We start from the raw sequence: 40906 nt of genomic DNA, 5'->3' as shown, positions 1-40906 counted from the left end.
TGTAAACGCTAAACTAGAGTTAACAGTTTTCCACAAATAGAAATCAACAGAATTCCCCAAATAAGATTAAACAGTTATCCAAAAACTATCATTCTTTCAATATACTTATATTAAGTTTATTGAAGGTGAGGAATTAGGAGTGAACAGGTTTATGAATTATATAGAGATCCACCGATTATATAAAGAGGGATTCTCAAAAAGTGCAATTGCAAAAAAGTTAAATATATCAAGAAATACAGTCATAGATTATTTGAATATGACGACTGAGGAATTTGAAGAGTTCATAAGTTCCTTACGGACTAGGGAGAAAAAATTGGATCAGTTTCATGATGAAATACTTGAATGGTTACGTGAACATCCTGATTTATCAGGAGCACAGGTTTATGATTGGTTGGAGGAGAAATTCAACTTTAAAGAGGTCGCTGAAAATACCGTTCGGAATTACTTAAATGAATTAAGAGATCGTTATCATATCCCGAAAGTTTTGACTCAACGTACATATGCCACTGTTCCAGAACTACCAATGGGAAAACAAATACAGGTAGACTTTGGTCAAACAGTGGTAAAGGATAAAGATGGTCATAATAAGCGTTTGTACTTCATTGCTTTTATACTTTCTCATTCAAGGTATAAATATGCGGAGTGGTTAGATCGTCCGTTTCGTACAGCTGATGTCATTCGAATGCATGAGAGTGCTTTCCATTATTTCGGGGGAATTTCTGAAGAAATTGTTTATGATCAGGATGCGTTATTAGCAGTAAGTGAAAATGCAGGTGATTTAATTATGACATCGGAATTTACCAAATACCATCAAACACGGCAATTTAATATATATCTTTGTAGAAAAAGCGACCCGGAGTCGAAAGGAAAAATCGAACAAGTCGTTAAGTTTATCAAAAATAACTTCAGTAAACATCGTGTATTTGGTAACATCACAGATTGGAATCAATCTTGTCATGCCTGGCTCAAACGAACAGGAAACTATAAGGTACATCATAATACGAAAAAGAGACCTTCTGAAGTGCACGCCCTCGAAAAGCAACACTTAAAGAAAGTCTCTGGTACCTATATTTTCGAGAATATTCTCGCTTCTAGTATAACAAGAAGTATACAAAAGGACAATGTCATTCGTTTTGGCGGAAATCGATATAGTGTACCAAAAGGTACATTCAGAGGAGATGCGCCTAATATTGCATATGTTCAAGAAGATGATGGTTGGTTAATTATTCGATTAAAGCAAACTGGCTCAATATTAGCAAAACATAAAATTTCTAGTGAACGAGGTCGTGTTATTTCTGACCCTTCCCATCGAGAATACGGAACATCTAAACGAGAATTATTAATCAAACAAATCGAAGATGTATTTTTAGATAAAGAAAATATTCAGTGGTTAATACATCAATTAAAAGAGCGATACCCTCGACATTTAACTGATCAATTAAAAGTACTTGAACAAGCAATAAAGGTTTACCCTAATCATTGTGATCAGGCATTAGAAGAGGTGAAAAAACTCAATATGACAAGTGCGAATGATTTTCGGGATATTGCCAACTCTCTATCTATACAGAGCCAAAAAGGCTCTCCTTCGGCTATTGAACTGAATCAGAAATATAAGGATTTGATTGCGCCAGAACGATCTGAAGATATTTATTTAAAAGTCTTAGCTGGAGGTAGAGATTAATATGACCCATCCTTTCGAATTATTACAAGACAAATGTCGCACCCTACGTCTGGCTGAGACAGCAAAAGAGTTGCCGAATCTAATGCGAGCAGCGGAATCAAAGAATTGGACTTATCATGAATTGATTCACGAAATCTTGAGTTACGAATTGAACTGTAGAGAGAAAAAGAATAATGAGAGATTAATGAAGTGGGCTGAGTTTCCAGAGAAGTTAACTTTTGAAGAATATAACTTGAATGAACAATCAGCAATAGGAGAAAAACAACTTAATGTTCTAAAAGAATTGAATTGGGTTGAAGAATATTTCACATTAATTATGATGGGCCCAACTGGAGCTGGTAAAACGCATTTGTCGATCGCTTTAGGAATACACGCCGTGGAGAAAGGATACCAAGTATCCTTTATCTCCATGAGCCAACTCATGTATGTTTTAAAAACAAAAGAATATACCAACAAGTCGAAAACTCGTTACAAGCGGATTATTACATCTGATTTGATTATCATTGATGACGTGATGTACATGACATACGAAGCTCAGGAAGCTAACTTATTCTTTCAATTTATCTATGATTTATATGATAAAGCTGCATTTATATTGACATCAAACAAAGGTCCAGGAGAATGGGGGAAGTTTTTAGGAGACCCAACATTAACAACCGCTATTTTGGATCGCTTACTTCATCGAAGTGAGATTATCACATTTGACAAAGAGGCAGATAGTATTCGAATGAAATATAGAAAGGCTTTATTCCAACATCAAACTGTTGAAACTTAATTGGTGAAAACTGTTGAAACTTACTTGTGAAAAACTGTTTAATTCTACTTGACGGTTACAGTAGTATACGTTAAAATTAATGTTTTCTTTTCCAAATCTAATTTATCTATTATTAAAGTAGTTTTTCCAGAACCAGCTACAGCATTAATTACTTTTTTATTAATCATTCACTAATCCACCCTATTGCCGCTTTAATATATTCTGGAATGTTGAAATGGTTTATTGAATAATCTTGTGATTCTTCTACTAATAAACAAAGTAATCGAAAAGCTGCTTCTGCTTTATTGTTTAACATATAGTTTAAAACACCATTAGACATCTGTGGCTTTGCTATATATGTCTCAATATATTCTAAGTTGTTATTGTATAAGCAAACTTCAAATGTATGATTTAAATTATCTTCGTCAGCAAAAACTTTGATCCTATCATTTTGATAATCAACGTAACTTTTCTCAATATTTCCATCATAATTATGATCATTATCTGTAATAACTGCTACTTTTTTATTTAATAAATTAGCAATTTCCAAATATCTTTTAAATGTTTTTCCACCACAAGAAATTATGGTTATATCTTTTTTATAAGATTCTTCACCAACTAAATGCTTGAAAAATTCATTTAATAATATGTATTCTGCATCACCCTCCACTAATATTACCTTTTTCGCTAAAATAAAATTTAATACATTATTGTCTGGCGCTTTTTCAAAAAACTTTGCGGTTTCTGCTTTTAAATCATGTAATTTAGTTACCTTACTATCTTCACTTATAAATATGGCGTTTTGTAAATCCAATCTAGACGTGATCATATTACTATGTGTAGCAATAAATGTTTGCTTTTGAATACCCGTTGAAATAATTTTATCTATTAGTTTATGCATATTCACATGACTTAAGTGATTCTCTGGTTCTTCAATTAGAACTATGTCGTTTTTATTAGAATTATTGGAGAGTAAAAAATCGGTGTTAATAAATATTTTTTCTCCTTGTCCAAAATTTTCAATTTGAATACCTGCTTTTTCAATTGTTATATGTTCTTGGAACATGTTTCCTTGAGATGTATTTAATTTAATCTTTAAATCATTTATCTTAGGTAATGAAAAATCCGAATACAGTTTATCTGAAAATTTTTGTGCATTATCTCTATAGCTATTATTAATTTTAAAACGAGTAGCTCTATCTGTATTCCCTTCATATACCTTATTAATATAGTCTTTCATAGCAAAAGTGGAATTTACTTTTGAGCTATCTAAATACGAATGATTTATATAACTCGCGTATTTTCGGTAGCTATTATATTGTTTGTCAGCAAAAGTTCGAAAATCAACTGAGTAATACTCAAATGGAAAAATATTTGTTTGTTTTAAAGATTCATTGATAACATCTGAGTATTCATCGTTAGGCTGAATAACCATTTTTAAACCGTTTAATTCCCTTCCTAACGAATTATTTTTTCCGTTAATATCAAAATTTCCAATATCATCATCTAGGAAAATTTCGACTTCTACAAAAGGGAGATCTTCATACTTTTTGGTTCCATTCATATACTTTTCTACTACTTCTATATTAAATAATTTTTGTAATCCTATTTTTTCTATCATAGAAAAACTTCCACTTAAGACAGCTGAAATAGCTAATAAAATTGAAGACTTTCCTACCCCATTTTCTCCAATTAAAATGTTTCTATTTTTTTGAAAATCTATTGTAATGTCTTTGAACTTTTTAAAGTTATGTAATTTCACAGATTTTATCATTATGTCACCCCTTTTTTAACCATATTTTAGCATACAGATTATTTAAATACATAATATGTTAATTTTAAAAGTAGAAATTTGCAAAGAAGATTTTTGCAAAGTATCTTTTTATAAGTTATACTTTAGTTATTAAATGATAAGTTCGAAAATATATATCTATGAGGAGATGATGAAATGGCGATAACAATCGTAGTAGGGAACTTTAAAGGTGGCGTGGGTAAGACAAAAGTGTCGGTTATGGCGAGCTGGGAGCTAGCAATGGCACGTGGGAAAAAGGTACTTTTAGTCGATATGGACCCGCAAGGAAATGCGAGTACATTAATTGCACGTTCAACAGGTGTAACAGAAATTAACACAAGTATTTTTGAAGGGTTCCAGAACGGCTCATTAAAAGAGTGCATCGTAGAAGTGACGGATAACCTGCATATGATTCCGGCACAAGTATCGTTCAAAAACTTCCCGAAATTTTTATATGCCAATGTAAAAGAAGAAATCGACCAAGTTTCGTATTTAAAGAAGCTACTCGATCCGGTTCGTGATGAGTACGACTACATCTTCATTGACGTACCACCAACAATTAGCGACTTCTCGGATAATGCGATGATGGCTGCAGATTACGTTTTAATTATCCTGCAAGCTCAGGAGCTATCGCTTGAAGGTGCTGAAACGTACGTAAAATACTTGCAATTCATGGCCGACAATTATGATGCAGATATTCAAGTAGCTGGCGTTTTACCAGTATTACTTCGTCCAGGTGGTCGCGTAGATATGTCGACAATCGAACGTGCGAAAGAAATGTTCGGTGAGGACAACGTGATGGAAAATGTCATCAAACACTTAGAACGCTTAAAAGCTTGGGACGTAACAGGAATTACAGACAACGATATGCACGACCGCAAAGCACACCAAGTGTTCCTAGACGTAATTGATGAGCTTGAGGAGAAATTAGCTCAGTTTGAGGAGGCTGGTAAGTATGAGTAATGAAAAAGGCGGTTTAATTAAGAAAAAGAAAAAGCCGACAATCATGCAGCCTTCAATTCCAGTAAAGAAAAATGATATGGATTTCGGCTACTCTGCCCCTGTAAAACAGGACGAGCCAGTAGCAGCCGTTGAAACACCTACTCCTGTGGTTGTTGAAAAAGAAGTAACAAAAATTGAGCCAGCTCAGCCACGTAAAAAGCTTGGCGTTGGGAAATCTAACAGCACAAAAAGTTTAAAGGTTCCTACTGTCATTCACAGTGAAATCAATTTACTTGGTTCATTTATGGACGAAGGGAAAACGTACGTGATTTTGCAAAAGCTGATTGATAGTTATGTGAAGAACGAGCTAACGGATCGCCAGCAGCGTCAGTTTGAGTTTATGGTTGAAGCGTTTCATGAAGAGAAATAATTATTATATTTTAAAATAATTTCAAAATTCAAAAAAACCGTTCCTTTTATGGTAAAATATACATATATAGGAACGGAGTGATAAAATGACCATTAATACTTTATATTTCAATATTTATGGAGACAATATTGTAGAATGTTCTCGTGCTTTTGAATATATTTTAAAAGGATTTTATTTGGCAAATATAACTTTAACTAAACAGTATAATATTGAAAATATTTCTGCGCCACGATTCTGTATCTTAACTGATACATCTCAATATATTTTCACCTTCATTCCTGGAACTAGTGCTGCTAGATGGGATAAAGATATTTACACTGAGTTTGTTTTAAATAATGGCGGTCCATTAAAAGAAGGCGCAGATGCAATAATTACAAGAGTTTATGGTAAAGATGATGAGGAAATTTTAACTTCTATGGAATTCAGTGCAGCACTCCCTGCTGGAAATAACACATGGCAAAGAAGTGGTAGAGCATATTCATTGTCAGCCGCAGGAATCCCATATTTTTATATAGTTCATTTAGGCGGAAAAGAGTTCAAAAAAGGTAAAGAGAGATCCCTAGATAAATTCTCTACGCGGTTACCTAACCCAGCATTATCCTTGTCATTTACGTTAAATACAATAAATATGGCTGCACCTTCCCTAATTGTATATGATAATGCACCTGAAGCAGATTCAACTATCCAAAATTATTATTCAGACTGCTATGGTATTGAAGATTTTAGTTTATACCTCTATAAATTAATAACAGAACAAAATTACGATAAAGAATTACAAAATATTTATAAAAAAAATATACTGTTTTTAAAGTTAAGAAGTCACGATGAAAACGGTAAAAATTTCACATCTAATGATTATACATACGTTTTTCAACATGAAAATCCATATAGTGGACTTGCTCAAGTAATAAAAGAACGTAAAATACCTTGGAAAAAGAAAATGGCTGCTAAAACTTTTGAGAATTTTTCCTTAAAGCATCGTACTCCTATATTTAGATTAATCGAATTTTTAAGTGATTACTCGTATGGCATAGCTTCTAAAGATTCTCTTCCTCTAACTTTTGTTCCTGCTGAAAATAGACAAGAAGTTGCTGATTTTATTTGCCAAGAACTATATCCGAATAAAATTAGTAAAGACTTTATCAGTTGGATTTACAAAGAAGAAGATTTGGTGATTTGTACTATAAATGGATTTAAACCTAGAGGAGATGATTCCCGACCCGATCGAGGTTTACCACCCTTCGCAAAGATGTTAGCTAATACGGATATTTTAACTTTAATATTTGGCCCTGCTTTACCTATTCAGTGGCAACAATTAGATTCAAAGCCGGAGCACTTAAATAAAACTAACGGCTTATGGCAATCCATTTTTGCTTTTTCTGATGCAATTTTAGTTGAATCATCTACCCGAGATAATGAACACTTTAAGTATAATACTTACTTAAAGGAACATTGGTTCACTTCTAAAAAGAAGAAAAAAAATACAACTCCAATATCTTACTTCCCTAAGATTGTAGGAGAACATGATGTTGATACGTCGCTACATATACTTTTTGCATATATCGGTAATCATTTTGAAAGTGTATGCAACCCTCCAGGCGGAGACTGGAGTGGAGTATCTCTTTTAAAGAATAACTTAGAATATCGATGGACATCCATGAATAGGGTATCAGAAGAAGGCACAAAGCGACCTGATCACATTTATCAATTACTATACAATTCTATAGACACCTTATTATTAATAGAATCTAAAGGTATTAAAAATGATTTAATGAAATCTCAAGAAGCTAATGTCGGAATTGGTATGATAAATTATTTAAAAAACTTGATGAACCGTGATTATACCGCAATTAGAGATGCAAATGGATGGAAAAATATTCACGGCCAAATGACTATTGATGATTTCCAAGTATTTAGTGCTGTAGCTTATCTATTTACTAACGATTTCAACGTAGAATATTCTTCATCTCCGACTTTATTCCAGCATTCAAATTCGCAGCTAATTTTTGCTTTAGAAATTAAAAAAACAGTTTCAGTAATGCACATCTTCACAGCCAATATGGCTGCATATAAATTTGCAGAATTTTTATTTGAAACAATGGACAACTCACACTTACCTCTTAAAATTTATAAACCAATATAAAAGAATCACCTAGATAACGCTTGCTATCTAGGTGATTCTTTACTTATTTATTTTCCAAACCCCTCTTTGCCCTCCTCTTAAAAGAATATTTTCCTTCCTCAAAGACTCAACAGCAGCTTGTACTTTTACTTTGAATTTAGATTTAGTATATCCCTTTTTATCTATATAAAGCTCATTTAAAACATTTTCTGATAAATCCATTCGTTGAATCAATAAAATATAAGCTTCTTTAGATGAAATTTTCCCATCTTCTTGTTCGCTTAATATTATTTTCAAATGATTTTTAATAGCTTCTCTATTCATTCAAATAACTTCCTTAGAAATTTTTATATAATGTTTCTAACACTTCTTCGTTAGTACCGTTTAATACTTGATTTAAAGTAGATTTACCATTCGATAAAAACTGTTTATTTTTATATAAATCTTCTGGTACTGGATATTCTAAATCTGTTTCGCCACGTTTCCCGTCAAAAGATAACATCCATTTTACACCTTTAGAATTCAATTTATCTAACTCTAAAAATAAACTTTCTACATCTAAATCTGCAATGTAACGGTTATTACTTCCAGCATAAGGTGGATCTAAATAAATTAAATCCCCAGTCTTAGCCTGATCTAGAACGTCTCTGTAATCTAAATTTGTAAATTGGAATTTTTGAAGTTTTAAATGCCATTTCTCCACTATAGACTCAAAATTACTTGGCTTCATACCTCTTCTTGATAAATGAATAGAATTGTTAAACTCCCCCTCTTTATTAAATCGAACAATTCCATTTACACATGTACGAGTAAGGAAGGCTAAATCTATGCCGTTAGGATTGGAATTGAATCTATCTCTCACATTGTAAAAATGATTAGGGAAATCTTCTTGTAATAACATCCATTCTCTTTCATACAATTCTATAAGTTCATTCGGTTGATTTTGTACTAACTGCCAAAAATCTATTAATGGTGCATATAAATCATTCGCCCAGACATTATTTACTTTATCTGCTGCTAAATAAGAGACTGCTCCTCCTCCAAAGAAAGGCTCAATATAGCGATTCATTCCCATAGGGATTTCTTGAACTATATGGCTTGCTTGTTTTCTTTTACTACCAGTCCATTTTAAAATTGCTGGAATGGGTTCTAATTTAACATTGTTCTTTTTTTTTTCAGCATTTGACTCTGAATCATTTTGTGAATTTTTTTTAGGTCTACCTCTTTTTTTCTTTATTGGAGTAATCTCCTCATTTGTAAAACCTAAACTTAGACTAATTTGTTCAGTACTTTCATTTTGAATTAAAGATTCTTCAACACTACTTTCTTTTAGATCAACTGATTCAATATTATTTTTTTTACTACCTTTACTAACTAATTCTTTTGACTCTATCAGTTCGATTTTACCTTTTTTCGTATTAAGTAACCTCGTATTACTTAAATTTACATATTCTTCTTCTAATTCAAAAGCAATATAATCTAGTCCTAATTTTTTAGCTACTACACACTCTGTACCTGCCCCACAGAAAGGAGTTAAAAGAACATCTCCTTCTTTAGCTGATAATCTTATTATTCTATCAATCACTTTTTCTACTTTTTGAGTAGGATGTTTACCAAATAACAATTCCTCTTTCTTTTTATTATTCGGAATATCCCAAACTGTTCTCATTTGCTTCAAAGGTTGTTTAATCAAGTCGCTATCATAATCATGATTTTTAGACATTTCATAATTAAAATAATAATCTCTATTCTTCGCAGATCCCGTATGTGCCCATAATATTGTTTCATGACTAGCTGTCAATCTACGACCTGACAAATTTGGGAAACTGTTTCTCTTGAACCAAATAACTTCATTTATAATCTCTATTTCTAAAATTTGCATGGCAAAATTGATTATACCTATATTATGATACGTTCCAAATACCCAAAGTGATCCTGTTGGTTTTAAAACCCTTTTCGCTTCACTCAACCAATTAAGAGTAAATGTAAAATAATCAGATAACGGCATGTCATCCCAATTTTGCATTACTTTATCCCATTTGCCTCCAAAACCTTTTAAATCACCTTCATTTTTCCAACTCCAATTACCCCCCTTGCTAAGATTATAGGGTGGATCTGCCACAATAATATCTATTGAATTATCTTCTAATAATTTCATTCCTTCGATGCAATCCATCATATATACTTCATTTTTATTTAACATTTAGTAATAACTCCTCATTTAAAAATAAAACTTTTTTATCTAAGTAATCTTAACATTAATTAGGCAACATTTAATACAAGTTAATATAGTAATAGAATTTATAAATATCCATCAACATCATCTGTCTTCAACTTAATATAATGTTCCATAATCGTCTGATGTGATTTATGGCCAGATTGCTTTGCGATAGTTGGTATATCGGCACCTTTTTGATACATCGCCGTAATTTGTGTTTTACGAAACGTGTACGGCGCAAAGCCTAGCCAGCTTTGAATGGCTTGGTTGTAGCTCACTTCACTAATTTGTCGACTCGTATGATTACCCCATTTATCCGCTGCGCCAACAAAATAATCGTTCATTTGCAAGGCACACGCGGCGATATACTTTCGAATCGCCTGCACGCACTCTAGCGTCAGGCGTTTTTCTTTCATTTCACCTTGCTTCACCATCATCACCTGCACCGTGCGATTGTCTAAATCAAAATCACTCACTTTTAGGCGCACCATTTCAGATGGACGATTGGCTGTAATAAGGTTCACTAAACAAATCGCACGTTTGCGAATATCGCTTTTTTTTTCCGTATCATAACGATCAATAAGACGTAGCACATCGCTTTGCTTTTCAGCACTCTTCCCCCGCATGGGCTTTAAGCGCAAATATTCCTCTTGATTATATAAACTACGTAATAATTTGATACTAGTATCGTGCTCTGAGGTAAATTGAAATCCATATTCATGCACTAACCAGTACTTCACACCGGCTAAGCGTCGATTAAATGTCGACAACCGAACTTGCTGCTGTGTAATTAAATGATGGAGATATAACTCTAACGAGTCAAAATCTAACTTTAATAAATGTTCATCGCAAAACACCTGGAACTGTTTAATGTCAGATTGATATTGTGCCAGCTTCTGTTGTTGGATTTTCTGCAGAGTCTCATCTTTTTGCTTCGTCATTTTATATTGCTGCAAAGAGAACAATGTTTCTTCCATTCAAATATCCTCCTCTCATAAAAAAGTTGACTTCTGTACACGAACTGACGTTTGTTTTATTATAACATAATCAACCTTAAATAACGATTATTTTTTAAGGTTGAAAGAAAGGAAATGCCTGAGATATTATTAGTCAAACTTCTTTCTGAAATGTAAAATATAGGTACCACAAATTGAAAGGTTTGATTTTTATTTTATCATTTTTAGAAAATGAAATGATTGCAATCTTAGCAGTTCTAGGAATTATTGTGCCTGCTTTATTTGCGCTTTTTAGCGTAAATAATTACACTGCCTTTGATCGTAAATTAGTCCCTCGTAATAAAAGTTCTATCATTTATATTAAACAGTTAATTGGGACATTTCTTTATATCATCCCATTAATTATTGTATCAGCCTATTACTTTGCTTTTCTCGGCTACAAATATATTGGATTTACTGCGATTTATTCATTTATCTATCTAATATTCGCAATCTATTTGATGAGCAAAGTTATCTCACTTTGGAAATGGTGTACAAAACATATAGTGATTCTACCGCCATACCCAAAATTATTTAGCCTGAATGAAAAATATAAAATACATTTGACCATCCTGTTTACATACGCAATTTTAACTACTCTTGCAATAGGTCATTTAAAAACAAAAACAGTTGCGATTCTAACAACTGAATTTCTAATACAAGCACTTATATTTTCAGTTGTTGATTTTATAATTTGTCTTGTAATCTTATTACCATTATTCAGTCGTAGCAATTCTGTAGATTACAAGTTAATCTATGACCATGAACTAATTGATTCTGCTTCATTAAAAACAATTACCGAGGATCAACCTTTAATTTTGGAATATTACTTGAATGAAACCACTTCTGTCTATAAGACCGAGAATTTAAAATATCGCATAATACGCTATTCTAATGGTAATGAACCGGTTCACTATACTGTTTATGAACTACTAGAAAAACAAGAAACATAGAAATGTCTAAAATTCATAAATAAAGAGGTAAATAGAATAATATAGAGAATACTAATTTAATAAGGTTAACCAGTTAACCCTTAATATATCAATACTTTTTAGTTAACTCGGAGGGATTCAAATGGCAGATAAAACATTTGGTTTTAAAGTAAGCGATGAAGATTATGAACGTGCAAAGCTCTTAATTGAAACAAGTGGACTTTCATCAAAAGAATGGTTCCAAAATGCTCTAGCTAATTATGAAGTTAAAACACTTCAAACAAATGCTCCTGAATACTCTCGGAACTTAACGGAACTTGAACTTCATACTACACGTATTTATGAATTAGTAGTAGGCATGGTGCAACAGTCTATTTATTTTAAGGATCATGCTGTACGTGAAGTTTCAGAGCAACTTGAAAAGAAAGAACAACTAATGCTAGAGCTTCAAGAAAAATTACAGCAAACAAAGCAAACTGTTCAGACCCTTCAAGCGGAAAAACAAGAACTTACGGCAGTTCAAGCAGAGCAGGCAAAACAGTTAGAGGAGGGTCGCCTTTCAACAGAAAACAGCCAACTCCTTATCGCAGAGTATAAAGAAAAAAACGATTCGTTAACAGGACTTGTTGCAAAATATCAAGGTTACGCTGAGGAAAATGAAAAAATAAAGATTGCCTTCACAGAGGAAAAAGAGGCACTACTGCGTACGGCAGCTACTGAAAAGCAAGCACTTGAAAAGGCGCTAGCTGCTGCTACAAATGAAGCAAAGGCCAATGCCGACCAAGTAACAGCACTTGAAAAAGCACTAGCTGACGAAAAGGCAAAATCTGAGCAAGCCACTGCCCTGCTCCAAGAACGTCATGAACTTGCATTAGAACGTGCCATCGTGAAGGCTGAGCGCGAATATCAGGAGAAACTACAAACCCAGCTCGATACATATAACGCTCGTATCACCGAGTTACAGGCTGAAAATGATCGTATTCGTGGTACTTATGAAAGTCGTTTAGAAGAGCTTTTGAAAAATAACGGCAATAAGAAATAACTTAGGAGGAGTCACATATGAAGTCAACTGGCATCGTACGAAAAGTTGATGAACTAGGGCGTATTGTCATCCCCATGGAGTTAAGAAGAACGCTTGAAATCAATGAGAAGGACCCTGTTGAGATTTTTATCGAGGGTGAGGAAATCATTTTGCGTAAATACGAGCCACAAGCAGCTTGCATCGTGACAGAAGAAATTACATCAGAAAACTTTACGCTATTCAATAACATCACCCTCTCGCCAAAGGGTGCCGAAATACTGCTAGATACTTTACAAAGAAAATAACCTTCAATACAGAAATAAGCAGGTGAAGCCATAACTGTAGCTTCATCTGCTTTCTCATTTGAAAATCTTTCCGAATAAGATATGCATCAAATAAATTTATTTAAAAAGGAGTGTATATTTAGATGGATACGACTGAAATGCTAACTGAATTACAGAGCAGTCATTACAACATTTATAATGAGGCTTTAACAAGCAAAATACAATTATCTAAATTAGACTCAACTCTAGTTTTTTTATCGAGTAATGCTTTTTACGACTTGGATTCTCTAATTTTGTTAACTAATAACAACAAAATACATGGTACTTATAGTCTGTGTAGAAATATCTTAGAGAAACTAATATACATGAAATATATTTTAGAAGAAAATTCTTTAAATAGAGCAAAGGATTTTCAATTAGCTAATTTCAAATTAAGATTGAATATTTACGAAAAAGCAAAGAAATTGTATCACGATTTAAAATCTCTCTACACCCCAGAAGAAAATAAAGAGATGAAAATAAAATATAAACACCAAAAATTCTACGCATCAAAAGATAAATATAAATGGTACGGAGGAAAAGGAATAAACAGTATTTCGGGACTCTTTAGTTATTACAATGAAAATGAATTTGGCTACTTCTACATGAAATATAGCGGTGAAGTCCATAGTAATGACGCTATATCAAAGTTTTTAGAAACTGGGGGAAACTTTCAAACGAATGAACAACACGATAATACCGAGGTGATTTATGTAGCAATAAAAGCCTTTTGTGATATTTTAAACTTATTAGTAAAACATTATAATTTAGACGATCAATTTACGTCGTTTAATATTTCTACAGATTTTACAATTAAAATCTAATTCCCCTATAAATAGTGCTATTTTCAGCATCCTAATAATCAACCCACCTAACAAAAGTAGAAATTTCTACTTTTGTTAGGTGGAATTTTTAATTATCCAAAATACATCTAAATAAAAATAGCTGCTCCTCCGTCAAATTCAGTTCTCGTTTAATATCAGCTAATTTTCTTTCCCTTTCAATATGTGCCATGAGTTCATTTGGATTCCGTACCAAATCTTCAACAGTCACACCATAAAGTAAAGCCAGCTTAATCAATTTTGCTAATGGTGGAATCGACCTTCCTATTTCATAGTAACCGTATGCTGATGATGTTAAATTTAAAAAGTCTGCTACTTCAAATGTTTTGAAACCACAGTATATCCGTAGATTTTTCAAATTTTCAGCGAGATAATCTTTACTAAACGCTTCGTACTCCATTGTCGTCACATCCTCTATATAATGTCGCCTTGCACGCAAGGCGACGCGATTTTTTGCTTATAATACCTTTCCCTATCTCATGTTAATTGAAAAGAGACGTACGATGTGTACGCCTCTCTTGTTTTACATATAACCTTTTTCTTTTAATGAAATAAAATTATTTTCGCCAACAATCAAATGGTCGAGAAGTTCCACACCTAACAGCTCCCCTGCCTGCTTTAAACGCTCGGTAACATCAATGTCCTCTGGGCTTGGTGTACAATTTTGGCTGGGGTGGTTATGTGCGACAATTATACTACCTGCATTTTGTAAGAATGCTGTTTTAAATACTTCACGTGGTGTTACGATGCTCGCATTTAGTGAACCTATATGACAACGGTGTAAAGATTGAATTTGATTTTTCGTTGATAAACAAGCGACTAAAAAGATTTCTCTATCCTCGTCCCCAATAAATTTCATGGCAATATTAGCAAAGTCTTGAGGGCTACGAACTGTATAATCTGTAAGGTTTTCCGACAAATATTTCTTTGGCAGTTTACGACGCTCGGCTTTAATTTTCACAATCTCATAAATCGGTTGCAGTGTGTCATTTTTAGGATTTGTCATGATGTTTCCTCCTTAGATTTTTTATTCTACAATCCCTTTGGCATAAGCAATTGCATTGGTAAAACCTCTCACATAGGACTGGTTCATCTCACCATCTTTGAAAATCGTAAACATATCTGTTGGAGCATCTTCTTGCCAATGTCCCATCACTTTGACAACTTCAATAAAATGTGTGGAACGACTACTCGTAACGTGCCAAATACCATTCGTCCAATGGTCTACTCGAATCATTTGAAGTCCCTCCTTAGATTTTTTTGATTGCTTTAGCCGCAATCACGAAGTCGGAAGGCTGAATTTTTTCCGATTTCTTGGCTATGCCATGCAGCTATTTGCAGCAATCAAAAAGCAAGGAATTGCCCCAGCAATAGCTCAAAAATTTTTGTAGCGGTAGCGTTTTAAGCAAAAAATTTTGACGGTCCTTGCTTTTTGAGGTGAAACTCGGATAGCAGTGTGGTAGGCAGAATCTGCCACGCTGATTGCCGACAGTTGAACGCAAATGGCAAAGCCCAAGCAAACGATCTTGTTGCTTGGGCGTATGGCGAAAGAAATCGAAAAAATGCTCACAATAAAAGTGACTGCCGTAACAGTCACTTCCGATTTGTCTTGTTATTAGATTTTGATCTTCGCCTCGTTTGGTATGGCGGCCTAGCCGTAAACGGTACAGGAATCTACTCGCTGTTAGGCACTTACAGCGAGTAATTATCGGAGCGTTTAATGCCAAAGCGACACGTACCTCTTCACACAAAGCGTCGTTTGCTTGTGATGAAGGGGTAGTGTAGGCGCAAAATTTATCATTAAAAAAGGGAAAATAATCAAAATGTATAAATAAGTACTTATAGAGATTTAAATATTTATGATATGAGGTGTATATATGACCAGTGAATCAAACAAAGAAAATATTATTGCTAATAATTTAGAAAGCACCCTAGCTCAATTTATCGAAGAATTAAATGAATACAGCAACAAAAAGCAGGCATTTCTAGATGAATATTACCCTATCGATATTCCAAATGAAGTTTGCAATTATGCTTTCATACAAGGAATAAAATTTGAAAATAGTTTTAAACCTAAAGTTAATGATTTTGTACATTTAATGGGCTGGGATGATGAAGAATTATTTTTATGGACACATACTAAAGATACATATACTGCGTTGGTTTCTAAAGTTTCTATTCGTGTAAAAGAAAAAAACTTTTGGAAGAATAGCGGAAGAGTTATTCAATTAGCATATGCTTACTCAACGGATTTTGAGCATAATATGGAAATAGATTATAAATGGTGTTATTATTTTGATTCTAATAAATCAATTTCAGAACAAGAAATATACGATTGTGATGAACTAGACAGGCACTGCTTATTGAATGGTAATATATTGAAACTCTCTGACTTATCTAGCTTTTTTCCAATTATAGAGCTACTTTTACGTGATGATAAAGCATATACTGCCATAAGTAACTTTTATACATCTATGCAAACACATTATTGTTGTTTGATATGCGAGTTAAATCGATTCCCATATAAAAAACATCCAAGCCATGAACCAAAAATTTGGGAGCAAGCAAATATAATATCTGATTTTGAATCAGCTATTGTTCAAGCTTGCCGCTGTGTCGAGGCATTAATAGGTAAACCCCCTAACAAAGAAAAAGCAAACCGTTTTTTAGAACATAAACGAAAGTGGATTAATGAAATTGGTATAAATCCGGATGACGAATTCGTAAAAGGTAAAACTACATATATAGATTTCTACTATAAACTCTTTGACCTTAGAAATGAAGCTGCCCATAGTTATGGAACAATACCTTTTGACCTTGAGAGATTACAAACTGTTGAAGCACAATGTTTTGCTTCATTATTACTTGATGGATACATTAAAAAAAATATCTTATCAAGTGAGATTGTTACAGAGAAACTTAAAATAAATCAAAAACTGATAAATCAAGTTGATCATAAAATGAGTACCCCTAGAACATTTCCCTGGACTGATTAAAATTTATTACTTAATTTAAAAAACGAGCCTTTAACCAAATTAATTAGTTAAAGGCTCTATTAAGAAAACAATTAATCCATTGAAAGCTTCGTCTGATATCGTTTCTTAGGAATTGATTCATCTGGTTCTTCAAAGTCTCCTGTTCGTTCTCGATTTTGCACACGCTCAATTCTCTCCCTTTCCCCCTCCAACACCGGCTTAAAATGCTTCAGCTCGTCCTTCCCATACACATAAGCCCTCACCGTCTGATTTTCAGATGCAGCTGCATGGAGAAACGATGCTTTTGCCTCTCGCACTTCGCTAAATCCAATAATCGGTGCATCCGTTTTCTTATGATACAGCTCAATGACTGGCTTAGGCATATGCACTTCACGCAACGCGAATTGCTCTGAAAAGCTCTCATACATCATCGCTGCTGTTGGTTGCGGGTCAATCACATTCATCAGTAAAATGACCTTATCTTTTAGCATGCCTTCATTAATGACTTCTCCTCGTTCGTCCATTAAATGCTTCGTTTGACGGTCGTACTTGGCGATTTCAAAGCCATTGTAACGTGCATCAAATACTTCAATCGCAATTTTAGGCGCTTTTACATAAGAAAGGGCTGGTAAATGTTTGGCCAACCGCTCAAATGAAACCGCCTTGCTTTCTAGTTTTGGTTCCTGAATGATTTGTTCTAATTGCTCATACAGTTGTGGGTATAGCACAACATCTAGCGTGGCTAACGTCTTTTCAAGCGTCGCCTGAATCTCAAATAACGCCTTTCGCATTAATTCCGTATCTTTTGCCCATGTTGCAATATATCCTAATGAAAAATGGCTCGTATCAAAGCCTAAATACGCCATTGTCGCACAGGCAATCGATTCTGCTTGCGCCTCCTTGTGGGCACGTGTTGCTTCACGATAATCACCGCTACGCCCGTGCAGCTGAGCATGAGCAAATTCATGAATAAGCGTACTTAATTTAGCAACAGGATTATGTTCACTCGCATTAATGATAATTTCATTGGTCGATGGCACAAAGTAACCACGCCCTTCTTCATGAATCGAATATGTCTTCTCCGCAACATGCAACTGCTTAAATTGGTTTAAATAATGTTTAAACTGATCGTATAGCCTCTGGGCATCCTCATCGGTTTGAAATCGTTCATTTACAAAATCTCTAGTCGTTTTAAGTGGCTCTCCTGCTGTTTGGGCAATGTCAAAAACCGTTACCCATTTATATCGAACTAAGACGTTCTCCAGCTTTAGCTCGCCGTTTTCATAAACAGGTTGCTTTGTTTTCGGGTCGAGTACTGGCTGCTGCTCAAAAATAGGGGCACGAATTTGAATACCCTTCTCCCCTTTTTCTACATAACGCTCATGCTTTTTCCATGCTTGAAAGCCAGCAACATAAGTGGCTTTCGGATTTTGCATAAAAATGAGAATTTGGTTATCTACCGAATACTGGCGCATACTTGCCATGAAAGTTAAGTACCGCTTAAATTCAGCTTGGTTCGCAAATTGCGTCAGCTGTTCTTCAAGCCTTGTCGTAAGCTCTTTTGTACGTTCCTCATATGAGTTAGGTCGTAAAGGCATTACGCCTCACCTCGCTTTTGATATAAAGGCACATAACGCTGTTCGTTTTCAAATGGCACTTCTAAATACGCAACAATGTCGTATGAAAGTAAATCTGGTACTTCTACAATCGTCAGTAAATCACGCTTATCACGGTAAATCGGCTTATCACTAAACTCCACTTCTTCACGTCGATACATTTCTCCAACCTCCTTCTTTATTTCAAAAGTAGAAATTTCCACTTTTGAAAGGTATATATTTCTACTTTTGTTATTTATACTTTTATCAAGTATATTTTATTTACTAAGCTTAATCGTTGCACCTTCCACTCGCTTACCGTCTTCATCTAGCTCATACAAAGTAACATTATCTTTATCTTGCTGTTCAATTTCATAAAAATAATCTCTTTTTACTTCTCCATCTTTTTTATCAACAATATGCAATTGATTTCCTTCTACTTCCCATTCATAAGAAAATTTCATAGCTCCAAAATCCATTGTTAACAAATCATTGTCTTTAAAATCAAAAGAACCTGCTACACCATCAGATCCGTTTGCATCCCATTCACCCTCTAAATTCAATTGACTATCCCCACAAGCTACTAATAAAAACGTTAATAATATAATAGGCAACACACGCATCCACTTCATCACCTTAGCCTCCTATCTATTTTAAAAGTCGCATCATCGAAATACGGGTAGCTGACTTTCCAAGAGAAATCCCTCCTTTGGCACCTCCACTTGAATACCACATAGAACGAAGTACACTAGGACCACGAATAATTAATACACCGCAACCGATGATTAACATGAAGTCGTACCAACTATCAAAGTTAGCGAGCAACTGGACAATGGCTGCCATGAGTAGCACTTGCGTCACGATACTAACAATCTGGCTTAAAAATTCACGCCACCACACTTCACTAAAATCATAGTTTTCAGTCGCAATGGTAATCGCTGCAAAGACACTAAATATCTCTAAAATAATGAGGTCCACATGGTACACGCAAATTTTGAACGTGAAAACGATAAACACGACAACTAAAAATAGTAGCAGTAACGTAATTGCCATCGTGCCCGATCCAAACACATCTACGACCATGGAAGATTCAATTGAATTCGTAATGATGTCTGAGGAGCTGCCAGCAATTTCAACAAACATATACTCCATTAATGGGTACAGAATTTCTTTCACCACAAAATACAAAATAACCGGTAATAAAAACACCATGACGCTTGCCTTTAATGCACTAACGATAATTTCAGCAATATTACTTTCATTATTGGTCGCTTCATTTAACATGGCATTCAATATTCGAAACAGCACAATCGCCACAAGTAACACACCACCAAAAACAGCAAAAATGCGATACACATCTAAAAACAAGCCACTGAGCGCCTCATGGTTAAATAGCACCTCTGCTAAAAACTTAAAAACCGCTGTCAGTAAATCATTTAACCATTCATTTAACATATCCATAACTTTATCTTGAATGAAATTCACTACAGCTCACCTCATTTATTAGGCTCACTTCCTGAAATATTTAAGTCACCGTTTAATTCCTCCATTGCACTCTCAAATGTGACCTCCTGCTCCACGACTTCAAAGCCGAAAAAGTCCTTCTCTAACTGTTCCTGCTCAGTTTGCTTCGCTACTGCCTTTTTCGCAATATCTTCCTCAAATGCTTGCTGAGCGAGCGTCAACTTTTGTAGTTGCTCTGCTGAAGGCTTTGCATGATAGCCAAACTGACTGACCTCATATTTTTCCGTTACACCAGGGAACAATTGAAACTGAAAGGCTTTCTTTACTTGAATTGGTGGCTTATGCTGAAATAAAATGATGCCCATATCAGCCGGCATTTGCATAATTTCCCCTGCTGTCATTAAATCACGTGCAGCAAAGCTCTCATTTTCGCTCATGCTACTCGTCCGATTTTCCTTACCATACTGCTTCGATTCAGATTCTGTATCTACTTTAACGGTCGTTTTATCAAGCAAGTCCTTAAAATAAGTAGCCGTTGTCCGATTGGCAGCGTTCAAGCATAATTTAATCCCGCAGTTCCCTAAAATGGACTCTGCCTTTTTATCGCCGTAACGATCCTGAAGCTGCGAAATCGTTTGAATAATCGTCGCAACACTAATGCCGTAACCACGACACGTTGCTAAAAATTCCTCGTAATTATCAAACTTCCCGAGATTGACAAACTCATCTAAAATAAAGTTCACGTTCCGTGGCAATCTCGCATGGTGCAGTGCTGCTAGCTCGTACAATTCATTAAATAACTGACTAAAGAACAAGTTCACTAAGCTCTGCCACGACTGGTCCATCAATGGAATAATGACGTACAGCATCATTTTCTTCTGCCCGATATCCATCAAATGAAAATCGCTGAAACTCGTAAATTCAGCCACTTCGCTATCAATGTAGTCAGAAATGGTCGTAAGGAGCGACACAATAATACTGCCCTGCATTTCCTGCTTCGCTTTTTTATAACCTAGCTCGTAAGCTCGTCTTGCTGGATGCTTAAAATCAAGCTGTAAAAATTGTTTGTCGAGGTCACTGTCCCCGTGACCATCCTCGGTATCAAACGTTTGCAAAAACTCTAATAACCCACGCATATTGCGGTGCTTCGGCTCTAATTCATGAATAGCGTATAAAATGAGTGCTTTTAAGAGTGCACGCTGCGAGTAATACCAAACGTCTCGCTTACCGTCTTTATTGGCACTATCAACCATCTTCGTCGCAACTGTGGTCGCCTGCGTTTCCTTACGCACATAATCAAGTGGATTATGCCGGTCGCTCGCCTGCATGTTCATAAAATTAATGACGTGTACCTCGTAGCCCTGTGCCTCTTTAATCGCTGCCGTTTTCTCGTACACCTCAGCCTTTGGATCTGTTATGACAATGCTGTTCTCGGTTTCATATAAAACATTCGTCATAACAAAGGACTGCGTTTTATAACTCCCAGGTCCACCAACGACCATAATATTTCGGTTCGGCTTTGATTCATTTGGCTGGATTAACACTTTTTTATTGTAAATACCTAAAATAGTGCCATTCACTTTACATCACGCCCTTTAAGTGACTGTAAAAATGTTTCACGTACATCCTTCTCTGATTTTGCAATAAAATTGCCATCTAATATTTCCTTCTCCTTCGCCCAACGTGCCGAGCCGTGATACGCATTTTTCTCGTGAATATCCCAGCCCTCTTTCTTCTGTTTACGCCGAATTTGAATAAAGGCGCTATACACTAAATTTAGGAGCGTTAACAAGATGAATAAAGGATTTCTATTCGTCACATAGCCTTCAATCGTTTGGATTGGATGAAACAAAACCTCTTTTATACTCACAAACAGCGCCTCTGTCGTAATAGCGAGCTTCAATTCACCTAGCAATAAAATTAAATCAACGAAAAATATAATAACCACTTCAAAGAGAAGGAAACTAACGAGAAACCAAAGAAGTTTCTTCATACACCGTCTACCTCCGTCATGTTGCCAATAACTTTAAATTCACCAATCACGTACCGTTCCTCGTCTCTTAGAGCTTGTACCTCATACAATTGACTGCCATGATTCACAAGCGCACCGTCTAAATAGTAATTCGTCGTCGTATACACTAAAAACGTATGAGGCACGGCTGGATTCATATAAACCTGCACTTCTTCTAGCTCATTTTTCATTTTCACAACAGGTGCTGCAAGAGAGGATGCACCTTTGAGCTTGTTCAGTACACTTAATTCGACAAAATTTGACATTTCATTAAAACGGGTCACATACGATTCATTGTCATAGTTCAAATAAACGCTAAATACCTTTTCGACAAACTGTACTTCCTCGCCTGTAACTTGAAAGCCTGTAACCGCCGAAAGCTCTTCATTTTCTAAAGTGAGTGCCTCCAGTTCCTCATTCTTTCGCTCAATCGTTTCCTTTAAAGCTTGCTTATCATTCACAAAAACAACGACGGAACCTGCTAATATCAAAATGATGAGTAACAGTACGCCGAAAACAATCCCTTGCCTCATCCTCCCTCACCTCCCGCAAAATTAACGACACGACCATAACCGTATAAATGCGCCTGCCAGTACGGATCATTTAAATCGGTGAAACCAATCCCACCACCGTTCGCATCAAACATTTTGCCATTCCCCACATACATACCGATATGGGTCACGGGTCTGCCTGCATTGTACGTGCCGGTGAAAAATATGAAGTCGCCGGGCTGCAATTCATCAGCCGTAATTTTTTGCGACACATTGTATTGTTCCTGAGCAGTACGAGGTAAATTCACACCAATTTTCCGAAATGCCCACATCATCAAGCCGGAGCAATCAAAGGACGTCGTCGGGCTCATCCCGCCAAACGTGTACGGATAACCGTCAAATTGAACCATCGTTTCATACACGACTTGAAAATTTGCCGAGGCATTTGCAATGTCAATGACTTCACCCTCTCGCATCGTTCCAACATAACGCTTCACGTGAGCGACATACTCAGGGTCACCATAGCTCGACCAACCGAGCTTATCAGCTTGCTGCTCTGAAAACGTTTGGGCTAATGCTGCTGAATGCTTACCACCATTGGCTGCAACAAAATCCATATAACCCGAACCGTAATTATAGCTTTGAATGGCTGTGTCTAAATCGACGCCTAAGCGCTCTCGTTTCGCGAGTACCTTTTCAAAATGTGCAACACCAACTTCAATGGAATAAACGGGATCTGTAATCGTATTCGGTGGCAATCCAATGGACTCACTCGCCTGCATCACATCGAGTGAAGCTGTACCACCGCTTTCCTGCATCATAATGGCAAGCACTAATGGTGTATGCTCTTCTAACTCATATTCTAAAAGTGCACCGTGCACTATTTCCTCATACTGCAAAACAGCTTGCGACAGTTGGCTGCCGATGGTGTATTGCCCTGTTGGTGGCTTCATATCCTCTGCAACAAAAGCTAAAATGAGGATGAAAAACAAAAAGAACGGTGCAAATACAAGCCACAACAACTTCCGACCACCTTGTGAAAATAAAAGCTTCGCCATTAAAAATTTCATCGACTTAGCCTCCCTTTAACCCTTGAATTTTCGCCTCCAATTCTTGAATTTTCGTTTGCTGTACCTTCAATTGATCGGCCTTGTTTGCTGAATTCTCAGATTCGAGAGCTATTAATTTTTCCTTCGCTACGACAAGCTCACTCTCCGCCTGTGTGAGTTCAATCGCACGCTTCAGCTCGGCATCCTGCGTCTTATTGAGTATTTCCCGAGCACCTGCCATATCACCGTTTTTCACAAATGTTTGCCCCATACGCTTTAACGTCTGTTCGTCTGAAATAAACGGTAAATCGGCTGACATTTGTGCTGCATCATAACTGACAATAGCTTTTTCATGTGCGAGCTTTTGCGAGTACGCAGATTCCCCTTGTGAAAGTGTCAAATCAAGGAGCTCTTTCTCCTCTCCCTGCTCATATAAAGCGGTGATGATTTCCTCTAAAACGGCTGGCTCCGTATCAAGTGCAAGTTGCCATTCTTCCTCCTCTATTAACTTAGTTGCCACTTCTTTTGAAGAATCCCCTAGTTCAAAAAATAACGGAATGGACTCCTCAAATTGTTCGTCAGCAAATAATGTCTGTGCCTCTTGCCGTAACTGCTTCTGCTCATAATCTTTTGTTAGTGTCGAAAGAGCCTCTGCTTGCTGTTCATTAGCATCTTGCTTTACATAGAAGGTACCAACTAAGCCAAGTAACGCTGTTAAAACAACACCTAAAATCATACGAGAACGCCATATCTTCCGTTCAGCTGTTTGTGTCTGCACGGTATGATACGCTACGAAGTCATAAGCTTCGGTTAATAAGAGCTGCATGTCTTCAATTGTTTGTGCCTGTAAAATCGAATGCACCAAATCATTCGCACGCTTCGTTAAATACTCAGGCTCTTCTAAGCATTTTTCATATGGTTGATTTGTTAAAATCGTTAAGATTAATGCCTTGTAGCGCTGTAAATGCGTATATTTTTCCTCACGTGGCATTTGTCGGTTCGCTCGGTAGCCGTAACGAATCGTCGACATCGGATGATAATACACCGTTGCAGGATGCAAGCTAACGAAGCTTGAAGTCTTCGTCACAATCTCATCAAGTAATATCGCTTGGGCAATAGCAAGCTTTACAACATAAGCCTCCTGTTTAATCGCCACAATGGGCTTCAAGTGCTCTACAAAATGAAAAGTCATGACGACATGCCCTTCATTCTCCTCAATACTTCGAAATGATAGAAACGCATCATTCCGTGTATCGCGTAAAAACTGTTCGACTTCTTCCAATCGGTCATAACTAAATTCATTACGATGGATCGTAAATTGGGCTAGTTCACGTGTTAATTTAATGCTGCCAAATGAAAAATTGTAAATCTTGGTCGCACTCATACTAGCACCTCCTAACGATTTAAAATAAATGGTTAACTTATAAATACAGTAATACCAATAGGTTAACCAGTTAACCAAATAAATTTATATTTCGTATACTTTTGTTAGGTAGAAATTTCTACTTAACAAAAGTGGAAATTTCTACTTTTCAAAGTTCTTCATTTCTAGTGCCTCTTGTCGCTCGAGCTCTGTCATACGAATACGCTCCTCGTAATTCGGTGTAATGGCTGCACTAACCTCATATAACTCCTCATAACGAGCTGGATCTTTCAATCGTAGTTCTTCTTCTGTCAGTTCTACCTGCATAAACGCTCGCTGTGTACCATGAATAATGAGTGCCTCGCCTTGCTTACGACGCTCTAATAATTTCTTTTCCTTATCACTAAAGGTCATGCGTAGCTTTTCGGTAATATCATCTACGCCCTTATTATCAAGACCAAAAAATACTTTCGTATAACTGTTCCCAATGACAGCCTCACCAACATTTTGACCATTGGCCATCTTCCCATCAAGCACATCTTGAATTTGTTGCGTACCGGCAATTGCCCCCGCATTGTACTTTCGAAATCGTTTATATGCCTGGTAAAAGAAACTCGCTGCATCTGGATTTTGTGTTAAGAAATGAAACTCATCCACAAACAGCTTCACATTTTCACTTGTATTTTCCGTAATGTTATCCCATAAATAACTAAACGTATTTAAATACGCTGCTCCACGCGCGTCAGCTTCATTTTGCAACGGCTTTAAATCAAACGATAAAAGGTCACTTTGTAAATTAATATTCGTATGCCCATTAAAAATCGTTTTACTACCATTCACATAGCTCTCCAAAATATAATGAAAATCCTCAATCCGTGCATACCGGTCAGCGTCACGCGCCTTTAAAGCAGCAATTGCCTCATAGACGTCCGATAAAATCGGATATGCTGTGCTGGGAATCTCTCTAAAGCTGTTATACTTCAAAATCCCTGCATCTCGGTACACTTCACGTAACACAGCATCTAAAATCGCCTTTTCCACCTGCGTAATATCCTGCTTCAATACTTGAAAGAAACCGAGAAGACGCTGAATTTTATCTTTTAAAACCATATCCAAATCAACAGGTCCCTCGTCCATGACTTGCTCAGAAAACACTTCTAATGGGTTAATCTTTGTACTCGAATTACTGCTTAAATGGACGACTGTTCCACCTAAATGCTCGACGATGTTCGTGTATTCATTTTCAGGATCGATAATAAACACCTTCACGCCCCGAGCAAAATAACGTAAAATCTTCTGCACCATATAAGTGGTCTTACCGACACCACTCGTCCCAATGACAACCATATTTTGATTAAGCGTGTTTTTACGGTCCAAATAATCAATGGCAATTAAGCTACCCGTATCTTTGTTCACGCCTTCTACATCACTACGTGGGTTAATCGTTAAAATTTCGGCATCATCAAATGGAAACATACTGCTCGCTGCCTCCGTATTGGACTGCTTATACGTGTAGTCTCCAAGCAGATTTTCTAAAATCGGCATCGCACTCCAAAACGTTTGGTACATTGCCTTAATCGGTGTCATTGCCTTTAGCTGCAATTTCACGAGCGTATTATGAACGGAATCACTCAAGGCATTCAGTTCTTCCAGCGACTTCGCCTGCAAATAAATATACGTGTACTGATAAATGTAGCTCGACTCATTTTCAAGAAATTTCATCAATTGATGCTCAGCTGCTTCAACCTGCTTTTCAAGCTGGCGTTTTTTCAGCGGGTCAAACGTCTTTAATAGCTCAGCCTGTTTATTTTTTATCGTCTTATTATAGTGCTCGACCATTTTCGTCGAATTGGATGACTCTAAAAATTGCACAATCGTAATGTTGCCCTTCTTACGCTTCAGCTCTGACAACCAGTTGCCGTATCGACTCTTTGGGTAATCAATAATCGCAAGCACACGAATAAAATTATCACCGGACTCAATATGGTCCGCACATTCCTCCCATGAAAACGGATAAATCATATCTAAGCTCGACCCATCCAGTACGTCACTAAGTGCTTGTTCCTTTTCCACGTGTGGCTGCTGTCGTCGTTTAAACATGCCATCACCTCCTAGTGATTGGAGAAGTTGAGTAAATGCTGTAACACCTCACGACACTCCTTTGCTGTTAGCTGCCGAGCCTCCACATCATACGTACTCAGTGCATTCTCTAATTGCCGAATAAAAAGTAGCACCTTTTCTTCCAAATAGATCGCTGTTTGCTCGAGTGACGCCAAATGCTTTTTCGGTATTTTTTCATGCAGTACGACAATATGTGTCTTTGTCGTCATTTCCTGTGAAGATGCAACGCCAGAAAATGTATCTACATAGCTCGCAATGAGGGCTAGCTTTGCTTCATTTTCCGGCTCCTCCTCTAGTACCGTTAAATAACGATGCTGCCAAAATAAAATATACTCACTAAAATCAACAGGCATCGTAATATCAAGGTATTGCTGCACCTCCTCACTATTTTCACCGAGCGTCGACATTAAAAAGGCGTTAAACTCATCAAAAACATCCTCTTGCTCGGTCGTTGTGAGTAAATCTAAATTAATACCCGTCACTTTCAGCAATACGACTAAATAGCCTCGTTTTGTCACGAGAAAATCATTGTACTGTGCTTCAATTAAAGACATTTCCTGTAGGCTCTTCTTACCTTGATCGAGCGTTTTCGGCTCATCATCAAATACATAATCGTCTATTGGCTTTTTCTTAGGACCGAACAACTTTTCCCACAAACTAATCACCGCCTTACTTTAAAAAGCGATTCTGTTTCTTCCGTATATAAAAGAGCTTTTGTCTACTCGTAAATTGATTGCGTAGCTTTACATAATCCTGAAAACGAATATTCGGCCTGTGGCGAATTGGTCGAGAAGATAAGAAAGCTAAAATGATAATGAGCACAATTAGTAAAAGCATGAACTTAAACAGCATGAGCCACACGTTATGTGGTGGCAAAGCGACAATGATTAGTCCAATGACAATCGGTGGCATTAGATATAGCAGTAATTCCTTCAGTGTAATCCCTAGAAAAATCCCGTAACCCGACTCTACATTCTCAGGGAACACAAACTTCTTGCCTTTATGCTCTGCCATTCTCTACACCTCGCAAAAGTAGAAATTTCTACTTTTGTTAAGTAGTTTTTTCTACTTATTAAATATCTACTTATGTGAATAATGAATATAACCACGGCAATAACCAAATAATCGCTGCTGCTAAAGCAACTAGTGCACATACACGCCCAACACTTTTAAACACTTCATTCTTCTCATGCGGATCATCCGCTGACGGCATGCGCTTAATAATAATAAATAAAGCTGCACAAATTCCGACTAAGACCACAAGCGCTGTTAAAATGCCTTTCACGACATTGGCTGCATTTGTGAGCTTAGCTTGGACTTGTCCAGCTGAGGCAAAAACGATTTCGGGTGTTATGAAATAACAAACGACAATGGCCAAAGCTGCTTGAAGTATTAAGCTTGTTGCTTTCGTGTTATTTGTCATACGCAAACCTACTTTCACTATTCATTTCTCTATTATTCATCACGCTCCACCTCTAAAGATGGCGCTAGTGCACGCTCCTTTTCTACTTGCTTCATTGCCTCTAGCTGTATTTTGGCTTGCTGCTCGGTTTCCAATGAAGGAGACAGCTGTTCTAGTTCTCCGTGCTTCAATCGCCCAACAAAAATGGCTCGCTGCTTTCGTTCTTGATCTAGCGTTTCAAATAGCTGAAGCTCGTCCTCATAGCGCCGAACAGCTCGCTCTAATTCAATCCCGTACACGCTCAAGAATCCTTCTAAAAAACTAGCTCCGGCAAAGGACACTTCATTCACAATACGCCCGCCTTTCACACGAATTGCCGTTACATCTACTTGGTCGACACGGTTAGCATCAGCTACATTGCCTTGCTGTAAAAAATGCTGCCGTAACACAAGTGGCTTCACCTCAATAGAAGAACTTACCTCTTCCTCAGCAAGTTGCTGTCGAATCTGTGAAAGTGGCTGCCCCTTCACTGGCTCACTCACCCCTACTTGCCCGTCATGTACAAATTCAGTCGCTCGCTTACTGCTTAACCAGCGTTCCGTAATCAGCACTATCACCTACTTTCGTACCTTTGATAACCGTATTTTCCCGTTCACCAAGGCAATAAGCAGATATGTAGTGTAATTTAAAGAAACACATGTTCTTGTTACAGTTGTAACAAAAATGCCATTAAAATATTTGGTTTTTCTGTAAATTTAAAGGTGAAAAGGTATAATTTTAGTAGGAATGCCGTCAACATTTCGGAAATTTTGTACGCTAAGGCGTCTCGTCAGAAAAATGCGGATTTACAACGTTAAGGGGGATAATGTTACCAAACGTCGGTTTGGGTGCGTTTAAGACTAAATTAGAAAAATTGCCCCTGTGGAATACTTTCTAAGAGGCAATTTTCAAATCCTTTATGTTATTTATTCTCATTTACCAAAGCGGTAATTTCATCTTTGCCATAAAGAATTTTGTATATATAAATATTCTGTAGGATTGAAATGAAACTATTAACGATCCAATACAACGTAATAGCTGTTGGAGCCATAAAACCAAATATCATAATCATCACTGGTAATATATATTGCATGATAACCATTTGAGGATTTGTATTTAATACTGGTCCTGTTTTTAATACGAGATATTGCATCCCTCCTGCAACCATCGCAAAAATGATACTTGAAGTTGCTAAAGGAACACCAAAAATTGAGCCCAACTCATACATGGGTGTGACATTCATTCGACTAATTCCATGATAAAGTCCAATTAATATTGGCATTTGAATGAGTACCGGTAAACACCCAGCTATTGGATTAGCACCTGTACGTTGCATTAACTTCATCATTTCTTGTTGATATTGCTGCTGCGTCTCTGCATCCTTTGATGAATATTTCTTTTGTAGTGCCTGTAATTGAGGCTGTAATGCCTGCATCGCTCGCGAACTTTTAATTTGTTTTAATGTTAACGGTAAAATACATATTTTCACGATAACAGTTACAAGTATAATTCCCCCTGCGTAACTTCCTGTGAATTCAGCTAAAAATTGAATAAATTTTACAATTGGCCAAACAATCCATTCATTCCAAATGCCTTCGCTTTCACTTGAAATGGGTTGATTGTATTCCGAACAACCTCCTAATAATAAAACGCTACCCAATAATAAAATGTACTTCTTCATGTGCTCACCTTATTTTTCTTGAATTTCCTTTACATTTTTAGTATAAAGTCGTTCAATAAAATCAAAGCATTTTATTCCATATAGAATATAAGGTGGTTGAGTAATATGAACATTGGAACTACACTTCAGAAAATCAGAAAAAGTCGCCAGATTACACAGGCAAACCTTGCTAGAAATATTATGACGCAAGGTGCTTATAGTAAAATTGAAAAATCACAGCTATCCATCAATTTGGATCAATTCCTCCCTCTTATTACGAAAATAAATATTAATTTACAAGAGTTTTGTTATATTTTAAATGGCTATGAGTTGAGTGAAAGAGAACGAATAATTAAAACATTTACTTCTTTAGAAATAGCTAGTATTGACGATTTACAAAAAATGCTTAAAGCCGTCAAAGAATATTTAGTTCATCATCCGGAAGATCAATATATTGACTTTTTACAGCTGGTTTATAAAGCATTTATCATCTTGCAACAGGAAAATACCGTGGAAAAATCACGGCAATTGGTAGCCCCTATATGGCATCAGTTACAAATCTTAGATGATTGGTATATTAATGATTTCGAATTGTTAAATGCGATTCTCTTTCTTTTCCCACTCGAAGTTGCAATGGAAATGACAAAAACGGCGGAGCGACGATTAGAAAAATATGACGATTTTCCTTATGATGTATCGTATTTAGGTGCTTATTTTCGAATCAATCTATCATTTCACTATATTGAACGGTATCTGTTTGAAGATTGTCTCACATTACTTGAAGAAACGGAGCTTAAATTCTTACATAAGATGCGACCTAAATTTGTCGCCATTCTTTTTGAAAGAAAAGCAATTTGCCTTTTTTACTTGCAGCGACCATATGAAGTTGAATTAGAGAGAATGGAACAATTACTGACTATTTATAAAGATGAAGAGACGAAAGAGCTATTACTAAAAGAATTTCATCTCTTAACAAGGAACTTATAACAATCAACTCAAAATGACTTTCTCTCTTTGAAAATCCATAAAAATGTGCCCAAACAGCGCTTTGGGAATGTTAATTTTCAGCATTCTAATACGTATTAATTATTATCTTCACGGGGTATTTTATATACTAAAACGAATCTGAATTAACACAATTTGTTGTTATCTTTGTCGAATCTAATTACTACAATAAATTGCCGGAAAACTCAATTAAAAAGGGGGGTGGAAAATGGACCTATTACTTTGGATAACTATCGGTTTCATAATAATTGGATTTGTTGTTATCTTCTCTATGAAAAAAAGTATGGAGAGTAAAGTCGCTTTTATAAAAGCAAATCCGGAATCAGAGGGAAATTTATCAAAAGCTAAATCTGTAATTTGGTGGATATGTGGTACTTTTGCTTGGGGGATAGTGAGTATATCTCTTGTTGTTAGGTGTTTTTAGAATTACTTTGGATAACTGTTGGCATCAAATGTACTTTAAAAAAGGCTGTTTTCGTAAACTTTGTTGTTTTGGGTAATTAGTGTTATTCAACAATCGGGCCATATTGTTGTATAAGTGATGAAATACTGAATTTAAAACTTAGTTTATATGTGGTAAAATGTTTTAATCAAGTTTAGGAGGAATTAATTATGAAGTGTAATGAATGTAACAGGGTTCAATTAAAAGAGGGAAGCGTATCATTAACCCTATAAACTACGTCTGCCCTCATTATTGGAGGGTGAAATGTGAATACATCCTATTCACAATCGAATTTACGACACAACCAAATTTTAATTTGGCTTTGCATTTTATCTTTTTTTAGCGTATTAAATGAAATGGTTTTGAACGTCTCATTACCTGATATTGCAAATGATTTTAATAAACCACCTGCGAGTACAAACTGGGTGAACACAGCCTTTATGTTAACCTTTTCCATTGGAACAGCTGTATATGGAAAGCTATCTGATCAATTAGGCATCAAAAGGTTACTCCTATTTGGAATTATAATAAATTGTTTCGGGTCGGTAATTGGGTTTGTTGGCCATTCTTTCTTTTCCTTACTTATTATGGCTCGTTTTATTCAAGGGGCTGGTGCAGCTGCATTTCCAGCACTCGTAATGGTTGTAGTTGCGCGCTATATTCCAAAGGAAAATAGGGGTAAAGCATTTGGTCTTATTGGATCGATAGTAGCCATGGGAGAAGGAGTCGGTCCAGCGATTGGTGGAATGATAGCCCATTATATTCATTGGTCCTATCTTCTACTCATTCCTATGATAACAATTATCACTGTTCCGTTTCTTATGAAATTATTAAAGAAAGAAGTAAGGATAAAAGGTCATTTTGATATCAAAGGAATTATACTAATGTCTGTAGGCATTGTATTTTTTATGTTGTTTACAACATCATATAGCATTTCTTTTCTTATCGTTAGCGTGCTGTCATTCCTGATATTTGTAAAACATATCAGGAAAGTAACAGATCCTTTTGTTGATCCCGGATTAGGGAAAAATATACCTTTTATGATTGGAGTTCTTTGTGGGGGAATTATATTTGGAACAGTAGCAGGGTTTGTCTCTATGGTTCCTTATATGATGAAAGATGTTCACCAGCTAAGTACTGCCGAAATCGGAAGTGTAATTATTTTCCCTGGAACAATGAGTGTCATTATTTTCGGCTACATTGGTGGGATACTTGTTGATAGAAGAGGTCCTTTATACGTGTTAAACATCGGAGTTACATTTCTTTCTGTTAGCTTTTTAACTGCTTCCTTTCTTTTAGAAACAACATCATGGTTCATGACAATTATAATCGTATTTGTTTTAGGTGGGCTTTCGTTCACCAAAACAGTTATATCAACAATTGTTTCAAGTAGCTTGAAACAGCAGGAAGCTGGTGCTGGAATGAGTTTGCTTAACTTTACCAGCTTTTTATCAGAGGGAACAGGTATTGCAATTGTAGGTGGTTTATTATCCATACCCTTACTTGATCAAAGGTTGTTACCTATGGAAGTTGATCAGTCAACTTATCTGTATAGTAATTTGTTATTACTTTTTTCAGGAATCATTGTCATTAGTTGGCTGGTTACCTTGAATGTATATAAACATTCTCAAAGGGATTTCTAAATCGTTAAGGGATCAACTTTGGGAGAGAGTTCAAAATTGATCCTTTTTTTATAACAGGAATTCAAATCTTTTTGTTCCATTAAAGGGCGCGATTGTGGAATAAGGACACTTTTCTTCTTAGCAACAATCTTTGAGAAAAGAGCCTTAAAAAACAAGTAGTTTTGTATTAATTGTCTTAAGGATTACTGTAATATCTATTTTTGAACAATAAATACTATATACATTATAAATTCAATAAACGTTCCCAAATGCCACTTTGGGGACATTAAAAGCCTTTATCCAATCATTTGTGGATAAAGGCTTTTCTTGACTATTAATCTACTTCTTTTAATAATTTTTCAATTTTTCTTACTCGGTCATTTAATTCGTCCACTTGTTTTTGTAGGTTAAATGTTTGTTGTTTTTCAACATTTAGTCGTTCCTCTGCACGTTTTACATTTTTCTTATATGCTTTATAAATAGATACTATAAAAATAATTACAACTGCTATAAATCCGAACATAACGATTGTTGCCACTACATCTCCTATATTTACACTTGTAGCACCATTAGACATTGATTTAATCCTCCATCTTTTTATTTTTTTTTAGAGTAAGTGTTGGTTCTAACTTCGAAATAAGTTCCTCATTAAGCTGCAAATCAAATGAATTTAGCATATAGTATTTCGCAGCCTTTCCACTCTCTAATAATTCCATATCGCTTGAAACAACATTCGCATCTTCAAGCTTCTGTAAATGTAAATATAAAAGTGGTCTACTCATACCAAGCTCTCTAGCAAGTTGACTAACATACTGTTTTCCATTAGATAAAATGCTAATGATTCTTAATCGATGAGGATTCGATAAAGCTTCCAAAAACAAAAGTAACTCGTCTCCATTAGTAATATGTTTCATATGTAAGTATTTTATTACAGGTAATTCACTTTGTCAATATAAGTAAATACATAGACATTCAAATAAACGTTCCCAAATCAAAGTTTGGGCGCATAGTAAAAAGGCAGGAATGTTGTTAAATCAACGTTTCTGCCCTTTCTTATGGAACATTGTTTATGCGTAATTTTATGCACGTTTTTAAAAAGCCTTTCCTGACAATCGTTTAAGCGTATTTTCGTGATAATTACACTTCTTACAATCTTGCATAAAATCCTGCATATTGTTAGCGTATATTTTTCGCGTTTTGTCGGCAGGACTAAGAACGTTTTCGCTTTTGATTTGATTCGGGTTGCTGCTTCATTCGCTGACGCTGTGCCTGTAACTTTTCGAACTCCTCATATTCAAGCTCATCCAAAATCCGGTCAATCGCTTTTCCTTTAAAGAATTGCTCAAATAAAAATGGTGCGCCGTACACTTTTAATTGCTTACCACCAAACGTATCGTTGTAACGAACAACACCGTCCTTCGTCTGCACAAGCGTAACGGCTAAATGACGATTTGCCTGTTCTTCCGATAAAATACCTTCTCCAATACAATCACTTAACACAAACGCTCGGTAACGAGGATGATTGAGGTCTTTCACAAGTCGTTCCTCTAACTGTTGCTGCAATGCTAATAACTCCTGTGGCGACGCCTGTTTACCTTTTAAAATCGATAGATCATACGCTTGCTTACGTGTTAAATAACGATTCACCAATTGCAGCTGCTCTTTTTCGTACTTTTTCGGTGGCGTCCGAGGAAAATCATCAAGCTGCTCCTTCGTAAAAGCCTCCCCGTAATAATCCATTGCTGTGACAAGCCATTCACGCTCTACAAGCGACTTATCTGAGACATCTAAACTAGGCATCCGTAAATGAATCCGTTCGTCGTAATAAGCGCCAAAAATCTTCAATGCGAGCTGCAACCGTTTCAGCTCCTTTAGCTGCTTTTCAAACTGTGCTCGCTCTGCCTCTGGTAAACGGGCAATTGTCGCTTTATTTTGCAAAGATACACCATGCTGTTGCATAAAAGTTGCTGTTTGTTGCTGTACTTTTTGTAATCGTTCCTCAGCTCCTACAACCGTCGCAATCGGCTGCTTCACAATCGACTGAATCTGACGAATAACTTCTTCAGCCCGAGCATCCATTAAAACCTCATTTACTTCTGCCTCACTTAACATTTTCCCAAGACGAGCTGTCCCATTTAACACCTCACGCTTTTCAAAAGACGTCCACGTGCTCGTATCAAGCGTAGAATAATATTTGAGGAGCAAACGGTCAGCTTCCTTTTCAAACAGCTCCTCAGCCCGTTTAAATGCCTTTTCTTGCGCTTCAAAACCTTTATAGCTTTGCTCATTAAAGTTCCCTAGATCAAGCTGCACTTGCAGCTTCACATCCCACAAATAAAGCATCCTTCTTTTATCCGCTAATGTTTCCGGCAGCACATACATTTTCAGAACACTTGATAACTGGCCAAGCTCCTGTTTTTCAGCTGGCGATAATGCCTTTAAAATGAGTTCATGTTTTTCAAACTGCTCTAACCTTTGCTCAACGTCCTGAAGCGCTAATTTCTTCTCATTGCGCTCCTTCACTTCACGATTAATCGCCACGCGATCGGAAGAACGCCCTTCTTGCTCCATCTTTCGTGCAACATACCCTTCATGAATCGTCGGCTCCTGCTCTAACCCTAAATCAGCGTGTGACTTTTCTGAAATCTCTAAGTCCACTCCAGCAAGCGATAAATGCTGATTCGCATAAACTGCCCAAGACGAACGCCACTGCTGTAATTTCTCTTTTCGATTCCAATCATTTACGTCAATTTTTCGAGACTTTTTTGCCCCACTTTCCGTAAATAAAGCCTCCCCATCTTCATCAACAATATATTCCTTTCGAGACTTCGCTCCCCAAGAACCATCTTCTAAAAATGGACGCATTGTTAACATCACATGAGCATGTGGATTTTTAACATCATCACGGTGAATCGCCACATCTGCAACCATGCCCTCATCTACAAATACCTCTTGTACAAAATGACGCAGTAATTCTCTTTGTTGCTGCTTTGATAACTCTACTGGTAAAGCAACTGTAAATTCACGTGCAAGTTGTGCATTTTTTGCCTTTTCAATCTTCTCTACTTCATTCCATAGTCTTTCCCGATCTAAGCACCATTCAGGCGCATGTACAGGCTTTAAAAGCATCGTTTCTGGTAATACATCACGGTGATGATAAGAACTCACCTTATCATACCGTTCACTATATAATCGTTCCCCACTTCGATAAGCTGCACTGGCGATTGCTGATTGTCCTTTACCTCTAGAAATGACCTGCATACTAAAATGATAAATTGCCATCAAGCATCCCTCTTTTCACATGAGCGCGAGCGAATTTTTCACGTGAAGCGTGACCATGTTTTCGCACATACACCAAATGAGAGCGTAGCGAACACATGGTGTATAAGTGCGCCCTTAGTTTTATCTATTCTATCATAAATCTCTTATTATTTGAATTATTTTCTCTTTTATGCTCTAATATTGTTAAAATAAGATTCAAGAATGAGAGGAGAACTACCTATGAATGACATTCGTAAAAAACTCGAAAAGCTTGAAGAAATGAAAGAACAAATTCGCCTAGAAAAAGATAAAATGAACGCACATATTGGACGCCAACTCCTTGCCAAATTAAATATCCAACATGAAGACCTTTCTAAAACACAAGTCGATGAGCTCATTGAAACCCTAGTCACACTTTACCAAGACTACAGCACACCAAAAGCAGCTCCTGAACAAAACCATGACAGCTAATCATTTACACAAACTAATCGCTGAAAAAAATCGCTTAGAACTTGAAATCACAAAGCTCACAAAACAACAATCACGTAAAGAACGTACACACATACTCATCCAAAAAGGCGCTTTACTAGACAAACACTTTGACACACACCATCTATCTGTTGAAGAAACAGAAGAACTACTACAAATCTTTGCAAACATAATCAAAGAAAAACGACCAATCAGATTCAATAAATCTACTTAACAAAGGTGGAAATTTCTACTTTTGTTAAGTTTTAAGGAGACAATCATATGGAACTACTATCAAATGCTATAAGGGATCACATTAAACAACTCATGCACGAACAAAACCTAACCATTTCTGAACTTGCTAGACGTTCAAATCTAACACAATCCACTGTTGATTCTGCACTAAATATCCGTAATAAAAATCCTCGTATCGATACAATTCATCAGCTAATTAAAGGGTTAAATCTATCCATCCCACAATTCTTTAATCACGATAGATTCAACCACCTCAAATAAAAGGTCCTCGCCCAGCAAGCTGGCCTGCGGAACGCCTCCCGCTCTGGGCTCTACTCTCCAACAAAAACATAAAGCAATCACAACCACGGTAATTCTACAACCCCCGCCCAAGACAGCCACGTAATTAGAAATATGTAAGGCAGACTGGAGTATTAATTTAACTAGAGCCCCGAATGTGAATTTCAGCCGATACTGGTGGGCTTTCTTTGAAGTATAGTTGTTCTAAATACATCATTAATGGCACATAGCCGGCAATCACATCTAATTCTTCCGTCCACTCTTTTACAACTTGAATAAGCTGCTGACGGTATTTCGATTTCGCTGTTTGTACAAGCTCCATCGCATACTGAAGAAACAGCTTAACCGTCGTCCAACCTGTTTTCGCTCCTCGACCTTTGCCAGTGACCGTTTTAACAAACTTTTTAGAACGCTTTAGCACTTCATTTAACGTACTTTGTGCCATGCCAACAGCTGTACATAATTCCTTTTGTGTACGCCAAATAAACGGTTCTGAAGACGATTTTTCAGCCGTAATATAGTCAATCAGATCTTGCTCCCACTCGTCATAATGACTACGTGTGCGATCCTCACGCTCCTTTTTAAACTTATACCAGGCACGGCTGCCAAAAGACACCGTATATTGCTCACCATTTTTGACGTGCAGGGCAAGTATCGCCCCGACATATTCTTTACTTGGTCCACTGTATTTGCCTGAATAAGCGGACTGTAAAACAGCATATAAGTCTTGACCATTTAAAGGCTCCTGTAAGCGAGCATTAAATTCATCTAAAAAGTTCTCCGTACGCTCTAAATCCCAGCCTTCTGCATAGCAAATAAGCGCTAGTGTAAACAGCGTGTTATTACGCCCTAGCATGCCCTTATTACCCTTAATATTCACTGTATGGACTAATGCATCAAACCACTCTGTATGCACGACAGACTGCTTATGTTTCTTTGTAGGTAGCACAAATAAAGGACGCTGCATATCATCATCTTGACGCATCGACCAATTAATAAGAGCTGCCATTGAATATTGGTTCTCTAAATCCTTATACACGACATTTTTTTCCGTTGGTAAGCGGAAGAAACCAAAGTCATTACAAAATAAATCAGCCTCAACTGATTGCAAACTACGCTTCAAATTATCACTAATACGCTTGGCCACTTTTAAGCCACGGAAATTTTCTTTATTTGAAATGAAAAAAGGCGCAGATAATACAAAATACAGCTGATAACCACGATCCGATGCAACAATAAACGTCGGTAAACCAATTGAAGCGTCCATGCATGCCATGAGCAGCTCGTTCACGCTATATTTTTTCGTATCAATATCCACGACGAACGTATTAATTTGCTGTAGGTTACGCTCCTCAAAGCCGTGAATATAACGGCGATTTTCATCTGTATAGCCAAACGTACGGTACACGTTCGGCGTAAAGTGCGTCAGCGTGTGCGCATCCTCTAATAACGTTTCCTTCGACGTCACGATGTACCCCTTTACGCCATTTGCTGTAAAGTCTGCTTTTTGACGCACCACAAAGACAGCCCCTTGTCGTGTCGATTTTTCTTTCTTCTCTGCCTCAACACGTGCCGGTAAGCTTGCTTTAGAATGTTTCTTTTTATATGTGTGGATTCCTGTATGTAGCAGCGTATCAAATAACTGCCCCATCTCGTGCTTTTCTAACGCAAAAATAGCCATGGACATAGCTCTCCTTTCCTCTAGGTGAGCGTCCACAGCTATCTCGTTCAAAAGCACACGTAAAAAAGGGTGCATGAAGCCAATTTTCAATCAGAAATATTGAAAATGTCGTCTACAGTTGCTATAATTAGCGTAATATTGTTTTACTAATGGCGTGTTACCAGCACACCATTTATTTAATTTAATTATAGCAACAAATAAGCATCTGCCAGGAAGCCTATTTTGTTGTAGATCAACGACGATAAGTTAGTTACCAGCTAACCGCTCGGACGCTCACTTATTTAGTTGTTGAAATTGTTGAAGTCATTCCTTGTCCGGCAAGACATAAGAGGAATGGCTTTTTTATTTTGCCTAAAACCTTTATTACTATTAAATAAAACATAAAATGCGAGTGTTGTAAACTCATAAAAAGCCTTGGTATCCTTATGTTTCCTCGCACTTTTCTACTTTTCCACTTTTGCGAGAAAGTTGACTTCAGGTAGAAATTGCAAATTTCCACTTTTCCACCTTTGCGAAGTAGAAATGATTTTTTCGCCTTTAAATTAGACAAAAAAATCCCCTCTCACACCTTATATAGCAAGGCATTTCGTGAAAGGGGACGAATAAACACTTTATTTCAAAAGTAGAAATTTCTACTTTTGTTAAGTAGATACGTTTCTCGCAAAGGTGGAAATTTCTACTTTTCCACTTTTGTGAGGGAAGGATCGTTATATTACATTTTTGTTACAATACTCGAACTCAAAATTTATATAAATAAAATCTGAAGAAAGCTTACAATTTATACTTTTTTGGAATATCCTTTTCACGTATAAATAATACATCATTTAATGATCTTGTACATGCAACATAAAATTTGGATTTTGTCTGTGGCTTTAATTCATATAATGAATTACTTTGATAAAGTTTGTAGGTTGTTTCGTTTAACACAACACATATATTCTCATATGTCATACCCTTTGTTCCTCCCCAATTACCAGCATTCAACTGATATTTATGAGAGTTCATATAAAATAGTTTTTTTATTTCGGAGTTCGTTAACACTTGCTCTATTTCTTGTGGTTTAGTGATTAATTCTACTCTTGAAGGTACAAGTTTATCCGATTCTATTAAAATATTTAAGTTTTTCTTTACAAAATCACAAGCAGTTATTGTACATCTTCTACTTTTAACAAGTATTTCAGTATCAAATTCATAACCAGATGATTCAACAATTTCTCTATAGCTCAAAAAATCTTTATACAGATTTTTTAAATTATTCCCTCTAATACTTGATGAAAAAGTAGACTGATAAAAATCACCAACTAACATCACTGGTATATTAAGCTTAGACAATGACATCATCCATGTAAAATCATCTGATGCGAAGTCTTGCATCTCATCAATTAAAACTTCATCAAAATATTTTTCCATTCTAGTTTTAAATTCTGGAAGATGATTCAAAATATACTTGGCTATCCTATTAGAATAAATTAAATCCTTATTCTTATTAAAAGGAGAAGGATTTCTAGGATTAGGTTTTTCATAACATATATTTTTTATTGAGTATGGACTTAACGGTTTCACTATAAAATTTAATAAAAATTCGAAATACCCAAAAACAAATATATTATTTGGAAAGTTACCAAATTTTTGAATAGTTTTTTTCTTTAAATGATTCTGATTTTCTGTAGT

General features: G+C 36.3%; 44 protein-coding genes. 16 read left to right on the top strand and 28 right to left on the bottom strand.

The genetic code is table 11. From position 1 onward, the window contains the following. Positions 1 to 151 precede the first annotated feature (151 nt). Together istA and istB are read left to right on the top strand one after the other, a co-directional pair. Entirely contained in the window at positions 152 to 1681 is a 1530-nt protein-coding gene (gene istA, locus MKZ25_RS19830; RefSeq protein ID WP_340800555.1) for an IS21 family transposase, read from the top strand. 1 nt (position 1682) lies between these two features. Further along, on the top strand, positions 1683 to 2456 hold the full coding sequence (gene istB, locus MKZ25_RS19825; protein ID WP_340800556.1) for an IS21-like element helper ATPase IstB: 774 nt from the start codon (positions 1683 to 1685) through the stop codon (positions 2454 to 2456). A gap of 44 nt (positions 2457 to 2500) precedes the next feature. On the opposite strand, the gene MKZ25_RS19820 is transcribed toward istB, so the two are convergent. After that, complete coding sequence (locus tag MKZ25_RS19820; RefSeq protein WP_340803106.1) at positions 2501 to 2623, bottom strand: hypothetical protein; 123 nt, start codon at positions 2621 to 2623, stop codon at positions 2501 to 2503. Then, positions 2620 to 4209: an ATP-dependent nuclease gene (locus tag MKZ25_RS19815; RefSeq protein ID WP_340803105.1), complete on the bottom strand. Its 1590-nt coding sequence runs from the start codon at positions 4207 to 4209 to the stop codon at positions 2620 to 2622. The genes MKZ25_RS19820 and MKZ25_RS19815 overlap by 4 nt, the downstream gene beginning before the upstream one ends. Positions 4210 to 4383: 174 nt before the next feature. Between MKZ25_RS19815 and MKZ25_RS19810 the strand changes: the two genes are divergently transcribed. From MKZ25_RS19810 to MKZ25_RS19800, 3 genes are all read left to right on the top strand, one after another. Then, a complete protein-coding gene (locus MKZ25_RS19810) occupies positions 4384 to 5190 on the top strand; it encodes an AAA family ATPase (protein WP_340803104.1) in 807 nt (268 codons plus the stop codon). Continuing rightward, on the top strand, positions 5183 to 5599 hold the full coding sequence (locus MKZ25_RS19805; protein WP_340803102.1) for a hypothetical protein: 417 nt from the start codon (positions 5183 to 5185) through the stop codon (positions 5597 to 5599). The genes MKZ25_RS19810 and MKZ25_RS19805 overlap by 8 nt, the downstream gene beginning before the upstream one ends. Before the next feature lie 85 nt (positions 5600 to 5684). Continuing rightward, on the top strand, positions 5685 to 7742 hold the full coding sequence (locus MKZ25_RS19800; RefSeq protein ID WP_340803101.1) for a hypothetical protein: 2058 nt from the start codon (positions 5685 to 5687) through the stop codon (positions 7740 to 7742). 39 nt (positions 7743 to 7781) lie between these two features. On the opposite strand, the gene MKZ25_RS19795 is transcribed toward MKZ25_RS19800, so the two are convergent. The 3 genes from MKZ25_RS19795 to MKZ25_RS19785 all read right to left on the bottom strand — a co-directional run bounded on the left by MKZ25_RS19795 (position 7782) and on the right by MKZ25_RS19785 (position 10916). Beyond that, positions 7782 to 8045 carry a hypothetical protein gene (locus MKZ25_RS19795; protein WP_340803100.1) on the bottom strand — a complete coding sequence of 88 codons (264 nt, stop codon included), beginning with the start codon at positions 8043 to 8045 and terminating at the stop codon, positions 7782 to 7784. 13 nt (positions 8046 to 8058) lie between these two features. Then, a complete protein-coding gene (locus MKZ25_RS19790) occupies positions 8059 to 9924 on the bottom strand; it encodes a Dam family site-specific DNA-(adenine-N6)-methyltransferase (RefSeq protein ID WP_340803099.1) in 1866 nt (621 codons plus the stop codon). A gap of 98 nt (positions 9925 to 10022) precedes the next feature. Continuing rightward, on the bottom strand, positions 10023 to 10916 hold the full coding sequence (locus tag MKZ25_RS19785; RefSeq protein WP_340803098.1) for a tyrosine-type recombinase/integrase: 894 nt from the start codon (positions 10914 to 10916) through the stop codon (positions 10023 to 10025). Between the two features lie 173 nt (positions 10917 to 11089). Between MKZ25_RS19785 and MKZ25_RS19780 the strand changes: the two genes are divergently transcribed. The 4 genes from MKZ25_RS19780 to MKZ25_RS19765 all read left to right on the top strand — a co-directional run bounded on the left by MKZ25_RS19780 (position 11090) and on the right by MKZ25_RS19765 (position 14034). Beyond that, complete coding sequence (locus MKZ25_RS19780) at positions 11090 to 11887, top strand: hypothetical protein (protein WP_340803097.1); 798 nt, start codon at positions 11090 to 11092, stop codon at positions 11885 to 11887. A gap of 121 nt (positions 11888 to 12008) precedes the next feature. Further along, a complete protein-coding gene (locus MKZ25_RS19775) occupies positions 12009 to 12908 on the top strand; it encodes a hypothetical protein (protein WP_340803096.1) in 900 nt (299 codons plus the stop codon). Between the two features lie 17 nt (positions 12909 to 12925). After that, positions 12926 to 13192: an AbrB/MazE/SpoVT family DNA-binding domain-containing protein gene (locus MKZ25_RS19770; RefSeq protein WP_340803094.1), complete on the top strand. Its 267-nt coding sequence runs from the start codon at positions 12926 to 12928 to the stop codon at positions 13190 to 13192. Between the two features lie 122 nt (positions 13193 to 13314). Beyond that, positions 13315 to 14034 carry a DUF5677 domain-containing protein gene (locus tag MKZ25_RS19765; RefSeq protein ID WP_340803093.1) on the top strand — a complete coding sequence of 240 codons (720 nt, stop codon included), beginning with the start codon at positions 13315 to 13317 and terminating at the stop codon, positions 14032 to 14034. Between the two features lie 88 nt (positions 14035 to 14122). On the opposite strand, the gene MKZ25_RS19760 is transcribed toward MKZ25_RS19765, so the two are convergent. From MKZ25_RS19760 to MKZ25_RS19750, 3 genes are all read right to left on the bottom strand, one after another. Further along, positions 14123 to 14452, bottom strand: a complete 330-nt coding sequence (locus tag MKZ25_RS19760) for a helix-turn-helix domain-containing protein (RefSeq protein ID WP_340803092.1) — start codon at positions 14450 to 14452, stop codon at positions 14123 to 14125. A 123-nt stretch (positions 14453 to 14575) separates the two neighbouring features. Beyond that, a complete protein-coding gene (gene radC, locus MKZ25_RS19755; protein ID WP_340803091.1) occupies positions 14576 to 15058 on the bottom strand; it encodes a RadC family protein in 483 nt (160 codons plus the stop codon). A 21-nt stretch (positions 15059 to 15079) separates the two neighbouring features. Next, on the bottom strand, positions 15080 to 15289 hold the full coding sequence (locus MKZ25_RS19750) for a hypothetical protein (RefSeq protein ID WP_340803090.1): 210 nt from the start codon (positions 15287 to 15289) through the stop codon (positions 15080 to 15082). 640 nt (positions 15290 to 15929) lie between these two features. Between MKZ25_RS19750 and MKZ25_RS19745 the strand changes: the two genes are divergently transcribed. Beyond that, entirely contained in the window at positions 15930 to 17048 is a 1119-nt protein-coding gene (locus MKZ25_RS19745; RefSeq protein ID WP_340803089.1) for a hypothetical protein, read from the top strand. Between the two features lie 71 nt (positions 17049 to 17119). Here MKZ25_RS19745 and MKZ25_RS19740 read toward each other — a convergent pair whose 3' ends face one another. The 15 genes from MKZ25_RS19740 to yidC form a co-directional block, all read right to left on the bottom strand. Beyond that, positions 17120 to 18625 (bottom strand): ArdC family protein, encoded by a 1506-nt coding sequence (locus MKZ25_RS19740; RefSeq protein ID WP_340803088.1) that lies wholly within the window; start codon positions 18623 to 18625, stop codon positions 17120 to 17122. Next, on the bottom strand, positions 18625 to 18804 hold the full coding sequence (locus MKZ25_RS19735) for a hypothetical protein (protein ID WP_126992091.1): 180 nt from the start codon (positions 18802 to 18804) through the stop codon (positions 18625 to 18627). The genes MKZ25_RS19740 and MKZ25_RS19735 overlap by 1 nt, the downstream gene beginning before the upstream one ends. Before the next feature lie 96 nt (positions 18805 to 18900). Next, positions 18901 to 19254, bottom strand: a complete 354-nt coding sequence (locus MKZ25_RS19730) for a hypothetical protein (RefSeq protein ID WP_340803087.1) — start codon at positions 19252 to 19254, stop codon at positions 18901 to 18903. Positions 19255 to 19270: 16 nt separating this feature from the next. Continuing rightward, positions 19271 to 20107 carry a conjugal transfer protein TrbL family protein gene (locus MKZ25_RS19725; protein WP_340803086.1) on the bottom strand — a complete coding sequence of 279 codons (837 nt, stop codon included), beginning with the start codon at positions 20105 to 20107 and terminating at the stop codon, positions 19271 to 19273. An 11-nt stretch (positions 20108 to 20118) separates the two neighbouring features. After that, the gene (locus MKZ25_RS19720) at positions 20119 to 21666 is read right to left on the bottom strand and encodes a VirD4-like conjugal transfer protein, CD1115 family (RefSeq protein WP_340803085.1); all 1548 of its coding nucleotides are present in this window, start codon (positions 21664 to 21666) and stop codon (positions 20119 to 20121) included. Then, entirely contained in the window at positions 21663 to 22079 is a 417-nt protein-coding gene (locus MKZ25_RS19715) for a hypothetical protein (protein ID WP_340803084.1), read from the bottom strand. Before MKZ25_RS19715 ends, MKZ25_RS19720 begins: the two co-directional genes overlap by 4 nt. Then, positions 22076 to 22630 (bottom strand): hypothetical protein, encoded by a 555-nt coding sequence (locus tag MKZ25_RS19710; protein ID WP_340803083.1) that lies wholly within the window; start codon positions 22628 to 22630, stop codon positions 22076 to 22078. The genes MKZ25_RS19715 and MKZ25_RS19710 overlap by 4 nt, the downstream gene beginning before the upstream one ends. Next, a complete protein-coding gene (locus MKZ25_RS19705; RefSeq protein ID WP_340803082.1) occupies positions 22627 to 23658 on the bottom strand; it encodes a bifunctional lytic transglycosylase/C40 family peptidase in 1032 nt (343 codons plus the stop codon). The genes MKZ25_RS19710 and MKZ25_RS19705 overlap by 4 nt, the downstream gene beginning before the upstream one ends. Before the next feature lie 4 nt (positions 23659 to 23662). After that, positions 23663 to 25021 (bottom strand): hypothetical protein, encoded by a 1359-nt coding sequence (locus MKZ25_RS19700; protein ID WP_340803081.1) that lies wholly within the window; start codon positions 25019 to 25021, stop codon positions 23663 to 23665. Between the two features lie 141 nt (positions 25022 to 25162). Next, complete coding sequence (locus MKZ25_RS19695; protein ID WP_340803080.1) at positions 25163 to 27100, bottom strand: VirB4 family type IV secretion system protein; 1938 nt, start codon at positions 27098 to 27100, stop codon at positions 25163 to 25165. Between the two features lie 11 nt (positions 27101 to 27111). Next, positions 27112 to 27777 carry a TrsD/TraD family conjugative transfer protein gene (trsD, locus tag MKZ25_RS19690; protein ID WP_340803079.1) on the bottom strand — a complete coding sequence of 222 codons (666 nt, stop codon included), beginning with the start codon at positions 27775 to 27777 and terminating at the stop codon, positions 27112 to 27114. 13 nt (positions 27778 to 27790) lie between these two features. Further along, a complete protein-coding gene (locus MKZ25_RS19685; RefSeq protein WP_340803078.1) occupies positions 27791 to 28135 on the bottom strand; it encodes a conjugal transfer protein in 345 nt (114 codons plus the stop codon). A gap of 70 nt (positions 28136 to 28205) precedes the next feature. Further along, positions 28206 to 28544 carry a CagC family type IV secretion system protein gene (locus tag MKZ25_RS19680; protein WP_340803076.1) on the bottom strand — a complete coding sequence of 113 codons (339 nt, stop codon included), beginning with the start codon at positions 28542 to 28544 and terminating at the stop codon, positions 28206 to 28208. A gap of 32 nt (positions 28545 to 28576) precedes the next feature. Continuing rightward, positions 28577 to 29134: a hypothetical protein gene (locus tag MKZ25_RS19675; RefSeq protein WP_340803074.1), complete on the bottom strand. Its 558-nt coding sequence runs from the start codon at positions 29132 to 29134 to the stop codon at positions 28577 to 28579. 350 nt (positions 29135 to 29484) lie between these two features. Next, the gene (yidC, locus tag MKZ25_RS19670) at positions 29485 to 30243 is read right to left on the bottom strand and encodes a membrane protein insertase YidC (RefSeq protein WP_340803073.1); all 759 of its coding nucleotides are present in this window, start codon (positions 30241 to 30243) and stop codon (positions 29485 to 29487) included. A gap of 105 nt (positions 30244 to 30348) precedes the next feature. Here yidC and MKZ25_RS19665 point away from each other — a divergent pair, with 105 nt between their 5' ends. From MKZ25_RS19665 to tet(L), 4 genes are all read left to right on the top strand, one after another. Further along, complete coding sequence (locus MKZ25_RS19665; RefSeq protein WP_340803072.1) at positions 30349 to 31209, top strand: helix-turn-helix domain-containing protein; 861 nt, start codon at positions 30349 to 30351, stop codon at positions 31207 to 31209. Positions 31210 to 31435: 226 nt separating this feature from the next. After that, complete coding sequence (locus MKZ25_RS19660) at positions 31436 to 31651, top strand: hypothetical protein (protein ID WP_340803070.1); 216 nt, start codon at positions 31436 to 31438, stop codon at positions 31649 to 31651. A 188-nt stretch (positions 31652 to 31839) separates the two neighbouring features. Further along, on the top strand, positions 31840 to 31902 hold the full coding sequence (locus MKZ25_RS19885; RefSeq protein ID WP_012779615.1) for a tetracycline resistance efflux system leader peptide: 63 nt from the start codon (positions 31840 to 31842) through the stop codon (positions 31900 to 31902). Between the two features lie 33 nt (positions 31903 to 31935). Continuing rightward, positions 31936 to 33312 (top strand): tetracycline efflux MFS transporter Tet(L), encoded by a 1377-nt coding sequence (tet(L), locus tag MKZ25_RS19655; protein WP_001574277.1) that lies wholly within the window; start codon positions 31936 to 31938, stop codon positions 33310 to 33312. Positions 33313 to 33625: 313 nt separating this feature from the next. On the opposite strand, the gene MKZ25_RS19650 is transcribed toward tet(L), so the two are convergent. The 3 genes from MKZ25_RS19650 to mobQ form a co-directional block, all read right to left on the bottom strand. Next, positions 33626 to 33868 carry a hypothetical protein gene (locus MKZ25_RS19650; RefSeq protein WP_340803069.1) on the bottom strand — a complete coding sequence of 81 codons (243 nt, stop codon included), beginning with the start codon at positions 33866 to 33868 and terminating at the stop codon, positions 33626 to 33628. A gap of 4 nt (positions 33869 to 33872) precedes the next feature. Continuing rightward, positions 33873 to 34166, bottom strand: coding sequence for an ArsR/SmtB family transcription factor (locus MKZ25_RS19645; RefSeq protein WP_340803068.1), 294 nt, complete (start codon positions 34164 to 34166; stop codon positions 33873 to 33875). A gap of 334 nt (positions 34167 to 34500) precedes the next feature. Further along, entirely contained in the window at positions 34501 to 36573 is a 2073-nt protein-coding gene (mobQ, locus tag MKZ25_RS19640; RefSeq protein WP_340803067.1) for a MobQ family relaxase, read from the bottom strand. A gap of 219 nt (positions 36574 to 36792) precedes the next feature. On the opposite strand from mobQ, the gene MKZ25_RS19635 reads away from it, so the two are divergent. Next, a complete protein-coding gene (locus MKZ25_RS19635) occupies positions 36793 to 37023 on the top strand; it encodes a hypothetical protein (RefSeq protein ID WP_340803066.1) in 231 nt (76 codons plus the stop codon). A 279-nt stretch (positions 37024 to 37302) separates the two neighbouring features. Next, positions 37303 to 37536, top strand: a complete 234-nt coding sequence (locus MKZ25_RS19630) for a helix-turn-helix domain-containing protein (RefSeq protein ID WP_340803064.1) — start codon at positions 37303 to 37305, stop codon at positions 37534 to 37536. Between the two features lie 157 nt (positions 37537 to 37693). Here MKZ25_RS19630 and MKZ25_RS19625 read toward each other — a convergent pair whose 3' ends face one another. Next, on the bottom strand, positions 37694 to 39235 hold the full coding sequence (locus tag MKZ25_RS19625; protein WP_340803063.1) for a primase C-terminal domain-containing protein: 1542 nt from the start codon (positions 39233 to 39235) through the stop codon (positions 37694 to 37696). A 771-nt stretch (positions 39236 to 40006) separates the two neighbouring features. Beyond that, positions 40007 to 40906: UvrD-helicase domain-containing protein (locus MKZ25_RS19620; protein ID WP_340803062.1), on the bottom strand; the 900-nt coding region annotated here is incomplete at its 5' end.

The organism is Solibacillus sp. FSL W7-1464, assembly GCF_038004425.1.
Lineage (GTDB): Bacteria > Bacillota > Bacilli > Bacillales_A > Planococcaceae > Solibacillus.
This window is presented reverse-complemented; position numbering and strand designations above follow the sequence as displayed.

What these genes read in the sequence shown, in the direction of transcription:
- MKZ25_RS19685 (WP_340803078.1), bottom strand. Translation starts at nt 28,135, where the DNA reads ATGGCAGAGCATAAAGGCAAGAAGTTTGTGTTCCCTGAGAATGTAGAG.
- MKZ25_RS19750 (WP_340803090.1), bottom strand. Translation starts at nt 15,289, where the DNA reads ATGATTCGAGTAGACCATTGGACGAATGGTATTTGGCACGTTACGAGT.
- MKZ25_RS19710 (WP_340803083.1), bottom strand. Translation starts at nt 22,630, where the DNA reads ATGAGGCAAGGGATTGTTTTCGGCGTACTGTTACTCATCATTTTGATA.
- MKZ25_RS19760 (WP_340803092.1), bottom strand. Translation starts at nt 14,452, where the DNA reads ATGGAGTACGAAGCGTTTAGTAAAGATTATCTCGCTGAAAATTTGAAA.
- MKZ25_RS19800 (WP_340803101.1), top strand. Translation starts at nt 5,685, where the DNA reads ATGACCATTAATACTTTATATTTCAATATTTATGGAGACAATATTGTA.
- MKZ25_RS19680 (WP_340803076.1), bottom strand. Translation starts at nt 28,544, where the DNA reads ATGACAAATAACACGAAAGCAACAAGCTTAATACTTCAAGCAGCTTTG.
- istA (WP_340800555.1), top strand. Translation starts at nt 152, where the DNA reads ATGAATTATATAGAGATCCACCGATTATATAAAGAGGGATTCTCAAAA.
- MKZ25_RS19810 (WP_340803104.1), top strand. Translation starts at nt 4,384, where the DNA reads ATGGCGATAACAATCGTAGTAGGGAACTTTAAAGGTGGCGTGGGTAAG.
- MKZ25_RS19660 (WP_340803070.1), top strand. Translation starts at nt 31,436, where the DNA reads ATGGACCTATTACTTTGGATAACTATCGGTTTCATAATAATTGGATTT.
- MKZ25_RS19805 (WP_340803102.1), top strand. Translation starts at nt 5,183, where the DNA reads ATGAGTAATGAAAAAGGCGGTTTAATTAAGAAAAAGAAAAAGCCGACA.
- MKZ25_RS19765 (WP_340803093.1), top strand. Translation starts at nt 13,315, where the DNA reads ATGGATACGACTGAAATGCTAACTGAATTACAGAGCAGTCATTACAAC.
- MKZ25_RS19630 (WP_340803064.1), top strand. Translation starts at nt 37,303, where the DNA reads ATGGAACTACTATCAAATGCTATAAGGGATCACATTAAACAACTCATG.
- yidC (WP_340803073.1), bottom strand. Translation starts at nt 30,243, where the DNA reads ATGAAGAAGTACATTTTATTATTGGGTAGCGTTTTATTATTAGGAGGT.
- MKZ25_RS19815 (WP_340803105.1), bottom strand. Translation starts at nt 4,209, where the DNA reads ATGATAAAATCTGTGAAATTACATAACTTTAAAAAGTTCAAAGACATT.
- MKZ25_RS19695 (WP_340803080.1), bottom strand. Translation starts at nt 27,100, where the DNA reads ATGTTTAAACGACGACAGCAGCCACACGTGGAAAAGGAACAAGCACTT.
- MKZ25_RS19635 (WP_340803066.1), top strand. Translation starts at nt 36,793, where the DNA reads ATGAATGACATTCGTAAAAAACTCGAAAAGCTTGAAGAAATGAAAGAA.
- MKZ25_RS19740 (WP_340803088.1), bottom strand. Translation starts at nt 18,625, where the DNA reads ATGCCTTTACGACCTAACTCATATGAGGAACGTACAAAAGAGCTTACG.
- MKZ25_RS19700 (WP_340803081.1), bottom strand. Translation starts at nt 25,021, where the DNA reads ATGAGTGCGACCAAGATTTACAATTTTTCATTTGGCAGCATTAAATTA.
- MKZ25_RS19820 (WP_340803106.1), bottom strand. Translation starts at nt 2,623, where the DNA reads ATGATTAATAAAAAAGTAATTAATGCTGTAGCTGGTTCTGGAAAAACT.
- MKZ25_RS19775 (WP_340803096.1), top strand. Translation starts at nt 12,009, where the DNA reads ATGGCAGATAAAACATTTGGTTTTAAAGTAAGCGATGAAGATTATGAA.
- MKZ25_RS19625 (WP_340803063.1), bottom strand. Translation starts at nt 39,235, where the DNA reads ATGGCTATTTTTGCGTTAGAAAAGCACGAGATGGGGCAGTTATTTGAT.
- MKZ25_RS19735 (WP_126992091.1), bottom strand. Translation starts at nt 18,804, where the DNA reads ATGTATCGACGTGAAGAAGTGGAGTTTAGTGATAAGCCGATTTACCGT.
- radC (WP_340803091.1), bottom strand. Translation starts at nt 15,058, where the DNA reads ATGACAAATCCTAAAAATGACACACTGCAACCGATTTATGAGATTGTG.
- istB (WP_340800556.1), top strand. Translation starts at nt 1,683, where the DNA reads ATGACCCATCCTTTCGAATTATTACAAGACAAATGTCGCACCCTACGT.
- MKZ25_RS19795 (WP_340803100.1), bottom strand. Translation starts at nt 8,045, where the DNA reads ATGAATAGAGAAGCTATTAAAAATCATTTGAAAATAATATTAAGCGAA.
- MKZ25_RS19790 (WP_340803099.1), bottom strand. Translation starts at nt 9,924, where the DNA reads ATGTTAAATAAAAATGAAGTATATATGATGGATTGCATCGAAGGAATG.
- MKZ25_RS19665 (WP_340803072.1), top strand. Translation starts at nt 30,349, where the DNA reads ATGAACATTGGAACTACACTTCAGAAAATCAGAAAAAGTCGCCAGATT.
- MKZ25_RS19770 (WP_340803094.1), top strand. Translation starts at nt 12,926, where the DNA reads ATGAAGTCAACTGGCATCGTACGAAAAGTTGATGAACTAGGGCGTATT.
- MKZ25_RS19745 (WP_340803089.1), top strand. Translation starts at nt 15,930, where the DNA reads ATGACCAGTGAATCAAACAAAGAAAATATTATTGCTAATAATTTAGAA.
- MKZ25_RS19650 (WP_340803069.1), bottom strand. Translation starts at nt 33,868, where the DNA reads ATGTCTAATGGTGCTACAAGTGTAAATATAGGAGATGTAGTGGCAACA.
- MKZ25_RS19785 (WP_340803098.1), bottom strand. Translation starts at nt 10,916, where the DNA reads ATGGAAGAAACATTGTTCTCTTTGCAGCAATATAAAATGACGAAGCAA.
- MKZ25_RS19715 (WP_340803084.1), bottom strand. Translation starts at nt 22,079, where the DNA reads ATGAAGAAACTTCTTTGGTTTCTCGTTAGTTTCCTTCTCTTTGAAGTG.
- MKZ25_RS19705 (WP_340803082.1), bottom strand. Translation starts at nt 23,658, where the DNA reads ATGAAATTTTTAATGGCGAAGCTTTTATTTTCACAAGGTGGTCGGAAG.
- MKZ25_RS19730 (WP_340803087.1), bottom strand. Translation starts at nt 19,254, where the DNA reads ATGAAGTGGATGCGTGTGTTGCCTATTATATTATTAACGTTTTTATTA.
- mobQ (WP_340803067.1), bottom strand. Translation starts at nt 36,573, where the DNA reads ATGGCAATTTATCATTTTAGTATGCAGGTCATTTCTAGAGGTAAAGGA.